This window comes from Youxingia wuxianensis (assembly GCF_014385085.1).
Classification (GTDB): Bacteria; Bacillota; Clostridia; order Oscillospirales; family Ruminococcaceae; genus Youxingia; species Youxingia wuxianensis.
Window position 1 is genome coordinate 55035 of the sequence record NZ_JACRTD010000008.1, and the last position, 56226, is coordinate 111260.

Here is a 56226-nt window from a genome sequence, read left to right on the forward strand (position 1 = left end):
AGGGCCCCAGACTGCGCCCGCCAATAAAGTACTCTTTTGAGCTCCTATTTGCCCTACGCGCAAAAAATAGTCCAATTAGGATGACCGCACTCATATAGATCATCATGGCAATCAGTATTTGTAATGTGTTGCTCATTACGGCTTCCTCCAAAAATTCTATTTCTTTCACAATCTATAAAATGGCAACGTACTCTTTTCTAGTTTACTGTATTAAATTAAAAAAGTCAATATAATAATCCGTAATTTAAAAAGATATTAACATTACATATTCGAATCAAAAAGAAACTTAAATGTACACGTAAGATTTACGTCATTTTCTGCAAGGTTAACATTGCCCGCTTTGCAAAACTATCTGAGAGCAAAAAAACAGAGTGCCCGTTACAGGATACTCAAATCCTATAAGGGCACTCTGCATGGTCGAGGTGACAAGACTTGAACTTGCGGCCTCTGCGTCCCGAACGCAGCGCTCTACCAAACTGAGCCACACCTCGAGGACAAATATGGCGGCAAACGCCGCCATAAAAAGTGGCTGCCCGACTAGGATTCGAACCCAGACAAACAGAGTCAGAGTCTGCCGTGCTACCATTACACAATCGGGCAACGTGATCAGTCACGAATTATATTATACCGTACCCACCAAAAAAGTCAAGCCTTTCTCTTCAATTTTTAAGAAAAAACAACCAATAATTCTTATCAAATCTGGTTTTGGCATAATTATATTTGAAGCGATCATACTAATAAAAAACAACTCGTTATATTTAAGATATTATAAAAAAACAGCTCCAAAACAATGTTCCCCCCGCGGGGCATCCGCGGCTGGTTTCGCTTTTGTAAGAAACTAGGAATAAGTTTTATTGCTCCGCAATAAAACTTATAAATCGCTTGATTATATACTGGATTTGTGTATAATTAGATATACCAAGAAAAAGCAATTCATAATAATTATTGGGAGGTGCCATGTTATGTCCACGGTTCATTTTACAAAAGATACATTTGTTTCACAAGTATTAAATTCGAAAGGACTTGTACTTGTTGATTTCTGGGCGCCCTGGTGTGGGCCCTGCAAGATGGTTGGGCCTATTGTTGATAGTATTGCCCAGGAATTTGAAGGGAAAGCGGTTGTGGGTAAGGTAAATGTAGATGACGAACAGGAATTGGCCGTAAAATTTGGTGTTATGTCCATCCCTACTATTTTAGTTTTTAAAAATGGTCAGGAGGTCAACCGTGTGGTCGGTCTCCAGTCAAAGCAAGCGCTAGCCCACATGCTGGAACAGGCATAATGATTATTGATGAAATAAAATCCTTTGCTAACGCAAAGGATTTTATTTATTTTATCGGGCAAACTTTATTATGACCTTCCAAATAAAGAGATGGCGGAGGAGTTGCGGTGATTATTATAACCGGTTCAGAAAAACCAGCGGATAAGTACCTTTATAAAATTTTAGACGCGGCTGTAAATGAATATGTTTCTATTCTTTATTCAGACGCAAGTCATCTGATTCAGCCTGAAAAAGACGCGGATATCCTTTTTTTCCGCGCGGCCCAATTTAAAGAGATTACCTGTCCTCATGGAGCGTTTATTGTCCGCAGCTCCTCCTGTTTACCTGAGAAAATTCAATGTAAAAATTATGCGGTGATTGTAGACAGCTCAGATACCGCATCCGTCAGCCAGATCGCTAAACGAAAATTAAAAGCGATCACCTGTGGACTTTCTCGTACAGATACAATTACCTTGTCCTCCTTGGCGGTGGACAGCGCTGTTCTCTCCTTGCAGCGGCCTCTTACCGCTTTTGATGGAATAATCGTTGAACCTTTTGAGCTGCCTGTATCTTTTCAAACGCCAGTGGACGCTTTTTCATTGATGGCTTGTTTTGCCGCCCTATGTCTATTAGGAGAAAAAACTCCTTTTATCCAAAAAAATCTTTGGAATTTGGCATTTTAAATCTAGGTGATTTTTGGATGGTATTTACGAAACATTTGGCAGTTATATTTAATTATGCTATGCCTATAATAATATTGCAAACGCAAGAAAAAATCTCATAAAACTTAAGGAGTGTAAAACAATTATGTCTAGAAGTAATAATCCTGTAGTACCGAGTGCTAAAGAAGCTCTTAACAAATTTAAAATGGAAGCCGCTAGTGAAGTAGGCGTAAACCTGAAACAGGGTTACAATGGCGATCTGACCTCCAGAGAAGCTGGTTCTGTTGGCGGTCAGATGGTTAAAAAAATGATCGAAGCTTACGAAAATTCCATGAAATAATTAAATTCGCTCATAACGAATTTAAATGAAAACCGAGCAGGGCAACCGCCCTGCTCGGTTTCTTTTATTCCTGTGTAAAATCTTGTGGAATATTAAACTCCGCTACTGTTCCTAAGTTTAAACGGCTGCGTATAATCAGCCCCCGATTTTCTGGGTACAACAGCCGGAGCCGAGCATTGATATTTTTAAGTCCGATATGTATGACAGCGGCTATTGGGTCGTCCGGGGTTTGGAAGGAATCTTTTAATTCCCGTAATTTTTCTGGAGGCATACCAATCCCATTGTCGATCACCTTCACCTGTAAATTTCCATTCTTATACCGAAGACGAATTTTTACTAAAATATCTTGCTCCTCCCGTTTAGAATGGGCAAACGCATTTTCAATAATCGGCTGCAGCAGCATTCTTGCAATTTTACACTGCAAGCACTCCTGTGAATACTCCCAAAACACCATAATCTTTTGACAGTAACGGTATTTTTGAAGCTCTACATACGTTTTAGCAATTTCAATCTCTTCTTTTATAGAGATCGCTTTGTCAGGAGACCCTAAAGAATATCGAAGAATATCGGATAACTGCCCTACCATCAGGACCGCGGAATTGTCAATACCGCATTTTTTCTGAATCTCCAAGGAAATACTCTGTAAGGTATTAAATAAGAAATGAGGATTGATTTGATATTGCAGCGCCGCTAACTGAGCGGAAAACAGGGAGAGTTGTCTTTGAGTGAGCTGCATATCTAAATACGATTGTTTGATAAAAGACTGAACCACATTTTGCAGAATAAAAGAATATGCGTCTTCTTTTTTATATTCCAGTACTGGCAAAGGTTTATTCTGCTGGGCCAAATCAAAGGTATTAATAATTTTACTGATCTGCCGATAGTCATTTCTTGTCCGATAAAATGAAAATATCCCGCTGATAACGATCAAAATAAAACTCAATATAACAGTTGATTTTAAAATTAAATTTGTGATCTCATATACCGAACTAAATGGAATAAGAGACGCGCAGGTAAGATTAAAATTATTAGCGGTCGGCATACGGATCTCATAGTAATCTTTTTTCCGCTGTGTACCAGAGTGACTTCCCGTAAACGATTCATCCTGAATTTTCCAATCCTCCGGTATCTGGCCGCTGGAACAGATAATGTTATTTTTCGAATCCAATAAAAGAATGCTCTGTCCCGGATATAAAACATTGTTTGCCAGCAGTTTCTCAAAATATTTCAAATCCAGGTTTACTACCATGATCCCATTATAATTCAGTTTCAAAAAAACGCTAAGCACCGGCATGGTTTCTTTTTCAAAGCTATACTGCTTAATCTGTCTAACTTCCATCCAGGAAGCAACCAAAGGAGACTGCTCTTTAAAGGAAGTATACCACTCCGTATCGAAATAAGAGGAGCGGAGCTTTCGATTACTCCCTACAATCATATAATCGCTTTCCAAGCGAGAGAGGTAAATAGAATGTATGGCGGGTTTAATTCCGCTCAAGGCGGAAATATAGTTATACATATCCTTAGTTGCCAGGGCATCCGCATAACTGATTGGGTTTCCGCCAAAGAATCCAGCAGACGCAAATTCATCTGAGGATTCGAAACAAACAAAGTTTTAAAATAGGAGATCTCTATAAAAATCTGATTAAGCTGCTCCTTTGTATATTGTAAGTTACGAGCAGCATTTTCTTCTAATTCATTTTTTAGTTTCTCTTGGGTAAATCCCAGCACAAAAAAGTTAAAAATCAACAGTGGAATCAACATCATTGCCACAGAAAAAATAAAATTCTTTTTAAAAAAAGATTGTCGTGCTCTTATGTTATCCATCTCTCTGTGAAGGAACAATCTCATCACTTCCATTTCTAAACTCTCGCGGGGTTTTTCCGTAGAACTGTTTAAACGCTCTAGAAAAATTCTTCGGGTTGTCATATCCCAACTCATAAGCCACATCATAAGTTTTTAATGAGATGTCCTGTAACATTTGCGCCGCTACCTGCATTTTATAACCAATCACATATTCTAAAAAATTTTGCCCCGTTTTTTGTTTAAATACCGTGGACAGATAGTTTTGGCTCAAACTCACCCGCAGCGCCGCCTCTTCCAAATTAGCGGTACGGGGATTTTCTTGCACATATTTCATTACAGAAAATACAATTTTGTCATAATACCCTTCTGACGGCGGCTGGGTATAATTATTGCGCTCCTTATCCAGCTCTTCACGCAGCCGAAGAAAGGTTGCGCTTAGCTGTTCCGGCTTGACCGGTTTTAAAATATAGTCCTTCGCTCCGTACACAATGGCTTGGCGAAGAAATTCAAAATCATTATAGCCGCTTAAAAGTACACTGCGTATTTTAATATGGTTTTCGCTAATCTTGCGCAGCAATTCGATACCGTCCATCACCGGCATTTTAACATCTGTGAGAAGAACATCTGTTTTACAACGGGCAAGATAATCCCATACTTTCTTTCCGTTTTCAAAGGCGCCGCATAGATGAAAGCCCCATTCTTCCCACGGGTAAAGCGAAAGCAGTCCCTCCCGAATACGAGGCTCGTCATCCGCAATAATCAAATTATACATAACCGCTCCTCCTTACCCACCACACATTTATGATCCTACCGCATCAAAAAAATGGTTTTTTATAGCCGCGCCCTGGCAAATCAAAGATTTGCCTCCGCCCACGGCGGCAAAACCCTCCGGGTTTTGGAGCGCTCGCTGCAAAGAACATCCTATGGTTTCGCAAACGCGAAACCATTCCCGGAGTTTTATTATATCATATCTCCATAATTTTTCTTTAAATATTCCAGTCCTAGCTTGGCATCCTCCACTGGACCGTTTTCATATTCCTCCGGCTCTACTCCTACAAAGCCTTGATAACCGGTTTCTTTCAGCGCCTTAAAAAATCCATCAAAATCAAAGTGTCCCCAGGAAGGATAGTACCGTCGAGTATCCGCTACCTGAGCGTAAAATATATGTTTTCCTGCCAAACGAATAGCCTCGCTTACATCTCTCTCCTCCAGATCCAAATTGAAACTGTCGATGGCAATCCCCAAAGAAGAAACCCCAATACGCTCCACCATTTCTACTGCCTCTTGAACAGTGTTAATATAGGAAATTTCTAGTCGAGTAATCGGCTCCACCGCTATACGAGCGCTCTTTTCAGCGGCATACTGGGCGCACTGTCTCAAACAGTCTTCCACATTAAGCATCCCGCACTGGCACACATCCGGCTCTCCTCCTCGAATACTTCCCAGAATAACCGGAGGATTTCCTTCTAATTCCACAGCAAGGTCAATATGATTTTTTATCCGCTGCACCGCACGCTGGCGGACAGAAGCATACTGGCTGCAAAAGCACAAATGGTCCTGGGTATACACTTTACCAGAACCGACAGCTGATACCTTTAGATTATTTTCTTTCAGCGCACTTTGGAGCATGGCGATATCCACATACTGGGCGTCCCGCACCATCAGCTCAACTCCCGTATATCCAGCTTTAGCTAGATCCCTCACCCTTTCTCTAAAGATCTGTGGGGTTTGTATGATATCATATTCCCCTTCGCAGAAATAAAATACTAAATGGCTAAACTGTCTCATTATCTTGCGCCCTTTCTCATAAAATATTTAAAAGTCCTCCGCCTGTGAAGGCGGAGAGCTTTTTCTATTAAGTTTTAGGCCGCCGCTGCTTCTTCTTTCATCGCTTCTACTACTTTTTCCAACTGGGAAATTGTATTGGCAGCAATATTCGCAGCGTCCGTCGGGGCATATGCGATTTGTTCGCAGGCACTGATAAAGATCTCCTCTACCTCCGAGTTACCGCTGTTGGAGTTCGGTTTCAATCCCGGATTTGCCATCGCATATTCGGTAGCCTGCACCACGGCGGGATTGAGCAGGTCTTGCTCTGCGCATAGGTTACGGATTTTTTCTACCGGCGGCATAGCACGGCAGTCTTTTAAAATTACGCCCGCTTCTTCGCTGTTATAGAAGTAGTTCATAAATTTCGCTACTTCTTCCACGCACTCGCACTCTTTGCTAATCCCCAAAAGCTGAGATGGGTAAACAGTAATTCCGCTGGCCTTTGCATTTTCCATCATCGGCAGAATAAACGCTGAGCCTTCCCCTGGCATATCCTGCAGCTCCGCAGGCATGGTGGAGGTCAAAGACAATTCTGTTACAAAATCTCCATTGATCCACTTCGGATTGGTCCATGGATTTTCTAAGAATACATTCGCCTCGCTGGCAGGAAGGACAACTCCCGCCTCATAAAGTTTGCCTATGTAATCCAATGCTTGTGTCAGTTCTTCCGCAGTAAAACCAAGGGTGTAATCATCGCCAACTACTTCTTTTCCGGTAAGCTGCTGCAGATAGGGAGACAATACATAGAAATATAAGGTAACGGAATCCGCATTCAGGAAATATTTATTCGCATCTTTTTCATGGACAGTTTTTCCGATCTCAAGGTAGTCTTCCCAGGTCCACTGAGTATCCATACCTGTAGGAATATCAAACTGTTCCGCCAAGGTTTTATTGATAATGTTTGCGTTGGCATTGAGTCCGGTAGGCAAAGCGATCAGCTTGCCGTTATATTCCCCATAGGAACGGGCAAATTCCATATCAAACCCGGACATATCGATAATATCGGTTAAGGTGTTCAAGTCCACAAAATAATCTCCGGCAGTAGTAAAGTCGCCCAACCAGTCATAGTCCAGCTGGACCAGATCAGCAAGCTGATTGCCGACCAATTCAGTAGCAACCTTCTCGCGGTCCGATTTGCCGCGGTATTCCGCTTCAATCGTCACATGAGGATTTTCTTTCATATATTGATCGATTACCGCCAAAGTCGCTTCGTGGCGGGCGTCGCTTCCCCACCACTGGAAGCGGAAAGTCACCGGCTGCGGCTCTTCTCCCTCAGCAGCTCCATCGGCGGTACTGCCAGTAGAACCGGTCGCGCCGTCTGCCGCCGGGGTCTCCGAGGAACCGCAGGCAGTCAACAGCATAGACAACGCCATTAATACAGCAAGAACACAACTTATATACCTTTTCATTTTTCTGTGTCTCCCTTTTTCATAGTTTTTTTAAGGAGTAATCCTTGCTCTTATTATAAATGACGAAATGCCGCCCTGTACATGTCGTTAATTTCTCAAAAGGTATCATCTTTTCCTGTTTGTTCCATAAAAAGAACAGTTCCGTAAATAATGATACTTTTTAAGAAGTAAGCAACATTTTAAAGTGAAAATACCAATGTTATACTTAAATAAGAAATCCCAGCAAAACGATGTTTTGCGCCGGACAGGGTCCGGGAAAGGTTTCGCTTTTGCGAAACCTTGGGATGCTCTTTGCAGCCAGCGCCTGAAAACGCAAAGCGTTTTGCCGCCAGGGGCGGGAGGAAATCTTCGATTTACTAAGGCGCGGCTATAAAAAATCCCAGCAAAACGATGTTTTGCGCCGGACAGGGTCCGGGGAAGGTTTCGTTTTTGCGAAACCTTGGGATGCTCTTTGCAGCCGGCGCCTGAAAACGCAGAGCGTTTTGCCGCCAGGGGCGGGAGGAAATCTTCGATTTACTAAGGCGCGGCTATAAAAAATCCCAGCAAACGATGTTTTGCGCCGGACACTGTCCGGGTAAGGTTTCGCTTTCGCGAAACCTTGGGATGCTCTTTGCAGCCAGCGCCTGAAAACGCAGAGCGTTTTGCCGCCAAAGGCGGGAGGAAATCTTCGATTTACTAAGGCGCGGCTATAAAAAACAAATGATTGGGGGAAATTTGCTATGGTTGAGCTGCGAGAGTCAGCTGCTGAGGCTGTATCACAGACACCTGCAAAGAAAAAAAGAAGTTTTCGAAAATGGAGAGGTCTCCTGTACATCACTCCCTGGCTGATTGGATTTTTTGTTTTCCAATTTGGCCCCCTGCTCGCTTCCTTTGGCTATTCCTTTACTAATTATAACATGATGAGCGCGCCGAAGTTTGTAGGGTTAAAAAATTATATTCAGCTTTTTACAGCGGATCCGGAATTTGTCAAATCCCTGACCGCTACCTTAACCTACGCCTGTATTTCTGTTCCGGCAAAATTGATCTTTGCGCTGTTCGTTGCTTATATTTTAAACTTTAAACTCAAAGGTGTCAATTTTTATCGTACAGTTTATTATATGCCTTCTATTTTAGGCGGAAGCATCGCGATTTCTGCTCTGTGGAAACTGCTGTTTATGAAGGAAGGAATTATCAACGGTCTGCTTTCCGCAATTAATATCGGTCCGGTAGACTGGCTGGGAACCCCCGGTACTGCAATGATTGTAATCTGCTTGCTGCAGGTTTGGCAGTTTGGTTCCTCTATGGTGCTGTTCCTGGCCGCGCTCAAACAAATCCCCGCTGAATTATATGAAGCGGCAGAGATTGACGGCGGCTCCAAGGTAAAACAATTCTTTAAAATTACTCTGCCCATGATAACCCCGATTGTATTTTTTAATTTAGTTATGCAGTCAATCAACGCTTTCCAGGACTTTACCGCCGCCTTTATTATTACCAACGGCGGTCCGTTAAAATCCACCTACTTAATTGGTATGAAGCTGTATGACGAAGGCTTCCGCAATTTTAAAATGGGATATGCCTGCGCCATCTCATGGGTGCTGTTCGCTATTATTCTGTTGTTTACCTTATTGGTATTCCGTTCTTCGGACGCCTGGGTTTATTATGAAGATGGGGGGGATTTCTAGTGGAAAAGCATATCGTCGCGGGGTCCCTTAAAAGAAACCGCCAACTGCGCAAAATTCTTTCCTACTGTGTCCTGACCTGTGTGGGGATCATTATGATCTACCCGTTTATCTGGATGTTCTTCGGTTCTTTTAAAACCAATGCCGAAATTTTTGGTTCCCAAAATTTGCTGCCTAACTCCTTTTCTTTTGACGCTTTTGTCAAAGGCTGGAACGGCGTAGGTCAGTATAATTTTACCGACTTTTTTAAAAACTCTATTATGATCGTGGTGCCAGTGGTATTTTTCACCCTGGTTTCCTGTTCCCTGGTAGCATATGGATTTGCAAGATTTCGTTTCCCAATGAAAAAACTTCTATTCGGGCTTATGATTTCTACTCTCATGCTGCCGGATGCGGTAATCATTATCCCCCGTTATCTGCTGTTTAATAAATTGGGATGGCTTAACACCTATAAGCCTTTTATCGTCCCGGCGATGTTCGCCTGTTATCCATTTTTCATCTTTATGCTGGTACAGTTCCTGCGGGGGATTCCCAGGGAATTGGACGAAGCGGCGGAAATTGACGGCTGCGGTTCTTTCCGGCTGTTTGTACGAATTTTGCTCCCGCTGATGAAACCGGCTTTGTTCTCTGCCGGCCTGTTCCAATTTATGTGGACATGGAACGATTTCTTTAATCCTCTGATTTATATCAACAGTGTAAAAAAATTCCCTCTTGCCCTGGGGCTTCGAATTTCCCTGGACACTTCTTCTACCGTGGCATGGGACCAGGTAATGGCAATGTCTTTGGTATCCATCCTTCCAGTAGTTCTGCTGTTTTTCTTCGCACAGAAATATTTTGTAGAAGGAATCGCCACCTCAGGCCTGAAAGGATAACCATCTAATTTAAGGAGGAACATTTCTATGGTGCAAAAAATGAAGCTTGCTTATATCGGCGGCGGTTCTACTGCCTGGGCTTGGAAACTGATGAGCGATTTGGCTTGTGATGAAACCATCAGCGGCGAAGTGCTGCTATATGATATTGATATGGAAGCCGCCAAACGCAATGAAAAAATCGGGAACTTGTCTGGAAAAGGCCGTTTTGTTTATAAGGCGGTACCTACTCTTCCGGAAGCGTTAAAAGGCGCCGATTTTGTTATTATCTCCATTCTGCCCGGCGGACTGGATTGTATGGAATCCGACGTTCATTATCCGGAAAAATATGGGATTTATCAATCGGTGGGCGATACCACCGGCCCCGGCGGAATTGTCCGGGCGATTCGTACTATTCCTATGTATGTAGAGTTTGCTCAAGCCATTGAAAAATACGCTCCTAACGCCTGGGTCATCAATTACACCAATCCTATGTCCATGTGCACCGACACCTTATACCGTGTTTTTCCTAAAATAAAGGCTTTTGGCTGCTGCCATGAGGTTTTTGGCACACAGCGTCTTTTGGCGTCTATGCTCAAAGAAGTAAAAGGATTGGAAAATGTCCAGCGCAATGAGATTAAGGTCAACGTAAAGGGGATCAATCATTTTACCTGGATAGATTCCGCTTTTTATAAGGATATTGATCTTCTGCCCCTGTACGAACAGTTTGCAGTAAAACATTACGAAGGCATTGACAACAATGACTTTGATGAGGATGATAGCTGCCGGATGTACTCGTTTAAGCATAGAATAAAGTTCGATCTGTTTTTGCGTTATCATAAGATCGCCGCTGCCGGCGACCGGCATCTAGCGGAGTTCTGCCCTGGCCAATGGTATCTGGATAATCCCGACGTAGTAAAACAGTGGGGCTTTGGGTTGACCACGGTTCCCGCCCGAAGGGAAGAATATCAGGAGCGTTATGAAAACGCGATGGCGGTAATTAATGGAACCCGGGAATTTCATCCGGAAGAATCTGGAGAAGAAGGAGTTCACCAGATGAAAGCTTTGATGGGAATGGGGGATTTAGTCACAAACGTAAATCTTCCCAACCAGGGACAGGTGTCTGATCTCCCTCTGGGGCGGATTGTAGAGACGAACGCTCATTTTACCAGCGGAAAAATTACTCCGGTAATTGCAGGCGAATTAGGCGGCGTTCCTCATGCCATGACCATCAGAGTTTCGGATAATTTTGACCAGGTGGTCACCAGCTGTCTGAAGGACGATCTGAGCGGATGCCTTTCTGCCTTCCAAAACGATCAACTGGTTACCCGTATTTCTCATGGCCAGGCGGAAGAAATGTTTATGGCTATGCTGAAAAATACAGAGGCTTACCTGGGCAGTTATAAAAAGATTTGGTAAGTAAAAATATATTAAAGGAGTTTTTTTAATGAAAGAAACGGTTATCGCAAGAAGAAAAGACTATAAAAAAGAGTTTGTAAACGGTGTTTCTCACAAGGAAATCCTAGCAAACAGCTATAAGGATGTTCAGGTTTATTATACCGTATTGCAGGCCGGAACCACTTGGAATCCAGAAAAATACGCATTTGAAGACAAATGCCAGTTTTTCATCTTTGTAAAAGGCACCGGTTATGTTACCACAAAACAGTGGTCTTATAATATCAAAGAAGCGGGTGTATTTGTACCTAACTTTGACAGAGAAAACTTTGGAATCTATGCTGCTGAAGAATTAGAATGTGTACATATCATTGCCAATATGAGCGAATATGATATTAAAGATATGAAGGCCGGGGCAATTTCCCTTCCCCGTTTCCGCCTCATGAGCGAAGGCTGGACCTATGATGAAGATTTCAAAGCTCCTGGCACCAAGTCCTGTATGCTGGTAGAACACCGCAACCTGGGACGTTTCAGTACCGGCGCTACCTTCGGCAAAGGCCCTAGCTGCAACGGCACCCATACTCATCCGGATTTGGAACAGTGGTATATCGTACTGCCCGGTTCTAAATTTACTTATACTTCCGGCGGCGATACCACCATTATGACCGAAGGCGACGTTTCCTACACTCCTCATGGAGTGGCGCACAGCAGCGAGTCTTTTGCAGGCGAACAGCTGGACTACATCTGGTTTGAGCTGTGTGAAGACGGTTATGTAGGAGAGTAATTATTTTGCTGACCTCTTGTCCCTTAATAAAAAGCGAGCAGGATTTTATCCTGCTCGCTTTTTTTATCGGCCCTGGGCCAGCCGGGTTACTAATTGTTTATCTGGATCCACAATAGCAGTGCTGAAATCTTCATAGATTACAAGCCCTGGCTTTCCCGCCGGATGTTTCTTGATGTTTTTTATCCGGGTATAATCCACAGGGACCTTTCCGGATTCCCGCGCTTTGGAGTTATAAGCCGCGATCACCGCCGCCTGCTCCAGCGTGCGGTTGGGAACCTGTTTTCCTTCTGTTACAATCACCACATGGGAACCGGGAATTTTCTGGGTGTGAAACCAAATGTCGTTATTGCGGCTGTCTCTCAAGGTCAGCCGCTCATTCTGCATATTATTTCGACCGCATAAAATGGTGAAACCATCATCCGAAAGATATCTTAAGGGGGGAAGTTTTTCTTCCTTTGTCCCCCGCCGGGCTGTACTGCGTACATATCCCTGGGACGCCAACTCGGCGCGAATTGCTGTCAGCTCGCTGTCAGTACAAGCTCTGGCCAGCTCGTCGAATACCGTTTCCAGATACAAAAGCTCCCCTTCCCCTTGGGCAATCAGTTCCCTGAGCTTTTTTTCCGCCGTATCTGCCTTTCGATATTGAGAATAGTACCGCTGGGCGTTTTGTGACGGGGTCAGCATTGTATCCAAAGGGATCACTACCTCTGGCATGCCGTCTTCATAATAATTCTGCAGACAGGCCGAAGATTGTCCTTTTTGCAGAGTGTAAAGATTGGAATTAATCAAATCACCATAAATCTTTAATTTTTCCCGCTGAGTGCTTTGTTTTAATTCCTCCCGCTGCGCGCCCAGCTTACGGGATACCCGTTCCGAAAGATTTACCAGCTGTTTTAACAGATCGGAGGAGCGCTGATGTATCCGGTCAATCCGATCCCTTTCCCCATAAAACTCATCCAAAAGCCCGCTATAACTTTCATATTCCCGGCAGACCAACGTATGGCCATACTGATTAATATCCATATAGGTAAACTCTTTCGGCCTCCCAGCACTGTCCACCAGCATAACTGGTTTATCCCTGCCCTGGGAAAGCTGATCCTGCCACTGGGAGAGATAAAACTTTAGTCGGGTCATTTCCTCTTCTGTCAGCTGGGAGAGAGTGTGATCATCCCCTTTTCCCGTTTGATAGGCAATCTCCCGGCAAACCAGCGGCGACACGCCGTCCAAAGCGCCCAGCAGCGCTTTGGAAAGAAGGTTGTCTGGCTGCTCCTGCAGCCGCCCGACGATCTGCGCCGGGGCCGTCAGCGGATCCAGCTTCTCCTGAGCGGGCAGCAAAGCATAAGACATCCCTGGCAAAATCGGCCGTACCCGCGACATTTCGTCAGTAATCCGTTTAATCGAGTCGATGATCTTCCCATCGTCTCCTATCAAAATAATATTGCTGTGCCGCCCCATAATTTCTACCGCCAAAGTGAGCACCACTTTGTCTCCAAACTCATTGGACGTTTCAAATTCCATGTGAAGAATTCGATCCCAATTAATTTGTCTTATACAAAGCAGCTTCGCCCCCGTCAAATGCTTTCTCATAAGCATACAAAACATCGGCGGACTTTTCGGATTATCCTGTGGCCCGCTGGTAAAGTGAATACGGGGATTGGAGGCGGAGGCAGAAAGTAAAAGCTTATGGTTTCCTCCCTGGGAACGCATTGCAATCACTATGGTTTCTTTGGCCGGCTGATGAATTTTATCCACCCTGCCGCCTATGATCACATCACCGATCTCCTGGTTGAGTTTATTTAAAAAAATTCCATCTATGGGCATAGTATCCCTCCCTAAAAACAGCAAGGGGCCGCAAACCGCGTCCCCTTGCCAAAAATATCAGTTTTCTCTACGGCTGTCCGTCCGGCAGGGTCTCTTCCTGGAGAAATCGCTCTATCCTCTTCAGCGCCTCCGCCAGATGATCGATGGAATAAGAGTAAGACACCCTTACAAACCCCTCTCCGCAAGCGCCGAAAGCAGTACCCGGGATTACCGCCACCTTCTGGGAATATAGCAGCTTTTGGCAGAACTCATCGCTGGTAAGGCCGGTAGACTGAATACAAGGGAATACATAAAACGCCCCTTCCGGTTCAAAGCAGGTAAGTCCCATCTTATTAAAGCCGTCTACCAATAGACGACGGCGCATATCGTATTCATCCCGCATATGTTCAATATCCCCGTCACAATTGGCAAGGGCCTCAATCGCCGCGTACTGACTGGTGGTAGGAGCGCACATGATAGCAAATTGATGTACTTTGGTCATCTGCTTAATCACCGGTTCCGGTCCCGCCGCATAGCCCAGCCGCCAACCGGTCATGGCATAAGCTTTCGAAAAGCCGTTGACAACGACAGTTCTCTCCCACATCCCAGGAATGGAGGCGATGGAAACATGCCGCCGCTCCCCATAAGTTAACTCCGCGTAAATTTCATCTGACAGCACCATGATATTGGTATCCCGTAAGACCTGTGCAATTTCTTCCAAATGTTCCCGGCGCATCACCGCGCCAGTAGGATTATTGGGAAAGGGGAAAACCAGCAGCTTGGTTTTCGGGGTGATCGCGGCCTTTAACTGCTGCGCAGTCAAACGAAAGCCATCTTCTCCCCTAGTAGCGATCGGCACTGCTTTGCCTCCCGTGAGCTGAGCAATAGGCGCATATGCCACGAAGGAAGGCTCCGGCACCAGCACTTCGTCTCCAGGGTTTACCAGCGCTCGGATACAAATATCAATTGCTTCCGAACCGCCCACGGAAACCAGCACTTCTTTTTTCGGTTGATAATCTAGCTGGAACCGCCGTTTTAAATAACTGGCAATCTCCTCGCGCAGTTTTGCCAGCCCGGCGTTGGCAGTATACCAAGTATGTCCCTTTTCTAAGCTTTCAATACCGGCCCGCCGAATACTCCAAGGAGTTTTAAAATCCGGCTCGCCCACGCCAAGGGAAATCACATCCTCCATTTCGGAAGCGATATCGAAAAACTTTCGTATCCCCGAAGGCTTGATGGCAACCGCCCTTTCACTGAGTATTTTATTGTAATCAATCACAGGGTCGTTACCTCCCTTTCATCTTTAGCGTTTTCTACCATCAGTATTCCCCGCTCTTTATACTTTTTCAGCACAAAATGAGTGGAGGTAGACTGCACCGGTTCCAAGGGAGCCAGTTTGTGGGCGACAAACAGCGCCACATCTTTAAAGGTTTTCCCGCTGATAGTAAGCGCTAAATCGTACCCGCCGCTCATAAGATAACAAGTTTCCACCTCTGGAAATTGAGAGATGGTATAAGCGATCTCTTCAAACCCCATATCCCCCTTGGGGATAACATTAATCTCAATGCGGGCACTAACATAATTTCGGTCGGTTTTATCCCAATCAATCAAAGCTTTATACCCTTTAATCACGCCTTCTTTTTCCCATTTTTCTATCTGTGCTGCAACGTCTGCTTCCTGCGCACCGATCATGGCTGCCAGCTGTGCGTGAGAGAGTTTTGCGTTATTGGCGATTACCGGAAGAAGCTTTTCCATCATTGCATTGTTCATAATTATTCTCCTTTTATAACAAAATTCCCGCGCGCAAGGCGCGGGATATTAAAAACCAATACTTTTTAGATAATCCGGAACTGGATTGGCTGGCGGGCTTTATAGAAAGTAAAGTAGTTAAATCCCGCATCCAGAAGCATCTGCATCCCAGTTTCGATCCCCCGGCCCAAATGCTCCGCCCTGTGAGCATCAGAACCGATGGTTACATATTCCCCGCCCAGTTCCCGGAAACGCTTCACATACTTAATAGAAGGCAGAGTATCCCCCAGGCTTCCAAACAAACCGGAAGTATTAATTTCAATGGCTTTTCCATTTTCAGCGACTGTTTTTAGTATTTCATCAAACATATCGTCATACCGTTTCATGTCTACCGGCAGCTTATTATCTCCTACCATATAACGCAGGGGATAGGTCAAATGTCCCATAGTATCGAATTTGTTCCATTTCGCCACTCGAATCAGGTAGGTATAATAATCCGTCAGCATCCGATATGCTTCCTCCAAAGTTATTTTGGAGAAATCAATATCATAATAATCGGTGCCGTCGCTGTCATAGTGCTGAGAGGCCATGACCATATCAAAATCGAACTTATTAATCATATAATCGGTAAGAGCTTCATCGTGAAGCACATCGGACATTTCTACCCCAGCCATCACCGCCAGCCGGCCTTTAAAAACCACCTTAGCTTTGTTGGCTTCAAAGCAGGACTGGGTAATGCGCATCTCATAATGATCAAGCTCAAAGTCCAACAGCTCACAATGATCGGTAAAACAAATTCCGGAAATATTTTTTTCTACCGCTTTTTCACACATAAAGGTAATAGAATGTGTTCCGTCAAAGGAATTGTCGGAATGTAAATGACTGTCAAAAAGATTAATAAACATATTCTTTCTCCCATTCTTAATGAAACTAAATATACCTTTTCCAACATCCTATCCCAAAAAGATTTCTATCTTCCCACTCTTTTATATGATTATAGCACAAACCACCACAAATAGTATAGTATTTTCGTAAAATTCGTGGTATACTTATTGTTGTTTTTCTTTTTACTGAACTTTTCACCTAGGAATAAATTGTTATATGGAGGTTCAACCAATATGCGTGCTGTATTAACTGTTGTAGGAAAAGACCGAGTAGGAATTATGTCCAAGGTTTCTGAGAAATGCGCTGATTGCAACGCCAACATTATGGAAGTCACTCAGACAATTTTACAGGAACTGTTCTGCATGATTATGATGATCGATATCAGCAAGCTCAACTGTGAGCTGTCTGAAATGGTCTACCAGATGGATCAGCTGGGAGAACAGATGGGGATGTCCATCCATATTATGCATGAAGATATCTTCAATTCCATGCACCGAATTTAAGAAAGGAAACGTTCTGTTATGCTCAATGTTAGCGATATATTGGAAACGATCCATATGATCCAGGACCAAAACCTGGATATTCGTACGATCACTATGGGAATTTCTCTTCTGGACTGCGCGGACAGTGATATTGACCGCAGCTGTGAGAAGATTTATAACAAAATCACTACCCTGGCCAAAGATTTGGTAAAAACCGGCGAGGATCTGGAAATGCAGTATGGCATTCCCATTATCAATAAACGTATTTCGGTTACCCCTATCGCGATGCTTCTGGCGGCCTCCGGCGGAGACCCGGTGAAATATGCCCTCGTTTTGGAAAAAGCGGCCTGTGAGGTGGGCGTCAATTTTATCGGGGGATTTTCCGCTTTGGTACATAAAGGTTTTGCCGCCGGCGACAAAGAATTGATCGCCGCAATCCCGCAGGCTTTGGCGGCCACAGAACATGTATGCTCTTCGGTGAACATCGGCTCCACTAAAACCGGCATCAATCTGGATGCGGTAAAAATGATGGGCGAAGTGGTTCACCGCTGTTCCAAGATTACCCAGGACCGTCAGTGTATCGCCAGCGCTAAACTGGTGGTCTTTTGCAATGCCCCGGAGGACAACCCGTTTATGGCAGGGGCTTTCCATGGCCCAGGCGAGCCGGACTGTGTAATCAACGTAGGGGTTTCCGGTCCAGGCGTAGTACGGGCGGCCCTGGCTCAAAACGGCAAGGACTGCGATATTACTGAAGTGGCCGATATCATTAAGCGCACCGCTTTTAAAATTACCCGTATGGGCCAGCTGATCGGCTCGGAAGCATCCAAGCGTCTGGGAGTACGGTTCGGTATTGTGGATCTGTCATTGGCTCCCACCCCGGCGGTGGGGGATTCTGTGGCTCATATTCTGGAGGAGATCGGCTTGGAGCAGTGCGGCGCCCCTGGTACTACCGCAGCGTTGGCCCTGCTCAACGATGCTGTCAAAAAAGGCGGCGTAATGGCTTCTTCCAATGTAGGCGGGCTGTCCGGCGCTTTCATCCCAGTATCGGAGGATGCGGGTATGATTGACGCCGCTCGTTCGGGCGCCTTGTGTATCGAAAAATTGGAAGCCATGACCGCTGTATGTTCCGTTGGGCTGGATATGATCGTTATTCCCGGCGACACTCCGCCGGAAACTATCTCCGGTATCATCGCCGATGAAGCGGCCATTGGCATGGTTAACTTTAAAACTACCGCCGTCCGTGTAATTCCAGCAGTGGGCAAGCAGTTTGGAGAAGAATTGGAATTTGGCGGGCTGCTTGGCAGCGGACCGATTATGAAGGTCAATACCTTCTCCCCTGCGAAGTTTATTAACCGGGGAGGGCAAATCCCCGCGCCTTTGCAGAGTCTAAAAAATTAATGACAATACAACAAAAAAGCCTGGATATAATCCAGGCTTTTTTGGTGGAGCGAGTGTATTTTTATTTTACGGCCCTACGAAATATAATCGTACCTGCCGCCGCTAGGGAGATTATCCCGCCTGCAGCGGCCAGGAAAAGATGATCCCCCGCGTCGGCTTCATCAGCCGTCAACGCAGGTAAACAAACTGGCAGCCTCTCTTTAGAACAAAAGAGCAGACCGAAATATTTCGGCCTGCTCTTTCTCAATTATTCTTCCTGAGCGTCAATCACTACTGCACCGTAAGGAACAGGCCTTGCCAGGAACACTCCCTGGGCAACGCCATACAGCTTTTTCATACATTTACGCGCAAGGGTACGGTTATCAAAAATTCCGAACACAGCAGAACCGCTTCCGCTCATCAGAGAACCCAAAGCGCCAGTCCCAATCATCTTATTACGGATAATATGGATATCTTCTACATCCGCCACTTCTTCCAATACATTATACATACTGGAGGCCAGATCTTTCAAATTTCCGATATGTAGCTGTTTGATCAGATACTCAATGTCCGGGCTGTGCTCCGCCCCGTACTTATCATATCGGCGATAGCTGTCCTTTGTAGAAATTCCCATGGTCGGTTTGGCAATAACCAGATAACATTTTGGAAGGTCCGGCAAGCGGTTAAACTGATTGCCGATTCCTGTAGCATGTTGGGTGCCGCCTACAATACAAAATGGCACATCCGCGCTGACTTTGACTCCCAGCTGACAAAGGGTCTGTTCGTCTGCATTTACATCAAACAATGTGTTCAGCCCTACCAAAACTCCTGCCGCATCGGCACTTCCGCCGGCAAGACCCGCTTGGATGGGAATACGTTTTTGTATATCAATGGCTATTCCCTGGGAGGGAATATGAAACTCATCAAAAAACATACGGGCCGCAATATGTGCGTAATTGCTTTCATCGCACGGCACACGGGGGCGGTCGCAGGAAATAAACACCCCTGGACTGTCCATCTTTGAAATGGTCACCGTATCGCCTAAATCAATCGACTGCATGATGGTATCAATATTATGATAACCATCTTCACGAATACCGGTAATATCAAGAGATAAATTGATTTTGCCGGGAGCATTAACGACTACGTTTTTTTTCAAATCGCTCACCCACCTTGTCAAGTTACTCTGTATTTCCTCCTGGAAAATAGCTATTTTACAGGGGAAAACACAGTTTCCTGTGTTACTATTTTACCATATAACCTATGTTTTTTCCATACCTTTTTGTTCAACTTTCTGAATATTTACTAAATAGCCTAAAAAAGCCGATAGATTTTATATCTATTGCCTTTGCGGGACACATCTCGTGACAACAAAAGCATTTGATACATTTAGAAGGTACAATTACCGCTTTTCCCTTTGTAATCTCAATAGTATGCGCTGGACAAATTTGGGCGCAGCGCCCGCAGCCAATACAATCCTTGACCCGAATTACCGGACGCGGGGAAAGCTTTCCTTGATATCGGTCCATGATCGCCGACAACGGTTTTGGCAGAGCGGACGCAAAATTGAGTTTCTTCGTGGCGGGCTTTTTAAGGTTTTCCAAAGGCCGAACAGCGTTTCTATCCCCTTGGATATCCACCTGTCTCCAATCCTTCGGACAGAGCTCCCTCTCTATAGCGCAGCGCACCATCGGCACTTGCGAGGGGGTAAATCCCAATATATAACACATCACCAAATCCAAAGCATACAGATTTTCTGCTGTGGCCGCCGCCGTGATCCCCATATGCCTGGGAACGCCGCCGGTAGGGCCGTCCCCTTCCATACCGTCTACCCCGTCAACAATGGTAAGTCCGGGACGTACCAACAAGGAAAGATCAATCAGCATCTGGGCAAATTTTTCCCCTTCTGGAAAACGGTAATGCAGTTGAGGTTTTAATAATCCTGGCACACAGCCGAACAGGTTTTTCACCCCGCAGCTCATAGCAGTCATACAGTGAGTTTTCAGCTTGCACAGGTTGATTACAAAATCCGCATTTCCAATGGGATCGATAATATCAAATTCATGGCATACCTTACCCTGGGGTATCCGAAAAACTTTAGAACCTAAATCGGTATTTAACATCGCGCCGCACTCATTTGCTGCCGCCTTCATTCCTGTTTGTTCATAAACTCCCATTAACAGCGGCTTGCTGTACAGCCCTCCCGGGCTGTCGGCAATGGTTATATCCTTAATCCCCAGCTCCCGCAGATGAAGTATTACCGCCTTTACCAAGGCAGGGTGGGTGGTAGCCGCCATCTCCGGGCGGCCCTTCATAATCAAGTTTGGTTTTATAGTAACCTTCATTCCGGGACGCAGACTTTCTTGGGGAAGCAGAGAAAAATGTCTAGCTACTGCCTGTTTCAACACCGGCAGGGAATATTCCTCTGCCGTTACTAACGAAATTTGATACATATGCTGGCTCCCTTACGGAATCTTTCTATTTTTTATAGCCGCGCCTTGGTAAATCGAAGATTTCCTCCCGCCCCTGGCGGCAAAACGCTCTGCGTTTTCAGGCGCCGGCTGCAAAGTGCATCCCAAGGTTTCGCAAAAGCGAAACCTTCCCCGGACTCTGTCCGGCGCAAAACATCCTTTTGCGGAGATTTTTTATAGCCGCGCCTTGGTAAATCGAAGATTTCCCCCGCCCCTGGCGGCAAAACGCTCTGCGTTTTCAGGCGCTGGCTGCAAAGTGCATCCCAAGGTTTCGCAAAAGCGAAACCTTACCCGGACTCTGTCCGGCGCAAAACATCCTTTTGCTGGGATTTTTTATAGCCGCGCCTTGGTAAATCGAAGATTTCCTCCCGCCGTTGGCGGCAAAACGCTTTGCGTTTTCAGGCGCCGGCTGCAAAGTGCATCCCAAGGTTTCGCAAAAGCGAAACCTTGCCCGGACTCTGTCCGGCGCAAAACATCCTTTTGCGGGGATTTTTTATAGCTGCGCCTTGGTAAATCGAAGATTTCCCCCGCCCCTGGCGGCAAAACGCTCTGCGTTTTCAGGCGCTGGCTGCAAAGAGCATCTCAAGGTTTCGCAAAAGCGAAACCTTGCCCGGACCCTGTCCGGCGCAAAACATCCTTTTGCGGAGATTTTTATATGCTTGTCATCAAGCCTCGCAAAGAAATTTTAAATGGTAACCGACACATCCCGGTTACTCTGCGCTACTTTTATCTCCAAATCCGGGAAATTCCCACATAGCAGTTCCGCCAGATAATCCACGACTATGGTTTCCGTCCCGAAATGCCCAGCGTCCACAATAGTAACCCCCAGGCGCTCGCCTTCCAGCATCACATCATGCTTCACATCCCCAGTCACCAGCGCCTGGCACCCCATTTTATAAGCATAAGAAAGCAGGCTGCCGCCGCTTCCGCCACATACGGCTACCTTTTCAATCGCTTTTCCGCCATCGCAGTAGCGTACCGCTGGTAAATTCAGCCTGCGTTTCACATAATATCCAAATTCCGGCGGCGTCATCCCGCGGGATAATTCTCCGCACCGCCCCATACTGTCCGTTTCACTTACTGGCTCCAGCCCTGTGATGCGCCCCAATTCCAAGCGCTGGGCCAGCAGATCGTTCACGCCGCCCTTAGCAATATCCAAATTAGTGTGGGCACTGATCACCGAGATGTTTTCTCTGATCAGCCGATATACCAAACTATCCGCTGTAACCTTCTTCATCGGGGTAAAAATCACCGGATGATGGGTAACGATCAAATTCATCCCCCGGGTCGCCGCCTCCTGGATCACACTGTCAGTAACGTCCAAAGCGACTAACACCCCTGTAATCTGGGCATTTTCGTCTCCCACCAGATGTCCGGGATTATCCCATTCCATCGCAAGAGAAAAACTGGCCGCATGATCAATCGCCTGGTATACTTCTTTTACTGTAACCATTGGTTCGTTCCTCCAGTTCCTGTAATAATCGTTCATATATCTGCAGTTGATCTGACTGGCCCCGGGCGCCGCGAAGTCCCTTTACTTTCTCCCGGAGCAGTCTCTCTTGTTTTTCTATGTAAGCTTTTGCCGCCTCTGTCTCCTGCTCCCATAAAAGTCCCGTATAAGCAAAACGCAGGCTCACCTGCCGACAATCCCCGGTATACTGCGCTTCCATCACCGTATAGGGAAAATTCCCTGAAATGACCGCCTGTTCCCGGCGGATTTCAAATCCATTTTCATAAAGTAGTTTGCGCAGACGCTGGACTTTGGTCATAGGCTGTAGAATAAATCGCAGGCGCTGATCCCGTGTCCAATCCACACCGCTGATAATTTCCCAGATCAGCTCCCCTCCCATGCCCGCCAGCACAATATCATCCACCATTTCCCCGGAAATGCCATGCAAGCCGTCGGCCAGCACCAAAGAAACCTTCTCCGTCACCCCGCAGGCCGACAAAGAGAAAGCCGCCTTTTCAAGCGGCTGACGGTTAATATCACAGGCATAACCGGACAATATTTTCCCTTTGGCGGCAAGCCAGGCGATCAAATAGCCATGATCGGTGCCGATGTCAGCAAGACGGGAGCCGTCCCGCACCATAGATGCAATGACAGCCAGTCTGTCGTCCAATTTCGGTAAAGGCCCTGCCATTATCTCAATACATTTTTCGCCCCGTCATGGGCATTGAGTTTTTTGAGCAGATCATCACAATCTACGCCATGCACTTCACATGCCTGCTCAATCGTTTCGCCTCGGGAAGCAGGACAACCCAGACAATGCATCCCCATTTCCATAAAATATTTGGACAGGGTTACGTCATAGTCCAGCGCTTCCCCAATTAAAGTATCTTTTGTAATCGTCATTTATTCTTCCTCCTATTTTATTTCTCTTTCATATAGTATACCATAAAATCCATAAAATAACAGCGCTTTTTATTGCCTTTAGTATATCAGATTCCCCGCCGGATAACAAGAGAGACAATAGAAAAAGCCATCGCTTTCGCGATGGCTTTGGTTACGAAACTACAGATTACATCTGTTCCTCTTTCATTTTAGCGAAACATTCAGAACAGTATACCGGACGGTCTTCACGGGGCTGGAAAGGAACTTTCGCTTCAGCGCCGCAGGAAGCACAGGTAGCTGTGAACATTTCTCTCTGAGGTCTAGCGTTGTTTTTACGGGCGTCGCGGCAAGCTTTACATCTCTGAGGCTCATTTACGAAACCTCTTTCAGCATAAAACTCCTGTTCGCCTGCTGTGAAAACAAACTCGGCTCCGCACTCTTTGCATGTTAATGTTTTGTCTGTGTACATTTGGTTTACCTCGCTTATAAGTTAAGATTTACCCGCTGGGATCTGGACCGAGATTGAACAACGCTCCGCTATAGACGCCAAGGGGTATTATATGCAATCCCTCTCGGGACTGTCACAGAATAATGCGGCTTTCACCCATTTTGGGAAAAAGCATTTCGCAACTTTCGTCGCACTCTTTGCAAGGCATTGTCTACAGCTTTTGTTGAGGATCCGAGCTGACGGGACATCTCATCATAGGAATAAGAGCTGAGGTACAAACACAAAACCTGCCGTTCAAATAAGGACAAAAGATTTTCGATTTTCCGGTTCAAGGCGTACGCCTCTTCATTGCGGATCAAAACTTGTTCCGGTCCATTCTCCTGGGGAGAAACAAGCAAAAAAGAGTCGGTAGCTGTTTCCGGTTCGCTTAAAGACAGATAACCGCGCATGGGAGTATTTTTCTCCCGCATGTGAGCGGTCACCGCGCTGATAAGTTTATTATTGACGCACACAAAAGCAAATGTTTTAAAACTGCCCGGTACGTCGCTGCGGTAATTTCGAATGGCCTTGAGCAAAGCAATCATCCCCTCCTGAAACAGGTCGTCCTCATCCAGAACGCCTTTACAGTAGGTCTTTGCCCGAAGCCGCACCAAAGGAATATACCGCTGTATCAAGAGAGCAAGCGCATCGCTGTCGCCGCCTTTTGCCTGAACCGCAAGCTGTTCATCCAGAGCGTCTTCCAGCGTATTTGCCTGTGTAGTCATGTCCATAAGGGTTCTCCGATTACATAATTAGCAAGCGTATCTCGCCTAAATTGATACGAATATTATTATATAGTGCACTTTACCAAATGTCAAGTGTTTTAGTAAAAAACATTTGTCATTTTGCACATTTTTCTTTTATCGAAGGGTAATATCCTGAAGCCACCGAAAACGGAATACCCGGACAGCGGAAATGAGGGTCTTCAGCACTTCGTCACACTTCAGCACTGCGTACACCGCCGGCGGGGTCCATCCCAGCTTGAATCCGGTTAGGAAACCCAGCGGTATAGAAATGCACCACATGAAAATTACGTCTGCCACCAACACAAATTTGTTGTCTCCACCAGCCCGGAGGACCCCCATCATGGAAACTACCGCCATAGCTTGGAAGAATACAATAATAGAGCCCACGACGGTAAGCTGACTCACCAGCGTTTTTGTAGCCTCCGGAATATTCTGATAAAGTATCAGCATAACCGGCCCCAGAGCCAACGTCAGCAGAGTGCCTATAACTCCCAGAAGCGCCCCTATGACCATAAAGGTAACCGAACGTTCCTTCGCCATCTCGTACTCGCCGGTACCAATGGTATTCCCGATAATAGTAGCCGTAGCGCTGCCCACGCCGAAAATAGATACCATTACCAGCTGGTTAAGAACAGAATAAATGCTGTTGGCCGCTACAAACTGAGTTCCCATCCGGCCAATGACAATAGACACCATCGTGCTTCCTACTACCCACAACATCTCGTTGCAGGTCACCGGCACCACCTGGGACACATACATTTTATACAGATGTCGGTTGTTCGCCCGCAGGTCTTTCAGCCCAAACTTAACCTTATCCTCCACTTTAAATACATAGAAGGTAACTATTCCAAATTCAAACATACGGGCAACGCAGGTGGCCAGAGCACCGCCACGCACCTCCATCCTTGGAGCGCCCAAATTGCCAAATATCAGTACCCAGTTTAGGAAAGTGTTCACTACCAGCGAAGTCAGATACACCACCACCGAAATTTTTACCGTGCCGATAGAACGCAGCTGCATAATGCCTGCGCTGGCAAGGGCATATAGGGGATAGGAAAACCCGATAATCTGAAGGTACTGTATTCCGTACTCGATTACTCCCTGATCGGTGGTAAACACCGACATAAACTGTCCCGGTAAAAATAGCGCTATACAAGAACATAAAACCGACACCACCAGCAAAGTTTTATATGTAATGGACTGTATCCTGCGGATAATGCCCACGTCCCCTTTTCCCCAGTATTGGGCGGAGATAACATTGGCGCCTCCCGCTACGCCAAAACAAATTTCCATTAAAATAAACCATAGTTGGTTCGCTATGGAAGTCGCCGACAGCTGCACTTCTCCCAATGCCCCTATCATAATGGTATCCATCATAGATACCATAAATGTAATCAGGTTCTGTAAAGCAACCGGCGCCGCAATCGCCACTAATGTTTTATAAAAAGTTCCATCTCTAACAAAAAGTTTCATTGGTCCTCCCATCATCCCCCTGGAAGCGCCAAAGGCCTCCCGGTTTTGCTATATCACTCCGTTTTTTCTACGGTCACTTTTTCAATCACAATCTCTTTTGAAGGTTTTCCTGTAGGGCTTCCCTGTTCATCCACCTCGCCGCTGTCATAGGAAGCAATTTTGTCCACTACATCCAGCCCTTCTATCACATAACCAAATTTCGTATAAGCGCCTGTATCCAGCGACCAATATCCACCGTATTTTTCATATAAATCCAGCGCCGCTTCTGGCCAGCCGCCTTCCAGCATCTTGTCCCGCAGCTCCGGCTGGGCTTGCAGCATTGGATTATAGCTGTCTCCCTGCACGATGAAGAACTGGCTTCCATTGGTGTTTAGTCCATGGTTAGCCATAGCGATACAGCCTCGGAAATAAAATAGGTTCTCGGAAAATTCATTTTCAAACTCTTCTCCCCAGATGCTCTCTCCTCCGGTACCCGTTCCGGTAGGATCGCCTCCCTGAATCATAAATCCATCAATAATTCTGTGAAACGTTACTCCTTCGTAGTATCCTTTTTCAGCTAGCCCCACAAAATTTTCTACTGCTTTCGGAGCCTCATCCGGGAACAGACGCAGCTTGATTGTGCCTTCGGAAGTTTCCATTGTTACAATCACATCGTTCATATCTCCGTTTCCCTGGTACATCTCTTCCATCAATGCAAGATGTTCTTCATAAGAGAGTTCCGGAACAGACGATTCCCGATCTTGCTCGTCTTGCGTGCTATTTTCTTGGGACGCCGCGCTCTGCGGTTGCGATGAACTAGATGAACTATTTGTATCCTTATTCCCATTGGAACAGGCAGTAACCGAAACTAGTACCAATGCCGCTAGTACGGCGGTTAACAATCTTTTCATTTCTTCGTATCCTCCCATATGGTAATGAAATTTAGTATAACATATTTAAGTCAATTATACAATTATTTCCCATAGTCAAAGAAAATATTATCATTTCCCAAAAACTTTTTCTTTTTTAGCTCTTGCGTTTTTTATAGAAATTTGATATACTGTTTAAGCGCCTAAGCCGGCGTGTCGGAATGGCAGACGAGGCGGACTCAAAATCCGTTGGTGGCAACATCGTGTGGGTTCAAGTCCCACCGCCGGCACCATAACTGGACACCAGTTTTGATACAATGAGTATCGAAGCGGGTGTCCAGTTTCTTTTTGCAAAAGCCCCTATTTGCAAGAGTTTTCCGATACCTTTTAACGATAACAGGCTCTACGGTGATTCTGAAATGGTCACCGTGGAGCCTTTTCCGTTTTACCCCTCTATACCATTTAACGAAAGGTCTGTGGGGTGTGCATTTTGAGCCAAGGGGTGTGCATCTTTTAATTATTCCTCGGCAAAGAAAAAAGCCGGAGCAGTTACGCTCCGACCTTGATTTCCGTGCCGTTCTGGAAAACAAATGTGATTTGTCCATCCTTGTGAACAATGGCCTTTTCAATCATCACCGTCCAGATGGTGTCGTTCCAGTCATGCATCACTTCCTGCTGTTTCTTGAGGGTACGGATGTAAAGTGCCATCTTTTTGTCCTGTTGGCTTCGGGCGGTGCGTAGGCTTTGCAACCGCTCCAGTTCCGCAGCCGCCTTCTCGTACCGTTCGGTGAGGGCTTCGTACTTTTTGAGGTAGGCTTCCTGGGACTGTGCCGTGGATGCGTTTTCCTTGACTGCCGCTTTGACCAGTTCGGCAACCACCTGGGTCTCTTCAAGCTGCCGTTCAATATCGGCATCCAGTGTTCCAAAATCCATCAGCCGCGCACGCCACGCTTCACACTGCTTAATGATCTGCACCCGATCCTGCATCATCAGATTGTAGGCTTTTATGAAAAGCCGCTGTATGGTTTCGTTGTCCACCACGGGAGTGTGGCAGCGTTCCTCGTTTGCAAATTTGCCGTTGCACTGCCAAATGGTGCGGCGGTACTGGTCAGTGGAGTGCCATACCTTGGGACCGAAGAAGGCACCGCAATCCTCGCAGACCAGTTTGGCAGAAAGGACGCTTTTGCCGCTGTAGGCTTTGCCCAGGGTCTTCCGTCTGGCAAACTCCGCCTGCACCTGCTCCCATTCGTCCGGCTCAATGATGGCGGGATGACTGCCCGTCACATAATACTGTGGGACTTCACCCTCGTTGGGCTTCATTTTCTTTTCCAGAAAATCTACCGTGAATTTCTTCTGGAGCAGTGCATCACCCTTGTATTTCTCATTCTGAAGGATACTGGTGATCGTGGTCTTGCTCCATGTCTGCTTGCCGCCCGGTGACGGGATGCCCAATTCCTCCAGATACTTGCAGATGCCTGCCTGGGTCTTGCCCTCAAGGAAAAGTCCGTAAATCAGCTTTACAACCCTTGCTTCGCTTTCGACAACCGCAGGCCGTCCGTCCTCGCCCTTTTCGTAGCCGAGGAAGCGTTTGTACGGCAGATGCACTTTGCCATCGGAGAAGCTCTTGCGCTGTCCCCAGGTGATGTTTTCGGAAATGCTGCGGCTTTCTTCCTGCGCCAGTGAGGACATGATGGTGATGAGCAATTCACCCTTGCCGTCAAAGGTGTAGATGCCCTCTTTTTCAAAGTAGCACTCCACGCCGTTCTCTTTCAGCTTTCGGATGGTGACCAGGCTGTCGACCGTATTTCTCGCAAATCGGCTGACCGACTTGGTAACAATGAGGTCAATCTGACCGTCAAGGGCATCGGTGATCATCTCTTTGAACCCTTCACGGCGCTTGGTGTTAGTGCCGGAAATGCCCTCGTCCGTGTAGACTTTTACGAACTCCCATTCCGGCTTTGACTGTATGAACTTGGTGTAATAATCAACCTGCGCCTCATAACTGGTGAACTGCTCATCGCTGTCGGTGGAAACACGGGCGTATCCGGCGACACGTCTTTTCCGTGCTGCTACCGAAGGCAGGTGCGTCAGTGGGTTTATGGTTGCGGGTATCATTGTAACTTTAGGCATTCTGGTTCCTCCTTTCCAGGGCTTTCTGACGGGCGGTTGCCTTCATCTCGTCCGTCCAACTTTGACTGCGTGAGCGGTCTTTCCATTTCCGTGTGACTTCCGAGCCGTCATAGAAGCGGAAAGTCAATACATTTTCATTGCAGACCAGTATGCTCTTTATAAGCCTGCGGAGTAATTCCTCTGAAAAATCCACCTGCCCAAGCACTTCTGCGGTCACTGCCTGCAGGGTTTCTTCGGGGATCTGCTTGGAAGCACAGGCGGCTTTGCCCATTGAATTGAAGGTGCCGCAGACCCAGACGGGGCCCGTTTTCGTGACCTTGCGCCGATAGTTCTTTCCGCAACCGTCACAGACCAGAAGGCTTGTGAACGGGTATGTTTTCTTGGGTGTTGGCTTCTTGATGAACCGAGCCGCCCGTCGTGCTTTTTCTGCCTGCACCGCCTGGAAGGTCTCCATGTCGATAATGGCATCGTGGGCATCCTCTGCGTGGTACTTCGGAAGTTCGCCGTTGTTAACGATGGTCTTTTTGGTAATGTGGTTCTCACGGAAGGTCTTCTGTAAAATCAGATTTCCCGTATAGGTGTAATTGCTGAGTATCTTGGAAATCACTGATTGACCCCATTGCTTTCCGAAGCGTGACGGGATGCCATCCTCATTCAGCCGTTTGGCAATGGCAAGGTAGCCATCGCCGGAAAGGTACTCATCATAAATGCGGCGGACAAGGTCTGCTTCCTCTGGGATGATCTCGTACCGACCGTTCTTCAGCCGATATCCGAGCATGGCCCCGTTCCAGGGCATCCCTTCCTCGAAGTTCCTCTTGATACGCCATTTCTGGTTCTCACTTGCGGAGCGGCTTTCTTCCTGCGCGTAGGACGCCAGAATGGTCATCATCAGTTCGCCGTCACCGCTCATGGTGTGGATGTTCTGCTCCTCAAAGAAAATGTCCACCTCCCAGGCTTTGAAATCACGAACGGTCTGCAAAAGTGTGACCGTATTTCGCGCAAAGCGGGAGATGGACTTGGTTATCACCATATCGATTTTTCCGGCACGGCAGTCAGCGATCAGTCTCTGAAAATCTGCTCTGGATTCCTTGGTGCCGGTCTTGGCTTCATCGGCGTACACGCCAACATAGAGCCAGTCATCGTGATTCTGGATGAGGTCGCTGTAATAGCTGACCTGTGCGGACAGCGAGTGGAACATGGCATCTTTGCCGCTCGACACACGGGCATAGGCTGCAACTCGCTTTTTCTGTTCCAGTTTCGGTGGTTTTGGTACAATGGTTATTGCTCTTGGCATTTTGTCACCTCCTCGTAGTGTGACATATTACCTCTGAAACCACTATATATCAAGTCAATCCCGCGATATAAACTACACGAAGATATTCCAAATTCCTCGCGCTGCATTGTATCAATTATGGCGTAATCTTCCGGGGTTATAATCCCCAACGACAGCATCCGTTTTGCCTGGAGCATGGATGCCAAGTAGTCTTCCAGTCTGGCACGATAGGCATCAGTCACAGCAGCCACACTCCTCTCCGAAGCGGTCGGCAATGTAGCAGCCGTGGCTACAATATTTACGCTCTTTATTACCATACGCAGTGAATGGCTTACCACAGTGGGCGCAGGTGTAAGCATAAACCGCTTTCCGATCCACGCAGTCTGGGTGGCTGTTCCACCAGGCAGTCCGGCAAGTGTCCGAGCAGAACTTTCTGGGCTTCTGCTTGGGAACGATTTTTATCAACTTTCCGCACTGTTTGCAGGCAACCGTATTCTTCGCTGTATCGCCCAGACCGTTTCGGCGGCAGAATGAGCGTACTGTATTATCTGAAATACCGAGCATTTCACCGATTTTTACATAGCTGATGCCTTGTAAACGCAAGGTTTTTATTCGTTCTTTCTGCAAATCCGTCATAGTGGGTTCCTCCAATCCGAGGGGCTTCCTCACTACCCACTGGAGGTGAAAACGGCATTTGAACAGAAAAACAGCAAAAAAATAAGCCCACCGAAGAGAAATTATCTCCTCGATGGGCTTCGTGGTTAGTTGGGGATCTTCAGCTTCCAACCGCTGTAGATGACATTGGACTTCAGACCGTTGAGGGTCTTGATTTCAGGGTATCTGCTGCCTTTGCCAAGATACAGGGCGGCAATGTCCCATAGGGTATCTCCCTTAACTACCGTATGGATGCGGTAGTCAGCAGTGCCGGAGTCGGTTGCATCATCCACAGGATAGATGGCAACACCATCATTGGTGAAAACATGAGTGCCGGGGTTCTTATCCGCAGCCGCCTTTGCATTGGCGAGGACGCGGTAAGCACCCACCTGGGACTTGCTGTCCTTCCAGGCTTTACGCACACGGTAATAGCCGGAAGTCAGCTTTTCAGGATAGGTCACCACAGGCTCGGCAGTGTCTTCTGTGTTCTCATTGGTATCGGCAGCAAGCAGAGCCTTGACCTTGGCACGAAAGGTATCCATGCTCTTGCCATGCTTTGGGAACCAGTGCATCACATCACCGTGGTTGGATGCGACACCCTGCTTGTAGCCCTCGGAGTGACAGATGATATTCTGCTCGGTGAGACCATACTCCTTGCAGAGGTAGGCACAAAGTTCAACGGCCTCACGGTACACCTTCTGGAAATAGGTGTAATCCGTAAGACCGTCCTCGCAGATTTCAAAGCCGATATGGGTGTTGTTGGCGCTGCCTCCGGCGTGCCATCCACGGTGATTCCACGGAAGTGTCTGGTATGTGGCAATGGTGCCGTCTGCCAGTTTGCCGATGAAAGCGTGGACGCAGACTTCTCTGCCGCCGGGGTGATAGGTGTTCCAGTGATTGCCGTACTGGTTTTCACCGAGCAGACCGTCATTGGGACCCACATAGCGTTTCAGATTGGGGTTGTTCGCCCCGGTGGAATGAACCATAATGCCCTTGACGGTGATGGTTCTGCCTGCCTTATAGCAAGCGTTTTCTGTAAGAATCAGCTTATGCAGATTCATCATCGTCACCTCCTCGCTCGTGAAGCTGCTCCAGGACTTCCTTCAGCTTTTCAGGGATAGGCAGTCCCAGATGGGCAGAGTTCTCCAGAATGCTGACACCCTCATTGGACAGGTAGAAGAAAATGACTGCGGTTCGCAGCACTCCACCCTGGCCGAGGACATAGACATCCACAATGTTGCCGATGCCCACAAGAGTGAAAATCAGCACCTTGCGGCAGATGCCTTTGAAGCCGATGGAACTGGAGAGGTTCTTGTCAGTGATGGCGCACATGACGCCGGTGATGTAGTCGATCACCGTAAAGGCGATCAGCGCATACAGGAAGCCGTCCACACCGCCCAGGAACCATCCAAGGAAGCCGCCGAAAGCGGTGAATGCGATCTGAATGCCAGACCAGATTTGTTTCATAGCGTTATCCTCCATTTCGTTTTAATTATGCAAAAGGGCCTCTGCCACGACAGCAGAAGCCCTATGTGCCTTATTCGGTTTGCTTGGGTAACCATTCCCATACCCGCATATCTTCCTGTCCGAGGGACCACATACACATCCCTCGCAGCTTCCATCGGTATGCTGCCTGGTTTGCCCAATAGATGAGGCTGTCCACATTCTGGTAGTAAAGGATGGAAAAGCCGTCCGAATCCCCAAGGAACAGCCTGGAAATCCAGATGTTGATGTCCCTGGGGATTATTTTTGCAGAGTAGTCGTTGCCGCACTCAAGCGGCATGATGTGGGAGTGGTAAAACTCGTAGTCCAGAGAGATGCTTTCGCTTCTGGTGGACGATTCTTCCACATCACTGGTCAGCGTGAACACCTGGAACTCCTCATCCCAGGTGCAGTTCGACCGTTCAATTCTGCCGTAGGAAGTTTCAGTACCATCCGGCATGATAACATCGAAACGCTCATACGGTTCGTATGTCCAGGCATCCCCCAGACGGAGCAGTTGGCAGTTGACAGGCATATCCGAGCGGATACCCGCATAGCCACCGCCACTGCTGACCGTAGCCGTAAAGCGCAGCGTGTACGAGGTGGAGGAATAGACCCGCACCTTGTTTCCACGCTTACGCATCTCAATGGTGTAAACACTCGGATTGGAGCGGAGGTCTGCCTTTGCGGTCTTTGCATAGGATGCCGAGTAGCTTCCCTTGAGCGTTGACCCTTCGTAGAGTTCCAACCTCTGCGTATCGTAATTGATGCACAAAAACAGCGAGCCGAGGAAAATGCCGGACTTGCCACCACCATCCGGCGGGATGATGATCTGCGCGCGGAGATGAATGTCGGAAAATCCGTTATAGTTCCAGGCAAGCTGACCGTAGCCCTCAAGCTGCGAGTATGGGCGGTTGGCATCGCTGTTAGGGTCTTGCCACACATCCCATTCGCCGGAGAGCGTTGTCCAGTAGCTTTCCGGGATCTTCTGCTCATCACGGAAATCCTCATACCATACCAGTGCTGAGTCCGGCTTTCGGCGCAGCATCTCAAGAGTCAGCTTGAAGCCGGTCGCCGGTCCCACCATATCGCCGTTGATGTCCTTGAACTTTCGTGGTGCAAGGGTGTATTCCGCATCACCTGCAGTGGGTTCTTCGGAAAAGTCCGTGCAGACACGGAAACCATAGAACTGGACACCATTCACGCCTACAGAGATTTTCAGCGTATGCTCTCCGGCAGTTAGATTTGCACCCTTGGCGAGGGTTGCCCAGAAAGTGGTTCGCCAGTACGGCCACCATAGCCGATTCTCGGAAAAATGAACCGTGCTGCCATCCAAAGAAGCATAAATGCTGTTTTTATCCCAGAACGGATAACACAGCCGGACTGCAACATCGTAGGTGCCGTCCTCATCAATGGTGAACTTATAGGTGGCAGAGCCGTCCTCTCCCAAGGTCACAAGGGTCTTGGAAACAGAAACAATGCCGGAATAGCTGTCCGGTTCGGCATCGTGGTCAATGAGAATTTCTCCAAACTCGGTCTTTTGCTGCTTGGCATAAGCGGTCAGATAGTTCCTACGGTTATAGACCTCTGCCATCTGGGGATAGGTTTTTGCCGTGGCATCTCTGCCTTCCATGTAGTCATACACATGAGGGAGCGCCCACGGACCCATATCGTAATCGTCCCAATAGGAAAGGATCGGAATGAAAGGCTGCGGTGGTGCATCATCGGTGAAGTTATACACGCCCTGCATCCAGTATTTTGCAGCATAGTAGGTGTGGGATGTGCCACGGTAGTATTCACCCAGATTTTCCGGGGTATCATAGATCTGCCAGTTCCAACCGTAGGCAGGCATGCCGAGGAATACCTTTTCTGGGTTCATCACCCGCACAGCATAATCGTACACACCCTCAAGCCAACTTCTCGGAGAGACGGGACCAGGAGCGGAACCTGCCCAAGCCATACCATAGGTCATAATGGATGCGGTATCGCAGTATTTATCAAGGTCACCATATACGCACCAGTTCTCTCCACCGACCGAGCCGTTGACCGAAGTCATACCCGGCAGGCAGATGTTCATCTCCTTGGTGGAGTCATAGGATTTCACGGTGCTGTAAATATGGGCGAACATGGCGGTGGACGCTTCGTGGGTGGAGTAATCGTCGCCTTTTTCCAGGTCTATGTCCACACCGCTGCACCAGGGGTATTTCTCCATGATGCGGACGAGTTCGGAGCAGAAAGTGTCCTGTGCGCCGTCCGTGTTGTCACGCAGGGCTTTGAAGATGGAGTTGGCACCGTCATTGGCAACGGTGAGCAGCCAACGGATATGGGGCCATTTGTTGATGTAGGTCAGCATATTGCTGATGGCAACACCGCTCTCGGTGATGGTGCCGGTCTTATCCACCTTAAAGGAAAACAGACCGATGGTATCGATGCGGTCGCCGTAATCGCGCAGGGCTTCATACATTCTGGCATTGCCCATGAATGTCCAGACCATGATGCGTTTGCCTTTGAGTTTATCCATCAGATTGTGTCACCTCCATCTGTCATTTGTTGCAGTTCAAACAGCACCCTTGCGGATTTTCCAGTTTCCAGGTTGACCCTGTGCTTGGAGTCCCAGGCGGCGCTGTACTGATAAAAACCCTCTTTCGGTTCGGTGATGCCGTTTCTGGTGCATTCCCGCACCGAAGCAAGGAGCGCCAGGTCATCTTCGGCATGGAGCGCATTTGGAAAAACCACCCGCTGTCCACCAACACCCTGGTGCAAGGAAACCGACCCGGCCGCCATGTCCGACTTGGGATAGATGTGGATATCCAAACCGCCGGAGGTCTCGCCAAGGTTGCATACAATGACCGTTTCGGCGGAGCGAACCACGCCGTTGAACCAGACCTTATCGCTTTTCGCCAGCCTGCTCTCCGTGTGCGGAACATAGCCGGTCAGCGCCGGTCCTTCCTGCAGCATGAGGTCAGTGAACCAGATCGTGCCGGAGCAGTTGGTGACGGTAGGTTTCACCGTTACGCTCATGACACGCTTTTCCTGCTTTTTGTTTATGACCTCTGCCAGTCGGATGAATACGGGTTTAGCCATCAAGCACCCACTTCATTTCGCAGGGATGACCTACCCATCCCGTGGCAACAGAACCTGGCTGAAGCAGAAGGTCTGTTACATAAATTGTGCCGGAGCAGTTGGTGATGCAGATACTCACCGTTATGGATTTGACCTTGGAAAAGTAGTTCTCCGGCGTGATCTTTTCCGTAGTTTTCGAGAAATAAGCCATATCGCACCTCCATCAGTACAGGTCAATGAAACGGGTCTCGGTGGTGCCGTCCTCGTATTCTATGACCACCTCAATGCCCACCTGGGCATCGTCAGACAGCTTCTCCAGATCGTCCGAAGCAATCTGCGCCGACAGCGTATAACTGCTGCGGTTGGACGGATACACGGTCTGGGACATACTCTTGGTCATACCCGCAACACCCACAGCCTTAAAGGATGCCGTGCCGGAAGCACCGTTTGCACCGTCTGCTTCAAAGCCGGAATTGACCCAATAGGCCATGTCATCATCGGCACGGGAATTACGCAGATGATTGAACGGTACCAATTCTCGGATGTCGTTATTGGAGACCACGCTCGTACCCTCAAGGGAGTCTGCGATAGTATCCAGAGTACTGACGGAGCTGCCCAAGTTCTTCAGCGTGGTGGACAGTTCCAGAACGGTGTTCCAAGGCTCCTGCAGATTGTACTCGCGGCGCACAATACGGGTGGTGACCGAAAGTCCCAACTCCTTATCTTCGACACGGACATAATCGCCCAGATTCCAGGCTTCATGCTCATAGCCCGTCAGAACGGACAAGTCCATCGCATTCAGCACATAGGACACGGTAGGCTTGCAGTATTCCGCAAGGCGCATGGCTGTAAATTCCTTCATTTGGTACGGGTTGGTGAAGGAGGAGCAGTCCAGAGTGGTAATGCGGATTTCCTTGGAATAGGTGTAATCCTCAAGGTAAGGTTTGCCGCCGTTGATATCCGAGAAGGTCAGCCCATCCGCACCCACGGCATATAGCCTGGTGACCAGAGAGCGGGTGTCCACGATACGCTCGATGCTTTTCATGTTCTTTTTATAAGCAAACAGCGCGCCGCTGTCTTTGCCGTTGACCGTCAGCAGATGCACCAGTCGGTTCGGACAATCGAAAACAAGGTCGCCGCCGTGGAGATTGGCAATGCTGCGGAGAATGGAAAGAGCGTTCTTTTCCGTGGAAGTCCAGGTACGCTTGGTGGTCACATTGACCGTGCCGACACTCCATTCGGTGTCTGCCAGAGCGTAGGCAATAGCAACATCAGCAGTCTCGGCATCAAACTTCTTTTCTTCCTTGCGGACAGAAAAGGTCAGGTCATAGAACTCTGCCTCGGCATATACCTGGGTAATGGTGCTGCCGGTGCTGTCCTTCACATCGGTAATGGTGCGGATTTTATAAACATCGTCAACGATCTGGATTTTCTTCTCGTTATCGATGTACTTTCGCTTGCTGTCACGGTACGGAATGCTGAAGGTCAGCGTGTCCTCGCCGTTGATTTCGCCTGTGACAATAATGTCATAGGCATTTTCCAAAACCGCTTCCCACGCGCCATTGCTGTCCAGAACCACAGGTCTGGCATAGCCGAGCTTCTCATAGGGTGCCTTGGGAATGTCATAGAGCCGGATATCCACCAGTTTCGGAGTTTTGGTGGTGTCCGAAGTGGTGAGCGTAACCTTGAAGCGGATATAGTTTCGGTTGGGAGATTGCAGCTTTCCGTCCGAGCCGACCACGATCCAGTCGCTCCAATCCGTAAGGTCATCACTGGTGGAGGTCTCCACGGATGCAATGGCGGTGACTCCCGCCGTGTACTCACTGGTAACGGACACCTTACCCGTGCCGGAAAGATTGCAGTCAGCAGCTTTCGTATAAATTACACCGCTTTCCGGGTAGACGCCATCAGCAGCTTTCAGCGTGACACCGCTTGCATCGGTAAGGGCATCCACATCGGAAGAACTGTCTGCACCGTTGCAGAGGACGGTTGCTCTGAAAAAGTCCACCAAATCATCTGCGGTCAGTGCGGAATCACAATCCAAAAACCAGTCATCAAAGCCACCTGCGTAGTAATAGGTGTCGGCGTGCATACCGATAACCAGATCAGCAACGCAGGAGCGATTTAGTTCCCCGGTGAATGTCAGTACATCGGACTTCCAGACTTCGCCTGTGGAGCGGTCGCCCACAACATAAGTGAACTGCTTACTTGTAGGCTCAATGACCCCGGCAATAAAATACCAACCGCCGTTGACCAGAGAGAACGATGGAGTCACAGTCTTATCCAATATCAGCGAACCAGATGAGTTATACAGCATGATTCTGGGCTTGCCGGAATAAAGGGACAGATAGAAAATTGGCTGTCCGGGACCGTATCTGGTGTTAAAGATCGGACAGAAAGTGTTGCCCACTGAATAAGTGGTAGGGTTCATCCAACCTCCCACAATGATGCGCTCACCAAGGTTGGCAAAGATGCTGCCGTCATTGGTGACCTGCAGGTGGGTCTTTTCCGTGGTCGGATTATTGATATTGAAACGAATCTGGCGACCTTTGGGACTTTTGGAGAGGTTTGCTGTAGTGCCAGACCAGTTGATAACAGTAAAGTTACGGCCGTAGCCGGACTCATCCATCAAGGAGGTATCTTCATCCGGCGCAGACTCGTTGAATCGCCATAAGCCGGAGGCGGCATACTCTGCCGGGAACTCACCCGTAAAATCTGTTTGCTTATTCAGAATTGTTTTCAGAGACATTCCGTCACCTCCATCTGCTCTTGGCCCCAATTTGTAGTTCCGTCAGCGTGGCATTGCTCACTTCCACGGTGACCGTATTATCACCGACAGCAAGGGTCGGAAAGTTCAGTTCCTGCAAATACGGCAGGCCGTTGCGGAGAGTCTCTCCGTTTTCATCCACCACATAGGCAGTCATCCTGTCGGTGTCCACAACAAGGGTTTCGCCCTCGGAGAGCGTGGCGTTCATAACCTTCATCTCCGAGCCGTTTGTGGTAATGCTGATATAATTGCTTGCCCCGGCAGACAGCACACCTTTGATGCGATAGACCGGGAGAGACTCAATGTTGCCAATGGCACGGGTCACGGTATGAGTACCTTCCTCGGCAATGGAGAAGGTCTCATCCGTCAGTGCGTAGGCAAATGGGTCTGGGCAGAAAAATTTCAGTTCAAAGCTGCCTGCCGAGCGGACGAGCCGTTCACAGTCCACAGCATCATTCAGACGCGCCATAAAATATCTGTCTGGGACGTCATCAAACACAAGCTGATGAAGTCCCTGGGTAGGGTCAAGCCAAGCGGCAATGTTATCCAAAGCGGACACCAGTGCCATAAAGCTGTGCTTGGGATAGATGCTGCAATGGGCGGTGATTTCTCTGTAATCGAAGTCAGCTCCGAAGTCTGCAACACCATATTTCCCCGGCACGGTGGTGGTAAAGTTGCGAAGTTTACCACACACCTGCCAGGAGGTCAGCCGGGCTTTGACGCCCATACTGGCCGATGTAATATCGTTATAGGTAAAACCCATAGGTCAAAGCCCTCCTTTATGCTGTAGTGAAGTGACCCTGTGCGCGAGAGCCACTTTGAATAAGGTTGTAGAGTTCCTGGGAAATCTTGCGGATATCCTCTTCGCTGCGGACAACCATCTGCTGAATGGTAATGAGCGCGCCGTAGCCCATGCCGCCGATGCCGGAAGCAGTATCGTTGCGGTTGACCGTGCCGTTGACGGTGAAGTCGGTCGGCAGCGCCGTGGTCATATCATCAGCCAAGCTGTGCATCACATCGTTGATTTCAGAACTCATGCCTTCAGCGGCAGCAACGGCGTCCTTACCGTTGGCATTGATAGCCCCTGCCAGACCTTCCACCAACATCTCACCGACCCAGCCCATTTCCTTGGACGGGGATGCGATACCGAAGAAGTCGCAGATACCATCCCAAATGGAGGAAATCCACCCGGACACCTTATTCCAAAGCCAGGATGCCAGGGACTGGATGCCCTGCCACAAGCCACGGACAAGGTTGCCACCAACCTCGGCAAGTTGCGATACACCCTTGCCGAAGGCAGAGACCAGACCCGCAAGGATCTGCGGCACAGCCTTTACAATTTCAATGATGATGGTCGGCAGGTTGGCAATAAGGGAGATGAACAGTTCCACACCTGCCTGCACAATCTGGGGAATGCTGTTTATAAGGGCATTGACCACCGAACCGATGATTTCCGGGATAGCCGCCATGATTGTGGTGATGATCTCCGGCAGAGCCTGCACCAAGGAAATCAGAAGGTCGATACCCGCCTGGATGATAAGCGGAATACTGTCCAGTACGGCGGTGATGATGCCGTCAATAATCTGCGGGATAGCTTCTACCACAGCAACGATAATGTCTGGCAATGCCGCCACCAGAGAGGTCAGAAGCTGAATGCCCGCCTCGATGATTTGGGGAATCGCGCCGAGAATGAACTCAATAATTGCTGTAATAATGGAAGGCAACGCTTCAATCAGCGTTGGAATTGCGGCAAGCAAACCTTCTGCCAGTCCCATAATCAGTTGCAGGGCAGCATCAAGAATCATAGGAAGGTTGGAAATCAGACCTTCCACAATAGTGATGATTGCCTGCACTGCCGCCGGGATAAGCTGCGGAAGTGCCGAGCCGATACCTTCCACCAGAGAGACGATGATCTGAACGGCGGCATCCACCAAAAGCGGAAGGTTCTCGATCAGCGTGTTCACGATGGTCATCACCGCTTCAATGACTGCCGGCACCAGTTGCGGTATCATCGTCAGCAGCGTGGTCAGCACCTGGGAGAACAGGTCAACCACGGTGTCCAGTAAGGTCGGGAGCAGCTCGCCCACGGTCGAAAGCAAGGCATTCAGCGCCGTTGGCAGAGCCGAGATGATATTCTCAATGACAGGGGTAATGTTGGTCAGCACATCCTGGAATGCATCCACCACATTGTTGCAAAGCTGCTCGATGTCAGCATCGGCATTACCGAAGCCCACGATGAGGTTGTCGATAGCCGCCTTCATGGCGTTCATAGAACCTTCGATGGTGTGTTCCGCTTCGGCAGCGGTGGCACCGGCAACGCCCATGCTCTCTTGAATGACGTGGATTGCTTCGACCACATCAGCGTAGGAACTGATATCGTACTCAATGCCGGAAATGGCTTGGGCATCGGCAAGCAACCGTTCCATTTCGGTCTTGGTGCCGCCGTAGCCGAGTTTCAGGTTATCGAGCATCGTGTAGTTCTGCTTGGCAAATCCCTGGTATGCATTCTGGATGAGTCCGATGTCCGTACCCATCTTATTGGCGTTATCTGCCATGTCGGTGATAGCCATGTCCGCATACTTGACTGCCGCTTCGGTGTCGCCGCCCAAAGAGGAAATCAGCGAGGCGGAGAAGGATGTAACCGTAGACATATAGTCATTGGCCGACATACCGGCGGTTTTATATGCGTTATTAGCGTACTCCTGCAAGGATGCGGAGGAGTCTTTGAACAGGGTGTCGATACCACCCACAAGCTGCTCATATTCGCCGTAGGCTTCCACCACAGCCTTGCCCAGGGACACAGCGGCGGCTGCGGCAGCAGTTACCACCGCACCCATCGCAATGCCCACGGTTTTCAGAGTGCCGCCCAACTTGGAGAATTTCCCCTCGGAGTCATCGGCGGCATCTCCGGCATCATCCAGTTCCTCTTCCAGATCATCGGCGCTGTCGGCAACATCGTCCATTTCACGCTCGGCATCATCCAGAGCCGCGTTGTTGCGGTCGAGTTCCCGTTCCATATCGTTCAGCGCAGCGGTGGCGTTGTTTAATTGGATCTGCCACTGCTGCGTTCTACGGTCGTTTTCACCGAAGGACTCGGAGGCATTTGCAAGTGCCTGGCGTAAGGTTTCGATTTTCTGCTTTTGGGCTTCGATTTCCTTGTTTAGCACCTGGTTCCGGGCAGTGAGGGCTTCCACGGAATTGTCGTTTTTATCGAACTGCGACTGAACGACCTTCATTTCCGAGCCGAGGACTTTGAAGGACTGGTTAATTTCCGACAGAGCCTTCTTGAACTCTTTTTCGCCCTCAAGACCGATTTTTAAGCCAAAATCATCTGCCATCTATACCACCTCCTTCGTCAGATTCCGTCCGGGATAATGTCATCGATGAACAATTCCCGCTTGGGCTTGGCAAGCCCGTTATATTGCTTGTGGCACTCCCAAAGGTCCAGGAGTAAACCAAACGGCATCAACCACACCTCATCCTGCGACAGATGGAGGTGGGCGATGCCGTAATATAAAAGTCGAGTAAATAACTCTCCGTCACTTACTCGACCACCGCGTTTTTTGAGTCAGACTCACTTTCCACATTTCGCTTGGTGCCCTTATACAGAGCCTCGGTGATTGCCACCTTGTAGGTTGCCAGATCCACAGGTGTGGTGAGCAGTTCCACCATCTCCTCGGTGAGCAGATCCTTGGGGGCATCCTTGTGCTTGAGGTTGTGAACCAGGATGGACTGGTTTGCCAGAAGCGTGATGAGCCATACGATCTCGCCAATGGCCATCTCGAAGTTCTCGGACTTCATCAGCTTATCGCCCAGGTTCTCCAAACCGCCGTAACGACCGGCGATGTCTTTGGTAGCCTTGGTTGTCAGAAGCAGCGTATACTCATCGCCGCCGATGTTGATATTTGCAGAGCGTTCAGTAGTCATAGGTTAGTCCTCCTTATTCAGCCGCAGCGGTGGTATAAGAAGGCTCGTACACTTCCTTATACCAGTTGGTGATGGTGTCAGCGGTTACAGCGGAATCACCCTCGGTGACCTCTGCCTTCCAGGGATGCTTGCCATTGCCGTCAACCTTGTTACGGCGAAGAATGGTGCCCTCGATGGTAGGAGTGCTGAAGGTGATGCTGTCGCCCTTGGTAGCAAGGTTCGTGGCGGGGATACCGAACTTCACACGGTACAGCCAGTAATACTTGTACTTTCCGTTGGACTTCTTTGCACGGAAGCCAACAGCCACAGGATCGCCGCCGTCCTCACTGGTAGAGACCACAACGCCATTCGCATCAACGGTTGCGCCGGTCAGGTCGGAAGCAACAGATGCACCGACATCGTCCACGCCCAGGGACAGAGTGCCGTTTTTGAACTCCTTTACGATTTCTGCCGCGCCATCATCTGCGTAGAGCGTAGCCTCGGCCAGTTCCACGGAGAGATCGGCATTCATTGCCTTTGCCAGTTGCACCGGGGTCGCATAGGTTTCGTTGCCATTCTCGTCCTCGGTGATTTTGGCATAATACAGTTTATCAAGACCGATAGTAGCCATGATTTATTCCTCCATTTCATAGTGTTTGGCTACATCCACCGCATAGTGGTGATAGCCTGTTTCGGTTTCATAACCGATGTATCTGCGGTCGGTTATGGTAAAATCAGCGCTCAGAAGCGTTTTTACAAGCGCATTTTTATCTGCCATGTAGTTGCCCTGGACATAAAGAGATAGTCGAGCCTCCTGCACATCAATGCCGGGAGCGTTATCTGCATGGAGGTCAAAAGTGTCAGCGATGGGAACCACCACGATGTACTTCGCAGGGGCAGCATCGGTGAACACGCCTGTCTCGATGGGAATGCCCAAAACAGAAAGTGCCGTCTGGATATCTGCCAGTACACTCATAATTTTCTGACCTCCTCTTCAAATTTCTGCTGCATCGCGGCTTTGCAAGCAGACCGTGATGCGGATTTCGCAGGCTTCAGAAAGGGCTTTGCAGGCTGACCGTGCTTGCCGTATTCCAGGATATTTGCCAGTTTTGCATTACTGCCGCCATCACTGCGAGGTTCGGCAAAGCCAACCTTGACATTGTGATTGCCGTCCTTATCGGTCTTGGCAGGGGTCAGACCCAGAGCCGATTCCAATTCACCTGTGGAGCGGGGTTCGTATTTTGTGCCGGAACCCACCACAGCGGAAAGGTTGCTCTGTACCTTCTGCAGGACAACTTCACCGCCTGCCTCCAATACGCTTTCAGCAACGGCATCAAAGTCCTTTCCCAGACGAGACATCCTTTCCAGAAATTCATCCGGCATTTTGATATCAACCTTTGCCAACAGTCGCCACCACCTTTTTGGCAAGAACCTCCGTGTACATACCGCGTCCTTTAACATCCTCGACCGAGGTTACCTCAAACCGCTCACCGTCTGTAACAATGATGTGGTCGGTGGTAATAACCAGACCAGGGATGCTACGGAAACGGAACAGATCGGTGGCTTCGGAGAAAGCGGCGAGATTTGCCCACCGCTGACTGCCGTGCCGTCCTTCTCTGTAAACACGGACAGAAGCGAGGACTTCATCTGCCATAGTAGTGAAGCCCTCGCTGTCCTTAACCTTTTTTGTGATAATAATGTCGGCAAAGCCGTTCATTTTTCCGAAACTCATGGTCACACCTTCCATTCCCGGTCGAGCCGAAGCAGAAGGTTGACCGTGTTCCAGACCTGCTGACCGGCTTGAACATTATCAGCAAAAAAGCCGCCCGTGCTGCCGTCCCTGGATTCGTAAAAGTGGGAGGACAGCATAATGACTGCCTGCTCGGTAGTGGGAGGCATATCCTTTTCGCTGTAAGTACCTGCCGGAATATGCTGATAGCTTTCTGCGTATGAAACAGCGGCGGTGATGTAGCCCTTCAGCAATGCATCATCCGCCGCATGGTCGAGAATCAGATTCTGTTTTACTTTTTCAAGCAAAGCGTCCACCACCGCCACCTCCATTCATTACGCAGTCGCCATCTTGAGCAGCTTGACCGCTTCGGGGAGAATCAGCTTGCCGTCCACGCGCTCCTTGGCAACGAAGCCGACCATGCCGTTTCCGGCGAACAGTTCCTTCAGTTCCGCAAAGGAACGGGTACCGCGGTCACCGATGTTGTAGTAGTTGTAGTCACCGAAAGCGATGGCAGGCATACCTGCGGTGATTACGGGGAAATAAGGAGAGGTGTGAACCTCATAGCCCAGGAGTCTGCCGGGTTCGCCTGCCTGCACGGAATCCTGCCACAGATAGCGACCGTTCTTGTCAGTCAGCTTGCGGATAGCTGCCAGAGTCTGGTCATTGCAGATGAACTTGGCGTTCTTGCGGTAGGGGCGCTTGAGGGAGTACACCAGGTCGATGAGTTCATCGGCAGTGATTTCGGTAGCGGATGCAGCAGTCACGCCAATCTGTGCGCCACCCTCCTCGGCAAGCAGACCCAGGGGCTGACCTACGCCGGTGCCATTGAGGAAGGCATCCTCTTCCGCATTGGCCAAAGCCTTTGCAAACTGACGAAGGATGTACTTCTCCAACTGGAATGCGTTGTCGTAGAGCAGTTCCTCGGTGACCTTCACGGCAACATGGAGCTTATGGGCATCCAGATTGATCTGGGCAAACTTTGCATCGCCCCAGGTGAGTTCCTCGCCCTCATCGATCCACGCAGCCGCAGGCTTGGTGGCAGCGATGTTGATCTTGCGCTCACCACTGGTGGTGATGGTGTGGCCCAGCTTACGGAAGATGTTCTCTTCCTCCAGAGCCTCGATCAGACGGGAGTCATACTCTTCGGGAACCAGGTAGCCACCGTCAGCGTCAATGCCCTCCTGGAGAACATTGCTGACCTGGCGGAAGTTGGTACGGAGAGCCTTGAGCATACCGTCCTTATAGGCATCGGAAGCACGGCCGGTCTTGGGCTTCTGGTCATTCACAGAAGTGCCGTTCATAGGCTTTTCGGTGATGGGAGTAGAAGTGGGCTTGGAAAGCTGTGCGTCCATAGCAGACATGGCTTCCATACGCTCGATTTCAGCACCGTAGTCCTGAACCTTCTTTTCCATCTGGGCATAGGTCTTGGCGTCCTCATCGGAAAGCAGACCGTCACTGTTGCGCTTGGTCTCTACAAAAGCCTTTGCAGCTTCCCAAGCCTGGTTACGCTTTGCGCGCAGTTCGTTGATAGTCATAATAAATTACCTCCAGTTTTTGATAAGATTAAGCCGATCCAAAAGGTCATCGGCTCTGTGTTGGTGGGTGGGTTTGGGTCGGGTCGCGCACTTGGCAGCGATTTTGTCCATGAGGGAATTGACCACATTGGCCTTGGAATACAGCATGGAGACTGTGGGTGCTTCCACATCTTCGGTATCGCCGGAACGCTTGATGACCTCATCAGCAAAGCCGAGTTCCACGGCCTTGTTTGCATCCATCCAGGTTTCAGCGTCCATAAGGTGGGACAGCTTTGCGCGGGACAGCCCGGTCTTGATCTCGTAGGCATTGATGATGGAATCCTTCACACTGCCGAGCATTTCAATGGCTTTCTGCATTTCCGCAGAGTCACCGAAAGCAATGGTCATGGGGTTATGGATCATCATCATGGATACCGGGGACATCAGAACCTTGGTGCCTGCCATAGCGATAACGGATGCTGCGGAGGCAGCGATGCCGTCAATCTTGACCGTGACGTTGCCCTTGTAATCCATCAGCATATTGTAGATTTGGGCTGCCGCCACGCAGTCACCGCCGGGGCTGTTGATCCAGACAGTGATGTCGCCGGAGCCTGCCATCAACTCATCCTTGAAAAGCTGCGGGGTGACGTCATCGTCAAACCAACTTTCCTCTGCGATGGTGCCGCTCAAGAACAGAGTCCTCTCCGCCGGAGCCGTCTCCGTCTGTGCCTGGTTCTTCCACTTCCAGAACTTCTTCATCGGGATTTTCCTCCTTTCCGTCATCAGTAGGTGTATTTGCAAAAGCCCCAGCATTTTTCAGCGGGAGCATATTGCCGTTAATGAGGTACAGGTCGCCGCCTTCTTCCGCAGGGATGCGGTCAAGGTTTTCCAGTTCACGGATGTCATTTGCAGACATCCAACCGTTCTGGCGACCGATGGCGTAGCCGTTCATGCGGCTCTGGTAATCGCCACGAAGCAGACCTTCCAGATTGAACTTCACGAAATACTCTGCCTTTTCACCATGGGACAGGAGCGCCCTCTGAATGGACTGCTCCCAACGGATGACCCAGGGGTCGAGGGTGTATTTCACGAACTCAAGGGACTGCTGCTCAATATTAGAAAAGCTCGACTTTTCCAGATCACCGACCATGTGGGGCGGGACACGGAAAATTCGAGCAATTTCATTGATTTGGAATTTGCGTGTCTCAAGGAACTGTGCCTGTTCCGGCGAGATGCCGATTGGCGTGTATTTCATGCCTTCCTCAAGAACAGCAATCTTATTTGCGTTTCCGCTGCCACCGAAGGTGGACTGCCAACTCTCGCGCACACGCTGCGGATCTTTGATGGTGCCGGGGTGTTCCAACACGCCGCCGGGAGCCGCACCATTTGCAAAGAACTTGGCTCCGTACTCCTCGCAGGCAATTGCCATGCCGATGGCGTTCTTTGCCATAGCAATGGGGCTGTAGCCAACCAGACCGTCAAAGCCCAAGCCTGGGATATGCAGCACATCCGAAGGCTGAAGCGTTACCGCAAAATCCTTATTTTTAATGGCTTCATCCGAGCCACGATAATAGGTGTAGTACAGACGGCCGTTTTCATCTCTGTCCACGGACATCTTGTTGGGCATCAGCGGGTATAGTGCGATGACCTCACCCTTGCCGTTGCGGATGACCTGTGCATAGGCATTGCCCCACAGAAGCAGATGGGTCATGAGGGTCTCACGGAACACGAAAGAACTCATTTCCGGGTTCGGCTCATCATGGAGCAGTCGGTACAGCGGATGGTCGAGGGCTTTTTCCTTGCCGCCGCCATCGGTGTATTTGTAGAGGTGCAGCGGAAGCCCCGCCACAGCTTCTGCCAGAATACGGACACAGGAGTACACGGCAGTCATCTGCATAGCAGACCGCTCTGTTACGGTTTTGCCTGCGGTAGTCCCGCCCATGTAAAAGGCATAGGCGCTTCCGGCAGTTCGGTTTTCAGGCTTATCTCTGGATTTAAACAGACCAGAAAAGATACCCATTATGCATCACCTTCTTTCAGTCGCTCACGCAGAGCATCAAAAAACGCCCTGCCTTTTATGGGAAGTCCGGCGGCAAGCCGCTCTTCCTCAAAAGCAAAGCGTATTTCCAGTTGCTCTACAGAATAATGTTTCAAAAATGTGCGCCAGGTGTGGGAGTCCCAATCGCGCAGTTTCTTCCAGAGTTCTGGGAAGTGCTTTCGTAATTTGCGGAGTTCATCGTAGGACTGCAACGGGCAGCACCAACAGGATACACGGTGGAAAATATCGTACAGCCCATCCCAATCAAAGCCCCGCTCCTTGCAGTAGGCAAGGCAGTCCGCCTCGGTCATGCCCCATTCCACCAAAGGATAGCGGAAGTTGCGGATACGCTGCGGTTCATCGGCGGCAATACCGATATACTGAACCAACTCGTATTCCTTTGCCAGATTGCGGAGATAGCGGTCAATGATCCGCTGTTTCAGCATGGCAGTACACCAACGGTTTCTGGGACCCGCCCAACTATAACCTTTGCGACCGAACAGTTCGGGGTTCTTTCTCCTGGGCATATGCTCCAAAAGCAGGTACTCAAAGGAATATTCGGACTTGAGCCTGGTGATCGGTCTGCCGATATACTTTTCCAGTTTTTCAATGTGGTGGTACATACCGTCAAACTCAAGCCCCGTATCGCAGAACAGAATGAGATCGACAGGCCATCCTTTCTCCAACATCCGCAGAAGCATGGCTGTTGAGTCCTTGCCGCCGGAGAGCGAAACAATATGCAGTTTTTTCTTTTCCATTTCACACCTCCGTCAGATAAACAAAATGCCCCGGTCATCGTAGACCGAAGCACTGGTATCATTGCCGCAACGGATCGCGCGGTCGAGAGCCATAATAGTAGCAACCGCACCGTCAATCTTTTCAGTGGATTTTTCCTTGTCCGGCTTGATGTTGCCGGCGGGGTCGGTGCGGATGAAGATGTTATCCATCATCCATCGAAGAACGGGGTGCCCACCGTGGGCGACCTGTTCTTCAAGCACCAGTTTCATCAGTTCTTTGGTGGGCGGGGACATATCTTTGAAGCCCTGTCCGAAAGGAACGACCGTGAAGCCCATACCCTCAAGGTTCTGCACCATCTGCACAGCGCCCCAGCGGTCAAAGGCAATTTCACGGATGTTGTATCGTTCACCCAGGCGCTCGATGAATTTTTCGATGTAACCATAGTGAACCACATTGCCCTCGGTGGTCTGCAGGAAACCCTGCCTCTCCCAAACATCATACGGCACATGGTCGCGCCGGACACGGAGGTCGAGGTTATCCTCTGGTATCCAGAAATACGGTAGGATGATATATTTATCATCATCGTATTCAGGCGGGAACACCAGAACCAGTGCAGTAATATCTGTGGTGGAGGACAAGTCCAGACCACCGTAACACACGCGCCCCTCAAGGTCATCCTCGGAGGTGGCAAAGGCGCATTTGTCCCATCTGTCCATCGGCATCCAACGGACTGCCTGCTTGACCCACTGGTTCAAGCGAAGCTGCCGGAACGCATTCTCTTCGCCGGGGTTCTGCTTGGCGGACTCACAGGCATCACGCACCTTGTCGATGCCCACCGTAATGCCCAGGGAGGGGTTAGCCTTCTTCCAGGTTTCCGGGTCAGTCCAGTCGTCGCTTTCATCCGCACCGTAGATAACGGGATAAAAAGTGTGGTCGATTTTACGACCCTCGATGATGTCCTTTGCCTTTTGGTGGATCTCATAGCAGATGGACTTGGTGTCGTTGCCTGCCGTGGTAATAAGGAAGTACAGCGGCTGCATACGAGCATCGCCGGAACCCTTGGTCATAACATCAAACAGTTTTCTGTTCGGCTGCGTGTGCAACTCATCGAATACAACGCCGTGGGTATTGAAGCCGTGCTTGTTTCCGACATCAGCAGAAAGCACCTGGTAGATACTGCCCGTAGGCAGATAAATCAGACGCTTTTGGGAATCAAGGATTTTGACCCGCTTTGCCAGAGCCGGACACATACGCACCATGTCGGCAGCCACATTAAAAACGATGGATGCCTGCTGTCGGTCAGCGGCACAGCCATAAACCTCGGCGCGTTCCTCACCATCACCGCAGGTCAGCAAAAGCGCAACAGCGGCAGCCAGTTCGGATTTTCCCTGTTTCTTGGGGATTTCGATATATGCGGTATTAAACTGGCGGTAGCCGTTGGGCTTCAGTGTTCCGAAAATGTCTCGGATGATCTGTTCCTGCCAGTCGATCAGTTCAAAGGGCTTTCTTGCCCAGGTACCTTTTGTATGGCAAAGGCACTCAATGAAACCGACCGCATAGTCAGCGGCATCCTTATTGTAGTAGGAGCCTTCGGACATGAAGCGGGTCGGTTTGTATTTCTTCAGCTTTCTGATATGCGGTCACCTCCCTCAAATGAGCATAAAAAATAGCCGCCACCATCATCGGTGCGACTTTCCGTATACGAGGAACAGAGTCTCTCGGCTCCATCCCAGGGCTTTGATATTGTTTTACTTCTTGGTGGGGATCGGTGGCTTGCCCGTGGTCAGCCATGCCAGCCAGCACTGTTCGCAGGTGACCTTGTCGCAAGCAACCGAGCCGCCTTCTTCAAAGGGCGGGTGACCCTTGCTGATGATCTCTGCGATTTCTCCGGCAGTGGTGTCCAGAGCCTTGATGATTTCCAGTCCAGTCTTTGCCATAATGTTTCCTCCTCAGATTTACTTCACCTGTGCCATGCACCAGGCGATTGCGTGGCCGTTGTCTTTGAACCGCTCATCGGTCTTTCCCCAGGGTGCAAGTCTGCACTCAATGTCGCCAAGCCCGGTCTCATCTGGGGTTTCAACGAACTCGTAAATCTCTGCCGTAAAACCGCCTTTCCAGTGGCAGTCCGTAACAAAGACCTTGTCGCCGAACTGAATGACCGCGCCGTAGCTTGCGGAAACCTTCATTTGCAGCCGTTCCATCGTTGTGAATTCCATAATGTTTTCCTCCGTTTTTCTGTGTTTTCCCTTTCGGTGTGACACATATTACCTCTGAAAGCACATAATATCCAGGGGTTTTGCGATAATAAACTACACGATTATTCAGCTATTTTTACGGGGTGAATTTGTGTAGTTTATGACTCGCCCGTAAGGATGAAATTCACATATTCGGAGCGATGCTCCTCAAGGAAAATCACCAGTTCATAGAACCGCATTTCGTTGGCGATGTACTGTACCATCGGAACATCAAACATATTGGTACGGCCAGTCTTTCGGACTGCGAGGATCTGTTCTCGGATTTTATCGGTCATCGGTATTCGCCACCTTTCGACAAACATCGACACCGTAGGCTACATTCAAGCCGGAACCCGTATCCCAGGCAACCATAATGCTGCCAATATCATCAACACCGATTACGGTGCCTTTTGTACCGACGGGCGGAGCCTGCGGGTCATCCATCTGCACCAGTTCCACCCGAGTACCCTTTGGGTAACGCTCACGGAGGGCTTGTAAGGCTTCTCTGGAGATTACTCGCATACTTCCACCTCCTTGGGCTGACCGCTTTTGAAGGCGGAACTGCCCGCCGGGTTGCAGAGCAAGATTTTGCGTTCGGTCTTGAACTCTGCGCCGATGAAGCCCAGGCGGAGAAGGAAGCAGCGGAATGCGTACTTGTCATTGTCCGTTTCCTTTTCCTTTGCCACCACTCGCTTTGCGTTCCGTGCCATTTCGCACAGCTTGCAAATGAAGGTGTCATAGGCTTTCAGTTCCTCTGGAGTAGGCACTGCCGGAAACCAGGGGAAGGAAACTTTCTCGTCCGTGACCTCAATTGGAAGGTCATCCACACCCAGAGCCTTTTTGATGAGGTTGCCCTTGGCTGCGATGAGTGCCTTGAGGTTTTCCAGATTGCTTTCGGTGAAAAGGCTGCGGGGCATGGAAATGCAGATGCCGCAGGCTTCGTCCGCTTCCACATCTTCGTTGGCATCGTCTGCGATGCAGTCTGCCAGAGGGTCTTCAGCCTGGAAGCCCTTCTCACGCAGGAAGTGGATGAGCGGTGCGGCGGTGCTGTTGTCCTCGATGGTGACCTTGCCGTCCACACTGACGGTGAAACCGCCGATCTGGTAGGCAAAACCGGGTGCGCCGAGGTATTTGGCTTTTTCACCGGTGTGTTCAGCAATGGCTGCGACCAGTTGCTTGCGGTCGGAACCGCTGACGTTGTAGTTGATAATCATATTGTGTGACCTCCTTTAAATTTGGTAGTCACATATTCGCTCTAAAACCGAATAATAGCAAGGCCTATAACCACAGAATAGTGTCAAATTATCAGCCCTCGGATTGTGTACAGTACACGATGCCGGACAGCACAAAAACCACGCAAGGAAGTGCGACACCGTTGCCCCACATTTTATATTCTGCGGCATCCGAATGGGGGGCGCGCAGCCACTTGGCAATCTGCTTCAGAGACTTAGGCTTTGTGGAACTGCCCACGATCCTGCGATGGGTTTCAAACACATCGTACCAATAACGGATATCCTCCATCGTAGGTTCGGCAATGCCCAAGTCATCGCACCACCAGTCTGGGAATCCCTGCAGTCTGGCACACTCTGTAGGAGTGAGCCTACGGACGGTGTACCCACTCTGAATAGCACCGGGACCTTTGGCAACGAGAGTGGGCTGAAGTTCCTCCTCAAAGGTAGGAGCGAACTTGGCGTTCTTGCCCTGGTTGAAAGTGTCCCTGCCGATGCCATAGCAAACGGCGGTTGGGTCTTTATAATCACGGGCAAGCACTGTAGGAGCCTTATCCTCGGCAACCTGGGTGAAGCTACCTGTGGTCATGGCGTATACGGCATGGCGGTCGACCGTATTGAGAGTAAAACTGACATCCTCATTGATGCCATCACCCTGGGGACCATTTTTACCATTGCGACCGATCATAGAACCCTGGATGGCATAACTTTCCACCACAGCAATGCCGCCCTGGTTACAGCCGGGGTTGCCGCCATTGCCGTCTATGGTGCGAGATGTTTCGGCCTCATAGATTCCGCTGTGAGGATTGTCCGATTTCATAGCATTGCTTTCTTTTGAGCAAATACCATAAGCCTTCGGCTCAAACAAAGTCTGGTCATTGTTACAGGAAAGCGTGGCGGATTTATCTGTCTGGATGAGAGGACCCTTGCCGCCACCTTCACAACCAGAGCGAATCTTCATAACAAGCGGCACATTTCCACCGCCTGTCCCCATGCGGGAGGTGAGAGTCTGAACCTTGCCGTCCTCGGCAATCTTCACTCTGCTGTCGGTTGGATGGTTTTCCAAGGCGACTGCTGCAGGAACAACACCCGCTCGGAGCGTAGGCGAGGTTTCTTCCTCATAGCCAATGCTACGACTCTTGGCAGAATGCTCGGTGCAGAACCCTGCTGATTCCAGAACGCACGGAGGATGGTGAGCTTCGGCGCGGAGCGTGGCGGTTACATCATCCGTCACGTCCATACGCTGACCGCCCTGGTCATTTAAGCAGCGGCTTGCTGTTCCAGTGCGATCCGCAGCACTTCCGGCAGTTCTTTGCCACGAGCGGAAGCTCTCCGCAGAATACCCAGACAAGCCTTCGGACTTAAAAAGTATGTCGAAGGCACGCCCACCTGCAAAATCTGCGACAAGGTAGATGCGTTTTCTTCGTTGGGGAACTCCCCAGAATTGAGCATCGAGAACTCGGTAAGCAACGCTCCATCCGTCTCCCATGTAGCAGTCGGCATAGGGCCATCGGTTTTTCTCAGGCATAGGCACCTGGGTGTCCGGCTCTGCGACGCCGATGACCGCTTCGAGGACTGCCTTGAAGTCTTCACCGCCGTTTGAGGAGAAGGCGCCGGGGACATTCTCCCACACGATGTATTTTGGATATTTGCCATTGGTGGCACACCTCATTTCCTTAATGATACGGATGGCTTGATAGAACAGTACGGACTGTTGCCCCTCCAATCCGGCTCTGCGTCCGGCAACAGACATATCCGTGCAAGGTGAGCCGAAGGTGATAATGTCCACGGGTTCGATCTTCCCGCCATCCATCTGGGAGATGTCGCCGTAATGTTTCATAAATGGCAGTCGTTTGGTGGTGACCCGAATGGGAAACGGCTCGATCTCCGATGCCCACACAGGTGTGATGCCGGAAATCAAGCCGCCCAAAGGAAAACCGCCGGAACCGTCAAAGAGACTGCCCAGGGTCAAATTATTCATGTTGTACCTCCACTTCGGAGTATTTGTAAGTCAGACCCTCACGCTGCACAGTAACACCGTCTGCACTGCCGATCTGCTCGATATACCGCTTCACGATTACATCGCAGAACTTTTCATCCAGTTCCACGGTGTAGCAGATGCGGTCGGTTTGCTCACAGGCAATCAGCGTAGAGCCTGAACCGCCGAAGGGGTCGAGTACCACGCTGTTGCTCATGGAAGAATTCATAATGGGATACGCCAGAAGCGGGATCGGCTTCATGGTCGGATGGTCACCATTCTTCTTGGGCTTGTCAAATTCCCAGATGGTGGTTTCCTTCCTGCCGGTGTACCACTGGTGCTTACCGTTTTTCTTCCAACCGTACAGACAGGGTTCGTGCTGCCACTGGTAAGGAGAGCGCCCCAGGACAAGGGACTGCTTTTTCCAGATGCAACAGCCAGACAAATAAAAACCCGCATCGGCAAAAGCCCTGCGGAAGTTCAAACCCTCGGTGTCCGCGTGGAACACATAGATGGAAGCATCATCCGCCATTGCGGAGTGCATCTGCGTGTACGCATCCAGAAGGAAGTTATAAAAGGCATCATCTGCCATGTTGTCGTTTTTGATTTTGCCTGCGCTGCCTTCGTAGTTGACGTTGTACGGAGGGTCGGTAATGACCAGGTTCGCTTTGGTACTGCCCATCAGAAGGTCATAGGTTTCAGCCTTGGTGCTGTCACCGCAAATCAGACGGTGGCGACCGAGCATCCAAATATCACCGGGCTTGGTCATGGTGGGCTTTTCCAGTTCAGCGCCTACATCGAAATCATCATCTTTGACACCGTCCTTGAGGGTATCCTTGAACAGATCATCGATCTCGGCAGGCTCGAAGCCAGTGAAGGACACATCGAAGTCAGCACCCTGCAGGTCAGCAATGAGCAGAGCAAGTTTATCCTTGTCCCAATCACCGCTGATTTTGTTAAGGGCAATGTTGAGGGCTTTTTCCTTGTCCTCGTCCATCTCCACCACAACGCAGTCCACTTCGGTCATACCCATATCCATCAGAACCTTCAGACGCTGATGACCGCCAACCACACGGCCGGTAGCCTTGTTCCAGATGACGGGTTCGACATAGCCGAACTGTTCAATAGAGCGTTTCAGCTTTTCATATTCCGCATCACCGGGCTTGAGGTCTTTGCGGGGGTTATAGTCGGCAGGCAGAAGGTCTGCCGTATTTTTCTTTTCAATCAGCATACCAGACCCCACTCGGCAAACTTCTCGAACCCGCCAACGGATTCGATATAGGCTCTTGCCGTTTCCACAATTTCAGAATAAGGAATGCCGTCCACGGTCTCATCACCGATGGCGCAGCACATTTCCACAGGTTCACGGGTTTTCTGCGCCTTGAGCCAAGCATAGATATTTACGCTGACATCAGCCTTGGAGAGGTCTTTGCCGTGGAGACCACCGCCTGTTACGGAGTCAGCCATATCACTGCCCAACTTGCGGTTGGTAGCACCGGTGTCCACATCCGTGCCACCAGTCCAGTCACCGAGCGGATTGATTTCTGCCAAAGGCCACAAAGGCAGAAGTTCGCTGTGGGATACATTGCTCTGGCAGACGATAGCGCGGTGACCATCAATGATGTATTTGCCGTCAAAGGGGTACTCTTCGTACATTTTTCTGACGCCGGAAGCGAGACTTTTCTGCTCGGCAGTTACAGGCACACCCTTAAAGATGCCGTTGTCGCCACAGCGGATAGCGCCACTCTGATTTCGGGAGAGGTGGACATCCTGGGGAACTTCGGAGTAGTCAACATTAAGGAAGCCTGCGATGCGGTGAACGGCAGCAGTCACATCATCAATGGAAAGCTGCACGGAAGTCTCTGCGATGATATGGCAGGTTCCGTGACCGATGAGAACTTCCACTGCGATGCGAGGGTTTCTCTCGGATTTATATGCCAGGTCAACGAGTGCCCCGGCAATGCGGTCGGCAATCTTATCGGGATGGGCGGGATTTACTTTTTCAAACATAATCAACCGTTTCCTTTCCTTGCACGAAGCAATCGTTCCATAACATCATCCTGGGGATTTGCACCGTTATATTCGCCGGTGCAGTTCTCACGGACGATCTGGTAAATTTCCGACCACAGGCGATTTGCCTGGGTCATGTATGTGTTTGCGATAGCCACATAGGGTGACTGGATTGCTGCACCCGTGGTGGGGTGCTTTGCCAGAAAGCCCAACTCACTGGTGAGGGACTCACACTGAATCCATCTGGCGCTTGCCATAGCGAAGCGTTCAATGAGCTGCGGAGAAATGATGGCAGCGCATCCACGGTCGGACAGCCACTTCCATACATTTTCATAAATCTCGGCAGCACAGAGCGTAGAGCCGTCTTTCTGTTTTGCGGAAAGGAACTCGGAGGGCTTGGGCATCGGCTGCCCCTCCAGATCAGCCGCGCTGTCTTTGAAATCAATTACAGTCAGCGGTCGCTTGCCAGGGTTGCCATCCGCAATCTTGTCCGCAATCGGCTTTTTCGGTCTGCCACCGGAGCCGGGTTTTGGTCCTCTCTGACCCATATTCTTCACACCTCCTTCATGCCGGGGTCTATTCCCCCGAAAACTTATGCGATTTTCCACACGGACTCCCAGGCCCGTTGCACGGGATAAAGGTCCCGGAGATTTGACCGCCCCTACCGGGTCACTGATTATGCCAACGATCACCACGCTCGGCATGGATTCTGGCGTGGCAGGACTTACAAAGGGCAATCAAATTATCTCTTGCGTGAGTGCCGCCCTCGGATAAAGGCACCTTGTGGTGGACTTCCTCGGTCGCAACCAGTCGGCCGTCCTTCTGGCACACCTCACACAAAGG

61 protein-coding genes and 3 tRNA genes (2 of these 64 running past the window's edge) are annotated in these 56226 nt (G+C 49.4%); 10 read left to right on the forward strand and 54 right to left on the reverse strand.

Annotation, left to right across the window (positions count from 1 at the left end):
* From putP to H8705_RS11080, 3 genes are all read right to left on the reverse strand, one after another.
* Positions 1-136, reverse strand: the 5' portion of a protein-coding gene (putP, locus tag H8705_RS11070; protein WP_262395849.1) for a sodium/proline symporter PutP. It extends 1421 nt beyond the left edge of the window; 136 of the gene's 1557 nt are visible here — the first part of the coding sequence; its start codon is at positions 134-136; its stop codon lies beyond the left edge, outside the window.
* 278 nt (positions 137-414) lie between these two features.
* Positions 415-491, reverse strand: a tRNA-Pro gene (locus H8705_RS11075).
* A 35-nt stretch (positions 492-526) separates the two neighbouring features.
* A tRNA-Gln gene (locus H8705_RS11080) sits at positions 527-600 on the reverse strand.
* A gap of 362 nt (positions 601-962) precedes the next feature.
* On the opposite strand from H8705_RS11080, the gene trxA reads away from it, so the two are divergent.
* The 3 genes from trxA to H8705_RS11095 all read left to right on the forward strand — a co-directional run bounded on the left by trxA (position 963) and on the right by H8705_RS11095 (position 2261).
* A complete protein-coding gene (trxA, locus tag H8705_RS11085; RefSeq protein WP_262395850.1) occupies positions 963-1280 on the forward strand; it encodes a thioredoxin in 318 nt (105 codons plus the stop codon).
* A gap of 107 nt (positions 1281-1387) precedes the next feature.
* Entirely contained in the window at positions 1388-1942 is a 555-nt protein-coding gene (locus H8705_RS11090) for a hypothetical protein (RefSeq protein WP_262395851.1), read from the forward strand.
* A 124-nt stretch (positions 1943-2066) separates the two neighbouring features.
* A complete protein-coding gene (locus tag H8705_RS11095; protein ID WP_262395852.1) occupies positions 2067-2261 on the forward strand; it encodes an alpha/beta-type small acid-soluble spore protein in 195 nt (64 codons plus the stop codon).
* 64 nt (positions 2262-2325) lie between these two features.
* On the opposite strand, the gene H8705_RS11100 is transcribed toward H8705_RS11095, so the two are convergent.
* From H8705_RS11100 to H8705_RS11120, 5 genes are all read right to left on the reverse strand, one after another.
* Entirely contained in the window at positions 2326-3696 is a 1371-nt protein-coding gene (locus tag H8705_RS11100) for a sensor histidine kinase (protein ID WP_262395853.1), read from the reverse strand.
* 56 nt (positions 3697-3752) lie between these two features.
* Positions 3753-4118, reverse strand: a complete 366-nt coding sequence (locus H8705_RS11105; protein ID WP_262395854.1) for a hypothetical protein — start codon at positions 4116-4118, stop codon at positions 3753-3755.
* A complete protein-coding gene (locus H8705_RS11110; protein WP_262395855.1) occupies positions 4078-4836 on the reverse strand; it encodes a response regulator transcription factor in 759 nt (252 codons plus the stop codon). Before H8705_RS11110 ends, H8705_RS11105 begins: the two co-directional genes overlap by 41 nt.
* Positions 4837-5024: 188 nt before the next feature.
* Positions 5025-5852, reverse strand: a complete 828-nt coding sequence (locus H8705_RS11115) for a sugar phosphate isomerase/epimerase family protein (protein ID WP_262395856.1) — start codon at positions 5850-5852, stop codon at positions 5025-5027.
* Between the two features lie 74 nt (positions 5853-5926).
* A complete protein-coding gene (locus H8705_RS11120; protein WP_262395857.1) occupies positions 5927-7300 on the reverse strand; it encodes an ABC transporter substrate-binding protein in 1374 nt (457 codons plus the stop codon).
* Between the two features lie 719 nt (positions 7301-8019).
* Between H8705_RS11120 and H8705_RS11125 the strand changes: the two genes are divergently transcribed.
* The 4 genes from H8705_RS11125 to H8705_RS11140 are packed head-to-tail and all read left to right on the forward strand — an operon-like array spanning position 8020 to position 11985.
* The gene (locus H8705_RS11125; protein WP_262395858.1) at positions 8020-8961 is read left to right on the forward strand and encodes a carbohydrate ABC transporter permease; all 942 of its coding nucleotides are present in this window, start codon (positions 8020-8022) and stop codon (positions 8959-8961) included.
* Positions 8961-9830 (forward strand): carbohydrate ABC transporter permease, encoded by an 870-nt coding sequence (locus H8705_RS11130; protein ID WP_449355748.1) that lies wholly within the window; start codon positions 8961-8963, stop codon positions 9828-9830. The genes H8705_RS11125 and H8705_RS11130 overlap by 1 nt, the downstream gene beginning before the upstream one ends.
* A gap of 27 nt (positions 9831-9857) precedes the next feature.
* Positions 9858-11225 carry a family 4 glycosyl hydrolase gene (locus tag H8705_RS11135; RefSeq protein ID WP_262395859.1) on the forward strand — a complete coding sequence of 456 codons (1368 nt, stop codon included), beginning with the start codon at positions 9858-9860 and terminating at the stop codon, positions 11223-11225.
* A 28-nt stretch (positions 11226-11253) separates the two neighbouring features.
* Positions 11254-11985 (forward strand): cupin domain-containing protein, encoded by a 732-nt coding sequence (locus H8705_RS11140; protein ID WP_262395860.1) that lies wholly within the window; start codon positions 11254-11256, stop codon positions 11983-11985.
* A gap of 63 nt (positions 11986-12048) precedes the next feature.
* Here the strand turns inward: H8705_RS11140 and H8705_RS11145 are convergent, their stop codons facing one another.
* The 4 genes from H8705_RS11145 to H8705_RS11160 all read right to left on the reverse strand — a co-directional run bounded on the left by H8705_RS11145 (position 12049) and on the right by H8705_RS11160 (position 16439).
* Entirely contained in the window at positions 12049-13806 is a 1758-nt protein-coding gene (locus H8705_RS11145; RefSeq protein WP_262395861.1) for an Rqc2 family fibronectin-binding protein, read from the reverse strand.
* Positions 13807-13873: 67 nt separating this feature from the next.
* Complete coding sequence (locus H8705_RS11150) at positions 13874-15064, reverse strand: aminotransferase class I/II-fold pyridoxal phosphate-dependent enzyme (RefSeq protein WP_392392088.1); 1191 nt, start codon at positions 15062-15064, stop codon at positions 13874-13876.
* Positions 15061-15555 (reverse strand): Lrp/AsnC family transcriptional regulator, encoded by a 495-nt coding sequence (locus tag H8705_RS11155; protein ID WP_262395862.1) that lies wholly within the window; start codon positions 15553-15555, stop codon positions 15061-15063. The genes H8705_RS11150 and H8705_RS11155 overlap by 4 nt, the downstream gene beginning before the upstream one ends.
* 65 nt (positions 15556-15620) lie before the next feature.
* The gene (locus H8705_RS11160) at positions 15621-16439 is read right to left on the reverse strand and encodes a histidinol-phosphatase HisJ family protein (RefSeq protein WP_262395863.1); all 819 of its coding nucleotides are present in this window, start codon (positions 16437-16439) and stop codon (positions 15621-15623) included.
* A 213-nt stretch (positions 16440-16652) separates the two neighbouring features.
* Here H8705_RS11160 and H8705_RS11165 point away from each other — a divergent pair, with 213 nt between their 5' ends.
* Together H8705_RS11165 and H8705_RS11170 are read left to right on the forward strand one after the other, a co-directional pair.
* Positions 16653-16922: an ACT domain-containing protein gene (locus H8705_RS11165; RefSeq protein WP_262395864.1), complete on the forward strand. Its 270-nt coding sequence runs from the start codon at positions 16653-16655 to the stop codon at positions 16920-16922.
* A gap of 18 nt (positions 16923-16940) precedes the next feature.
* Entirely contained in the window at positions 16941-18299 is a 1359-nt protein-coding gene (locus H8705_RS11170; RefSeq protein WP_262395865.1) for a PFL family protein, read from the forward strand.
* A gap of 247 nt (positions 18300-18546) precedes the next feature.
* Here the strand turns inward: H8705_RS11170 and ispE are convergent, their stop codons facing one another.
* From ispE to H8705_RS11215, 9 genes are all read right to left on the reverse strand, one after another.
* The gene (ispE, locus tag H8705_RS11175; protein WP_262395866.1) at positions 18547-19437 is read right to left on the reverse strand and encodes a 4-(cytidine 5'-diphospho)-2-C-methyl-D-erythritol kinase; all 891 of its coding nucleotides are present in this window, start codon (positions 19435-19437) and stop codon (positions 18547-18549) included.
* A gap of 127 nt (positions 19438-19564) precedes the next feature.
* Positions 19565-20731: a DUF362 domain-containing protein gene (locus tag H8705_RS11180; RefSeq protein WP_262395867.1), complete on the reverse strand. Its 1167-nt coding sequence runs from the start codon at positions 20729-20731 to the stop codon at positions 19565-19567.
* 703 nt (positions 20732-21434) lie between these two features.
* Positions 21435-22202 (reverse strand): Nif3-like dinuclear metal center hexameric protein, encoded by a 768-nt coding sequence (locus H8705_RS11185; protein WP_262395868.1) that lies wholly within the window; start codon positions 22200-22202, stop codon positions 21435-21437.
* Positions 22168-22890 (reverse strand): tRNA (adenine(22)-N(1))-methyltransferase, encoded by a 723-nt coding sequence (locus H8705_RS11190; RefSeq protein WP_262395870.1) that lies wholly within the window; start codon positions 22888-22890, stop codon positions 22168-22170. Before H8705_RS11190 ends, H8705_RS11185 begins: the two co-directional genes overlap by 35 nt.
* On the reverse strand, positions 22890-23102 hold the full coding sequence (locus tag H8705_RS11195) for a DUF1858 domain-containing protein (protein WP_262395871.1): 213 nt from the start codon (positions 23100-23102) through the stop codon (positions 22890-22892). Before H8705_RS11195 ends, H8705_RS11190 begins: the two co-directional genes overlap by 1 nt.
* Before the next feature lie 166 nt (positions 23103-23268).
* Positions 23269-23550: a zinc-ribbon domain containing protein gene (locus H8705_RS11200; protein WP_262395872.1), complete on the reverse strand. Its 282-nt coding sequence runs from the start codon at positions 23548-23550 to the stop codon at positions 23269-23271.
* 131 nt (positions 23551-23681) lie between these two features.
* Complete coding sequence (locus H8705_RS11205) at positions 23682-24299, reverse strand: sigma-70 family RNA polymerase sigma factor (protein WP_262395873.1); 618 nt, start codon at positions 24297-24299, stop codon at positions 23682-23684.
* Between the two features lie 129 nt (positions 24300-24428).
* A complete protein-coding gene (locus tag H8705_RS11210) occupies positions 24429-25787 on the reverse strand; it encodes an MATE family efflux transporter (protein ID WP_262395874.1) in 1359 nt (452 codons plus the stop codon).
* Positions 25788-25840: 53 nt separating this feature from the next.
* A complete protein-coding gene (locus H8705_RS11215) occupies positions 25841-26677 on the reverse strand; it encodes a peptidylprolyl isomerase (RefSeq protein WP_316248656.1) in 837 nt (278 codons plus the stop codon).
* 165 nt (positions 26678-26842) lie between these two features.
* Between H8705_RS11215 and H8705_RS11220 the strand changes: the two genes are divergently transcribed.
* Positions 26843-26928, forward strand: a tRNA-Leu gene (locus H8705_RS11220).
* Positions 26929-27184: 256 nt separating this feature from the next.
* Here the strand turns inward: H8705_RS11220 and H8705_RS11225 are convergent.
* From H8705_RS11225 to H8705_RS11385, 33 genes are all read right to left on the reverse strand, one after another.
* Positions 27185-28765 carry a recombinase family protein gene (locus H8705_RS11225; RefSeq protein ID WP_262395875.1) on the reverse strand — a complete coding sequence of 527 codons (1581 nt, stop codon included), beginning with the start codon at positions 28763-28765 and terminating at the stop codon, positions 27185-27187.
* A complete protein-coding gene (locus tag H8705_RS11230; RefSeq protein WP_262395876.1) occupies positions 28758-30059 on the reverse strand; it encodes a recombinase family protein in 1302 nt (433 codons plus the stop codon). The genes H8705_RS11225 and H8705_RS11230 overlap by 8 nt, the downstream gene beginning before the upstream one ends.
* Positions 30044-30355 (reverse strand): SHOCT domain-containing protein, encoded by a 312-nt coding sequence (locus tag H8705_RS13725; protein WP_392392089.1) that lies wholly within the window; start codon positions 30353-30355, stop codon positions 30044-30046. The genes H8705_RS11230 and H8705_RS13725 overlap by 16 nt, the downstream gene beginning before the upstream one ends.
* The gene (locus tag H8705_RS11235) at positions 30273-30674 is read right to left on the reverse strand and encodes an RNA polymerase subunit sigma-70 (protein WP_262395877.1); all 402 of its coding nucleotides are present in this window, start codon (positions 30672-30674) and stop codon (positions 30273-30275) included. The genes H8705_RS13725 and H8705_RS11235 overlap by 83 nt, the downstream gene beginning before the upstream one ends.
* 125 nt (positions 30675-30799) lie before the next feature.
* Positions 30800-31756, reverse strand: a complete 957-nt coding sequence (locus H8705_RS11245; RefSeq protein WP_449355755.1) for an N-acetylmuramoyl-L-alanine amidase — start codon at positions 31754-31756, stop codon at positions 30800-30802.
* The gene (locus H8705_RS11250; RefSeq protein WP_128744928.1) at positions 31740-32159 is read right to left on the reverse strand and encodes a phage holin family protein; all 420 of its coding nucleotides are present in this window, start codon (positions 32157-32159) and stop codon (positions 31740-31742) included. The genes H8705_RS11245 and H8705_RS11250 overlap by 17 nt, the downstream gene beginning before the upstream one ends.
* 70 nt (positions 32160-32229) lie before the next feature.
* Positions 32230-34698, reverse strand: coding sequence for a glycosyl hydrolase family 18 protein (locus H8705_RS11255; protein WP_392392094.1), 2469 nt, complete (start codon positions 34696-34698; stop codon positions 32230-32232).
* Positions 34695-35258, reverse strand: coding sequence for a hypothetical protein (locus tag H8705_RS11260; protein ID WP_262395880.1), 564 nt, complete (start codon positions 35256-35258; stop codon positions 34695-34697). The genes H8705_RS11255 and H8705_RS11260 overlap by 4 nt, the downstream gene beginning before the upstream one ends.
* Positions 35251-35448: a hypothetical protein gene (locus H8705_RS11265; RefSeq protein ID WP_262395881.1), complete on the reverse strand. Its 198-nt coding sequence runs from the start codon at positions 35446-35448 to the stop codon at positions 35251-35253. Before H8705_RS11265 ends, H8705_RS11260 begins: the two co-directional genes overlap by 8 nt.
* A 12-nt stretch (positions 35449-35460) precedes the next feature.
* Positions 35461-37986 (reverse strand): phage tail protein, encoded by a 2526-nt coding sequence (locus H8705_RS11270; RefSeq protein ID WP_262395882.1) that lies wholly within the window; start codon positions 37984-37986, stop codon positions 35461-35463.
* A gap of 4 nt (positions 37987-37990) precedes the next feature.
* Positions 37991-38767 (reverse strand): distal tail protein Dit, encoded by a 777-nt coding sequence (locus H8705_RS11275; RefSeq protein WP_262395883.1) that lies wholly within the window; start codon positions 38765-38767, stop codon positions 37991-37993.
* A 16-nt stretch (positions 38768-38783) separates the two neighbouring features.
* Entirely contained in the window at positions 38784-41342 is a 2559-nt protein-coding gene (locus H8705_RS11280) for a phage tail protein (RefSeq protein ID WP_262395884.1), read from the reverse strand.
* A 205-nt stretch (positions 41343-41547) separates the two neighbouring features.
* Positions 41548-41931, reverse strand: coding sequence for a hypothetical protein (locus H8705_RS11285; RefSeq protein WP_262395885.1), 384 nt, complete (start codon positions 41929-41931; stop codon positions 41548-41550).
* Between the two features lie 13 nt (positions 41932-41944).
* Positions 41945-42541: a major tail protein gene (locus tag H8705_RS11290; protein WP_262395886.1), complete on the reverse strand. Its 597-nt coding sequence runs from the start codon at positions 42539-42541 to the stop codon at positions 41945-41947.
* Positions 42542-42544: 3 nt separating this feature from the next.
* Complete coding sequence (locus tag H8705_RS11295; protein WP_262395887.1) at positions 42545-42886, reverse strand: hypothetical protein; 342 nt, start codon at positions 42884-42886, stop codon at positions 42545-42547.
* Positions 42883-43314 (reverse strand): HK97-gp10 family putative phage morphogenesis protein, encoded by a 432-nt coding sequence (locus tag H8705_RS11300; protein ID WP_262395888.1) that lies wholly within the window; start codon positions 43312-43314, stop codon positions 42883-42885. Before H8705_RS11300 ends, H8705_RS11295 begins: the two co-directional genes overlap by 4 nt.
* Complete coding sequence (locus H8705_RS11305) at positions 43301-43642, reverse strand: head-tail adaptor protein (protein WP_262395889.1); 342 nt, start codon at positions 43640-43642, stop codon at positions 43301-43303. Before H8705_RS11305 ends, H8705_RS11300 begins: the two co-directional genes overlap by 14 nt.
* A 2-nt stretch (positions 43643-43644) precedes the next feature.
* Positions 43645-43971, reverse strand: coding sequence for a head-tail connector protein (locus tag H8705_RS11310; protein WP_262395890.1), 327 nt, complete (start codon positions 43969-43971; stop codon positions 43645-43647).
* A 3-nt stretch (positions 43972-43974) separates the two neighbouring features.
* Positions 43975-45177 carry a phage major capsid protein gene (locus H8705_RS11315; protein ID WP_262395891.1) on the reverse strand — a complete coding sequence of 401 codons (1203 nt, stop codon included), beginning with the start codon at positions 45175-45177 and terminating at the stop codon, positions 43975-43977.
* Positions 45178-45183: 6 nt separating this feature from the next.
* Positions 45184-45915 (reverse strand): head maturation protease, ClpP-related, encoded by a 732-nt coding sequence (locus tag H8705_RS11320; RefSeq protein WP_262395892.1) that lies wholly within the window; start codon positions 45913-45915, stop codon positions 45184-45186.
* Complete coding sequence (locus tag H8705_RS11325; RefSeq protein ID WP_262395893.1) at positions 45812-47176, reverse strand: phage portal protein; 1365 nt, start codon at positions 47174-47176, stop codon at positions 45812-45814. Before H8705_RS11325 ends, H8705_RS11320 begins: the two co-directional genes overlap by 104 nt.
* Positions 47176-47952: a phosphoadenosine phosphosulfate reductase domain-containing protein gene (locus H8705_RS11330; protein ID WP_262395895.1), complete on the reverse strand. Its 777-nt coding sequence runs from the start codon at positions 47950-47952 to the stop codon at positions 47176-47178. The genes H8705_RS11325 and H8705_RS11330 overlap by 1 nt, the downstream gene beginning before the upstream one ends.
* A gap of 12 nt (positions 47953-47964) precedes the next feature.
* Entirely contained in the window at positions 47965-49566 is a 1602-nt protein-coding gene (locus tag H8705_RS11335; RefSeq protein ID WP_262395951.1) for a terminase large subunit, read from the reverse strand.
* 114 nt (positions 49567-49680) lie between these two features.
* Positions 49681-49869: a hypothetical protein gene (locus tag H8705_RS11340; RefSeq protein WP_262395896.1), complete on the reverse strand. Its 189-nt coding sequence runs from the start codon at positions 49867-49869 to the stop codon at positions 49681-49683.
* A gap of 18 nt (positions 49870-49887) precedes the next feature.
* Positions 49888-50148 carry an Nmad4 family putative nucleotide modification protein gene (locus H8705_RS11345; protein ID WP_128746774.1) on the reverse strand — a complete coding sequence of 87 codons (261 nt, stop codon included), beginning with the start codon at positions 50146-50148 and terminating at the stop codon, positions 49888-49890.
* Between the two features lie 137 nt (positions 50149-50285).
* Positions 50286-50462, reverse strand: a complete 177-nt coding sequence (locus H8705_RS11350) for a DUF5049 domain-containing protein (protein WP_128744942.1) — start codon at positions 50460-50462, stop codon at positions 50286-50288.
* Positions 50452-50688, reverse strand: coding sequence for a DUF4314 domain-containing protein (locus H8705_RS11355; protein ID WP_262395899.1), 237 nt, complete (start codon positions 50686-50688; stop codon positions 50452-50454). Before H8705_RS11355 ends, H8705_RS11350 begins: the two co-directional genes overlap by 11 nt.
* Positions 50679-51380, reverse strand: a complete 702-nt coding sequence (locus H8705_RS11360; protein WP_262395900.1) for a virulence protein — start codon at positions 51378-51380, stop codon at positions 50679-50681. Before H8705_RS11360 ends, H8705_RS11355 begins: the two co-directional genes overlap by 10 nt.
* A 91-nt stretch (positions 51381-51471) precedes the next feature.
* Positions 51472-53376, reverse strand: a complete 1905-nt coding sequence (locus H8705_RS11365; RefSeq protein WP_262395901.1) for a DNA cytosine methyltransferase — start codon at positions 53374-53376, stop codon at positions 51472-51474.
* Entirely contained in the window at positions 53369-54604 is a 1236-nt protein-coding gene (locus H8705_RS11370) for a site-specific DNA-methyltransferase (RefSeq protein WP_262395902.1), read from the reverse strand. The genes H8705_RS11365 and H8705_RS11370 overlap by 8 nt, the downstream gene beginning before the upstream one ends.
* Positions 54598-55383 carry an S-adenosylmethionine synthetase N-terminal domain-containing protein gene (locus H8705_RS11375; protein WP_262395903.1) on the reverse strand — a complete coding sequence of 262 codons (786 nt, stop codon included), beginning with the start codon at positions 55381-55383 and terminating at the stop codon, positions 54598-54600. Before H8705_RS11375 ends, H8705_RS11370 begins: the two co-directional genes overlap by 7 nt.
* Before the next feature lie 2 nt (positions 55384-55385).
* Positions 55386-55931, reverse strand: coding sequence for a P27 family phage terminase small subunit (locus tag H8705_RS11380; RefSeq protein ID WP_262395904.1), 546 nt, complete (start codon positions 55929-55931; stop codon positions 55386-55388).
* 121 nt (positions 55932-56052) lie between these two features.
* Positions 56053-56226, reverse strand: the final stretch of a protein-coding gene (locus H8705_RS11385; RefSeq protein WP_262395905.1) for an HNH endonuclease. The gene runs 186 nt beyond the window's last position; 174 of the gene's 360 nt are visible here — the last part of the coding sequence; its start codon lies off the right edge, out of view — the gene reads right to left on this strand; it ends in the stop codon at positions 56053-56055.

What these genes read in the sequence shown, in the direction of transcription:
- trxA (WP_262395850.1), top strand. Translation starts at nt 963, where the DNA reads ATGTCCACGGTTCATTTTACAAAAGATACATTTGTTTCACAAGTATTA.
- H8705_RS11095 (WP_262395852.1), top strand. Translation starts at nt 2,067, where the DNA reads ATGTCTAGAAGTAATAATCCTGTAGTACCGAGTGCTAAAGAAGCTCTT.
- H8705_RS11100 (WP_262395853.1), bottom strand. Translation starts at nt 3,696, where the DNA reads ATGATTGTAGGGAGTAATCGAAAGCTCCGCTCCTCTTATTTCGATACG.
- H8705_RS11105 (WP_262395854.1), bottom strand. Translation starts at nt 4,118, where the DNA reads ATGGAAGTGATGAGATTGTTCCTTCACAGAGAGATGGATAACATAAGA.
- H8705_RS11110 (WP_262395855.1), bottom strand. Translation starts at nt 4,836, where the DNA reads ATGTATAATTTGATTATTGCGGATGACGAGCCTCGTATTCGGGAGGGA.
- H8705_RS11115 (WP_262395856.1), bottom strand. Translation starts at nt 5,852, where the DNA reads ATGAGACAGTTTAGCCATTTAGTATTTTATTTCTGCGAAGGGGAATAT.
- H8705_RS11120 (WP_262395857.1), bottom strand. Translation starts at nt 7,300, where the DNA reads ATGAAAAGGTATATAAGTTGTGTTCTTGCTGTATTAATGGCGTTGTCT.
- H8705_RS11125 (WP_262395858.1), top strand. Translation starts at nt 8,020, where the DNA reads ATGGTTGAGCTGCGAGAGTCAGCTGCTGAGGCTGTATCACAGACACCT.
- H8705_RS11135 (WP_262395859.1), top strand. Translation starts at nt 9,858, where the DNA reads ATGGTGCAAAAAATGAAGCTTGCTTATATCGGCGGCGGTTCTACTGCC.
- H8705_RS11140 (WP_262395860.1), top strand. Translation starts at nt 11,254, where the DNA reads ATGAAAGAAACGGTTATCGCAAGAAGAAAAGACTATAAAAAAGAGTTT.
- H8705_RS11145 (WP_262395861.1), bottom strand. Translation starts at nt 13,806, where the DNA reads ATGCCCATAGATGGAATTTTTTTAAATAAACTCAACCAGGAGATCGGT.
- H8705_RS11155 (WP_262395862.1), bottom strand. Translation starts at nt 15,555, where the DNA reads ATGAACAATGCAATGATGGAAAAGCTTCTTCCGGTAATCGCCAATAAC.
- H8705_RS11160 (WP_262395863.1), bottom strand. Translation starts at nt 16,439, where the DNA reads ATGTTTATTAATCTTTTTGACAGTCATTTACATTCCGACAATTCCTTT.
- H8705_RS11165 (WP_262395864.1), top strand. Translation starts at nt 16,653, where the DNA reads ATGCGTGCTGTATTAACTGTTGTAGGAAAAGACCGAGTAGGAATTATG.
- H8705_RS11170 (WP_262395865.1), top strand. Translation starts at nt 16,941, where the DNA reads ATGCTCAATGTTAGCGATATATTGGAAACGATCCATATGATCCAGGAC.
- H8705_RS11180 (WP_262395867.1), bottom strand. Translation starts at nt 20,731, where the DNA reads ATGTATCAAATTTCGTTAGTAACGGCAGAGGAATATTCCCTGCCGGTG.
- H8705_RS11185 (WP_262395868.1), bottom strand. Translation starts at nt 22,202, where the DNA reads ATGGTTACAGTAAAAGAAGTATACCAGGCGATTGATCATGCGGCCAGT.
- H8705_RS11190 (WP_262395870.1), bottom strand. Translation starts at nt 22,890, where the DNA reads ATGGCAGGGCCTTTACCGAAATTGGACGACAGACTGGCTGTCATTGCA.
- H8705_RS11195 (WP_262395871.1), bottom strand. Translation starts at nt 23,102, where the DNA reads ATGACGATTACAAAAGATACTTTAATTGGGGAAGCGCTGGACTATGAC.
- H8705_RS11200 (WP_262395872.1), bottom strand. Translation starts at nt 23,550, where the DNA reads ATGTACACAGACAAAACATTAACATGCAAAGAGTGCGGAGCCGAGTTT.
- H8705_RS11205 (WP_262395873.1), bottom strand. Translation starts at nt 24,299, where the DNA reads ATGGACATGACTACACAGGCAAATACGCTGGAAGACGCTCTGGATGAA.
- H8705_RS11210 (WP_262395874.1), bottom strand. Translation starts at nt 25,787, where the DNA reads ATGAAACTTTTTGTTAGAGATGGAACTTTTTATAAAACATTAGTGGCG.
- H8705_RS11215 (WP_316248656.1), bottom strand. Translation starts at nt 26,677, where the DNA reads ATGAAAAGATTGTTAACCGCCGTACTAGCGGCATTGGTACTAGTTTCG.
- H8705_RS11225 (WP_262395875.1), bottom strand. Translation starts at nt 28,765, where the DNA reads ATGCCTAAAGTTACAATGATACCCGCAACCATAAACCCACTGACGCAC.
- H8705_RS11230 (WP_262395876.1), bottom strand. Translation starts at nt 30,059, where the DNA reads ATGCCAAGAGCAATAACCATTGTACCAAAACCACCGAAACTGGAACAG.
- H8705_RS13725 (WP_392392089.1), bottom strand. Translation starts at nt 30,355, where the DNA reads ATGGTAATAAAGAGCGTAAATATTGTAGCCACGGCTGCTACATTGCCG.
- H8705_RS11235 (WP_262395877.1), bottom strand. Translation starts at nt 30,674, where the DNA reads ATGACGGATTTGCAGAAAGAACGAATAAAAACCTTGCGTTTACAAGGC.
- H8705_RS11245 (WP_449355755.1), bottom strand. Translation starts at nt 31,756, where the DNA reads ATGATGAATCTGCATAAGCTGATTCTTACAGAAAACGCTTGCTATAAG.
- H8705_RS11250 (WP_128744928.1), bottom strand. Translation starts at nt 32,159, where the DNA reads ATGAAACAAATCTGGTCTGGCATTCAGATCGCATTCACCGCTTTCGGC.
- H8705_RS11260 (WP_262395880.1), bottom strand. Translation starts at nt 35,258, where the DNA reads ATGGCTAAACCCGTATTCATCCGACTGGCAGAGGTCATAAACAAAAAG.
- H8705_RS11265 (WP_262395881.1), bottom strand. Translation starts at nt 35,448, where the DNA reads ATGGCTTATTTCTCGAAAACTACGGAAAAGATCACGCCGGAGAACTAC.
- H8705_RS11270 (WP_262395882.1), bottom strand. Translation starts at nt 37,986, where the DNA reads ATGTCTCTGAAAACAATTCTGAATAAGCAAACAGATTTTACGGGTGAG.
- H8705_RS11275 (WP_262395883.1), bottom strand. Translation starts at nt 38,767, where the DNA reads ATGGGTTTTACCTATAACGATATTACATCGGCCAGTATGGGCGTCAAA.
- H8705_RS11280 (WP_262395884.1), bottom strand. Translation starts at nt 41,342, where the DNA reads ATGGCAGATGATTTTGGCTTAAAAATCGGTCTTGAGGGCGAAAAAGAG.
- H8705_RS11285 (WP_262395885.1), bottom strand. Translation starts at nt 41,931, where the DNA reads ATGACTACTGAACGCTCTGCAAATATCAACATCGGCGGCGATGAGTAT.
- H8705_RS11290 (WP_262395886.1), bottom strand. Translation starts at nt 42,541, where the DNA reads ATGGCTACTATCGGTCTTGATAAACTGTATTATGCCAAAATCACCGAG.
- H8705_RS11295 (WP_262395887.1), bottom strand. Translation starts at nt 42,886, where the DNA reads ATGAGTGTACTGGCAGATATCCAGACGGCACTTTCTGTTTTGGGCATT.
- H8705_RS11305 (WP_262395889.1), bottom strand. Translation starts at nt 43,642, where the DNA reads ATGAGTTTCGGAAAAATGAACGGCTTTGCCGACATTATTATCACAAAA.
- H8705_RS11310 (WP_262395890.1), bottom strand. Translation starts at nt 43,971, where the DNA reads ATGGAGGTGGCGGTGGTGGACGCTTTGCTTGAAAAAGTAAAACAGAAT.
- H8705_RS11315 (WP_262395891.1), bottom strand. Translation starts at nt 45,177, where the DNA reads ATGACTATCAACGAACTGCGCGCAAAGCGTAACCAGGCTTGGGAAGCT.
- H8705_RS11320 (WP_262395892.1), bottom strand. Translation starts at nt 45,915, where the DNA reads ATGAAGAAGTTCTGGAAGTGGAAGAACCAGGCACAGACGGAGACGGCT.
- H8705_RS11325 (WP_262395893.1), bottom strand. Translation starts at nt 47,176, where the DNA reads ATGGGTATCTTTTCTGGTCTGTTTAAATCCAGAGATAAGCCTGAAAAC.
- H8705_RS11330 (WP_262395895.1), bottom strand. Translation starts at nt 47,952, where the DNA reads ATGGAAAAGAAAAAACTGCATATTGTTTCGCTCTCCGGCGGCAAGGAC.
- H8705_RS11340 (WP_262395896.1), bottom strand. Translation starts at nt 49,869, where the DNA reads ATGGCAAAGACTGGACTGGAAATCATCAAGGCTCTGGACACCACTGCC.
- H8705_RS11345 (WP_128746774.1), bottom strand. Translation starts at nt 50,148, where the DNA reads ATGGAATTCACAACGATGGAACGGCTGCAAATGAAGGTTTCCGCAAGC.
- H8705_RS11350 (WP_128744942.1), bottom strand. Translation starts at nt 50,462, where the DNA reads ATGACCGATAAAATCCGAGAACAGATCCTCGCAGTCCGAAAGACTGGC.
- H8705_RS11355 (WP_262395899.1), bottom strand. Translation starts at nt 50,688, where the DNA reads ATGCGAGTAATCTCCAGAGAAGCCTTACAAGCCCTCCGTGAGCGTTAC.
- H8705_RS11360 (WP_262395900.1), bottom strand. Translation starts at nt 51,380, where the DNA reads ATGATTATCAACTACAACGTCAGCGGTTCCGACCGCAAGCAACTGGTC.
- H8705_RS11365 (WP_262395901.1), bottom strand. Translation starts at nt 53,376, where the DNA reads ATGAATAATTTGACCCTGGGCAGTCTCTTTGACGGTTCCGGCGGTTTT.
- H8705_RS11370 (WP_262395902.1), bottom strand. Translation starts at nt 54,604, where the DNA reads ATGCTGATTGAAAAGAAAAATACGGCAGACCTTCTGCCTGCCGACTAT.
- H8705_RS11375 (WP_262395903.1), bottom strand. Translation starts at nt 55,383, where the DNA reads ATGTTTGAAAAAGTAAATCCCGCCCATCCCGATAAGATTGCCGACCGC.
- H8705_RS11380 (WP_262395904.1), bottom strand. Translation starts at nt 55,931, where the DNA reads ATGGGTCAGAGAGGACCAAAACCCGGCTCCGGTGGCAGACCGAAAAAG.